Raw genomic sequence first — 57671 nt, forward strand, 5'->3', positions numbered from 1 at the left:
AATCTCTTAGTATTATATCAGAAAAATAAAGAATTTGAACTATTAGACTCATATTCCCTAATAATGCTTGTAAAATAGGACAATTTCCAGGGCTTACAAGAGGAAAGACTCCTAAAATACACCAGAATGCAAAATATATTCATACATATCCCGAACAGATTAAGACACCGTCCACTTTTTGAACGGCGTCTACATAATGTGTCAGGAAAGGATCTGGATCGTCGCTTTTCCATTCTTCACCTTCATTACAGCTTTTGAACCAACCGGCACCGTTACAAATGGATGGACATGACCGAAGTTGGCATTTGCGATCACAGGTATGCCATTTATCTCCTTTTTGGAAGTGATGATTTCCTGCAAGGCATATTCAGTCATTCCGGAATCCTTTTGGAAACGGCCGATGACGATTCCTTTAATCCCACTTGCACCCGGCTGATGGAGCAAGGATTGTAAATCCCGGTCAAAACTGAATGGATGGCTTTCTTCGTCATCTTCTATGAAAAGGATGCTGTCCTTTAAAGATGGCATGAACTCTGTCCCTTGCAATAGATTGAGTGTACAAAGATTACCTCCAATGATTGTTCCTGCCGCTTCACCCTCCTGAATGACCATATATCCACCATTCGGGTGGAAAGTTCGGTCATCCTGTTCTAAATGCCAGGAATCATCACTCCACGTTTCACTTGGCTCAAGATAAAAGCCTTCACTTTCAATTACAGCCTTTTTAAAATATTCCATCGTATATTCCAGACCAGCCTTCATCCCGAACGTCGAGAAATGAGGACCTGAATATGTAGTTAAACCTGTTTTATTATAAATGGCCAATAAAATTGCGGTTATATCACTATAACCCATCAACACTTTTGGATTTTCCTTGATCAAATCATAGTCGATATATCGTAACAATTGGTTAGCGTTATACCCCCCGATGCTTGTAAAAATCCCCTTCACATTTGGATTCCTGAACGCCTCATGCAAATCCTCGATCCGGTCTTCGATCGAATTCGAGAAAAAGTCATCATGGAACAAAGCCGTTTCACCATATGTCACTTTAAAACCAAGTTCAGTTAACCTTTCTTCTGCCAATCTGCGTTGTTCCCCTTTGACAATCGCCAAACTTCTTGAAGGAGCAATTACGCGAATTTCATCCCCTGCTTGTAAACGGGAAGGTTTCATATCTTTATCCCCCTAAATTAATTACATTCTGTCGTTATTTTAGCAGAAATGGTGAACAAAGAAAAACCCAGAACCTTCATGGTATTCTTTCACACAAGCTATTTTGATGCAGATTGGCCATGCCGGTATCTGGAATGGAATTAGGATTGGTTATGTATCGCCTGTCCACCTTGGATTTAACCTGCCTTTTCAGTCAACAACCATGGAACCTAAAAAGGTCCACCCACATTCCTAACATAAAGAAAAAACCAGCTTTATCAGCTGGTCTTTAGGTTATCGTATTAGCAGCAGAATGAAGCGCCGATGATAATCAATAGAATGAACAAGACAACGATTAATGCGAAGCCTGATCCAAATCCGCAGCAACCACCGCCACCGCCGCCGCCGTATCCACCGCCACCATAACCAAATCCTGGTCCTGCAACATTTCCACCATATCCGTACATTAAGTTTCACTCCTTTTAGAATTCTTATTTCTCTTTACACCTTACCATATGTCAATACGCCCGCCTTGGTCTGTGCATTTGCCCATTTTTCTGGATTTAAGAAAAAACTTCAAGCAACACCATCTTCACCTGTAATCATTCAATGGCTGAATTACCGCGACTAACCATGAAAAATGTCAAAAAAACATTTCATACTTATTGTGTTACGTTAAAATTGGGATATAATAAGGAAAAAAGAATTCTTAGCCTCTTTAAGCTATCTCATACCTACATGGATACATAAAAGGCAATACGGGGGAACATAATTGAAAACGAACGCAAAATCCTTCATCCCTTTCGCTGCAATCGCCACGATCCTTCTAATCAGCTATATCCTTCAAAAAGTCCCTAAAACATATGGATCAGATGATTCGATAAATGTTTATCAAAAATTCCAATCAGGCCAGCCCATTCAATATCTCGTCATTGGTGACAGTATCGGAAGAGGGTCGGGAGCTGAAAAGCCTAATCTAACATGGTTCAAACAGTTAGAAAATAAGATGAATGAAGCCAATGATATTTCTTTACACGGTGACTACGTGGTCCAAAGCGGAGCCACAGCTTTTGAAGGCCTATTCAAGCTTTCCCAAAAAAGGGAGCATGATCACAAAGATCTGATTTTCTTCGTTTTTGGTGAGAATGATCGCAAATATATGAACGTCGATGATTTTACCATGACATATGAAGCGTTAATGAGAAAGGCGAAACGTCTCCACCCTAATGCTGAATTATTCACAATAACAGAGAGTTCCTTGAAATATGAGGAATTTGCGTCAGCCATCGGACTTTTATCCAAACAATACGGTGCAACCAATGTGGATATGCGACCCATATTCAAAGATTCAGGATATACGGAAAAACAGCTGACAAGAGATTTGATTCATCCAAATGGGCTGGGTTATAAATTATATGCTGATGCAATTTATGAACGGTTCCTGGATAACTTCAAACGGGAAAAGGCTGTAGCAGGCCTTCCATCTAAGCTGCATGACCGTTCTGAATTTGAATTATCGGAAATTGACCACTATGGAAAAATGAGCGGTTTCCGTCCAAGGGGTGGCTATTACACTAGCAGTGAAAAGGGCAGTGTGATTGAATATACCTTCAATGGAAGTATGCTTGGTGTTAAACTGCTTAGAAGTCCTGATGGCGGGGAAGTGAATGTATGGATCGACGGAAATGAAATCACGACTTTGAATACGTGGTGGCCATTTGCCCGTGAAAGATATTTATTTATCACAAATGGGCTCCGTCCCGGTTCACATACTGTCCGTTTTGAGGTGACTGGCAGGACTAAAGCAATGGAACTTACCACCATTCCATATGTCCGGATCGCATCAATCATCACAGATTGAATACTACCCAATAAATAACCCCCTATCATTAGCTGATAGGGGGTTTTGCATTCAATCAAACAGCTTTTTGTACTCTCCGTATCCTTCTTTTTCAAGATCTTGGAGCGGGATGAACCTTAATGATGCAGAATTGATGCAATAGCGTAATCCCGACGGTCCCGGCCCATCATTGAAAACATGACCCAGATGAGAATCGGCAGTTTTTGAGCGGACTTCTATCCTTCTCATACCATAACTCGTATCGAGGTTTTCCACTACTTCCTCTTCTTTAAGCGGTTTAGTGAAGCTTGGCCAACCACAGCCTGAATCGAACTTTTCCTTTGAAGTGAAAAGAGGATTTCCTGAAACGATATCCACATATAATCCTTCCTCCTTCAAGTTCCAATATTCATTGTTAAAGGCTGGTTCCGTTCCATTATTTTGTGTGACTTCATATTGAATCGGAGTGAGTTTCTGTTTTAATTCTTCTTTACTTTTCATTTTTTTCCCCCCAGTGATGTTGTATAAATGCTTTCCGTCCTGAACCAATCGAATATCTTTCATAATGCTCAGGTTGCTTTTTATAATAATGCTGGTGGTAAGTCTCGGCTGGATAAAACGTTTTGGCTGGTATAATCGGCGTTACGATCGGTCCTGAAAATTTCCCGCTTGCCTGCAGCTTAGCCTTGGATGCTTCTGCTATTGCACGTTGGTTTTCGTCATGATAAAAAATGGCCGTTTGATAAGAACTTCCCCGGTCATAAAATTGCCCGCCAGCATCTGTCGGATCAATTTGCTGCCAGAATAACCCGATTATCTCCTCATATGGATATACGCTTGGATCAAAGGTGATTTGAACTGCTTCATAATGGCCAGTCGTTTCGGAGCAAACTTCTTTGTACGTAGGGTTTTCCGTAGTCCCGCCCGTATAGCCAGAGATAACGGATTCGATGCCAGGCTGTTCATCGAATGGTTTCACCATGCACCAGAAACATCCGCCTGCGAATGTTGCCTTCTCTAATTGCTTTGTCAAATGAAAATCCTCCTTTTTTACAAACAATCCATTGAATGAATTTTAACGCTTTTATATGACCCTGTAAAATAATATGCCGATCGACCCTTTTCACGAAAAATCGTCCCTACTCTTTTTAAACGGGAGACACACGCCCAAGCATGACAACATATGATATGAACATACTGGAAAAATGAGAGGTGTTGGAAATGAGCGATAAACAATCATATTCACAAAAATCGGTAACATATGATTTACTATCGTCTTATTACAAAAACAGCGATCCGCAATTACATGATTATTATTTCCATAAGCATTTGAAAAGTCTCGAAAAATCAACACAACAATTGAGATATGAACAAATGAGTGTACTACCGCCTGCACAAGTACGCTTTTTACATGCTGCCCCAACAGCTCCATCATTTGATGTTTATGTAAATGAAATGCCTATCCTTAAAAATTTCTCATATAAAGAGAACAATGGTTATTTACCACTCCCCGCTGGCAAGTACCCATTGGAAATATACAGCAGGGGACAAAGCGCCTTACCTCTTTTAAGCTGTAAAGTGACACTTGAAAGCGGGACTTTCTATACCATTGCTGTTGCATCTGCCCTGGCTAATGAATCATTGAACATGTTATCTTTCGAAGATAATCCATTTGTTCCTCCAAATGAAGCAAAGGTACGATTCATTCAGCTTTCACATGATTTACTCTCGGTGGATATTGCCGTCAAAGATGGAGATGTCGTTTTTGATCAACTTCATTTCAGGAAAGCAAGCGAATATCTTAATATACATCCCATGATAGTAGACTTCGAAGTGAGGATAGCTGGGACAAAAGAGATCGCACTCCCTTTGCCAAACAAAGCCTTCCAAGTCAATACTCCTACAACCATTTATTTAATTGGTTCGAATCGGCAGACATCCTCACTAGAAACCTTAACACTATCTCCATAAATGGATAAAAAACCAGGATGCATCGATCCTGGTTTTTTATCCATCTATTCACTATCACTGTAATGATGATGGGATGGTCAATAAAAATGAAATATCATCATTTTTCAGGTCGAATTCATTCGCCTTAACCCTAATATCGCTTTTCAGTTCCATATCCTGTAATGACACATAAATACTTTCATCATTGGGACTGATGCTAACCCAATCCGGCATATTATAACGCTCATTTATTAAATTCATTACATATGAAACAGGAAGGTTCATTTTACCGACTGCAATTGATTTTTGCTTCAGGATCAAATCCCCATTCTTTTGGGCAATTGGTTCAAAAGTCAATTTCATTTCCACTTCACGGTTGAAAAATGGCATTGTTCCATATAATTCGACTTCATCCGTTAAATACACTTCGTAGTGAATGGATCCCGTCAACCCCTCTTTATCCAGATACTGGTTGATTAATCTTGTCAAATCTTCCCGATTCGTATGAATTTGAAATTGGATATCTTCTTCATGGCTTACTTTGGGTATCAGATCTTTATCTTTAGTCGGCAGATTAACTAAAATCGTTACAAACAGGATGACCAGGATGTTTAGGGCTAATAGGGAAATAAACAAAGTCTTCCATTTGACATTTGTCATTCTTGGTCATCATCTCCTTTGGCACTCGCTTCCAATGTGTCCTTTCCGATAGTGGTAATATCCATATCATTATAGATTCTTGTTGCGATTAATTCATACCCGCGGTCATTTGGGTGAAAATAATCCTCGGCATACAGCAAATCTTCTTCGGAATTCTCGAAAATGTCTGCTATTTCAATAAAATAGGCTGAATCATATTCTTCAATGATCTCTTTTCCGCTTTCATTCCAATCATTCATGATCATATCAAGTTCATAAAAATCTCCGAACCATTTGGAAAATGGATTATAGACGCCTACAAGGTAAATTTGCGCAGATTCATTTTCGGAACGAACCTTATCAAGTATCTGCCTTAATCTTTTTTCATACCCTATTTTTGCCGAATCAAACTGATTCAGTTCCAAGTTGGAGAAATTCTGTTTAAAGACCTTCATGATATCATTTCCACCGATTGTGACGACAATCGAGTCAGCTTGCTTTATGTCTTCTTTAATCCTAGTCTTATCCAGTCTTTTCAATAGTTGGTCGGTCCTATTTCCACGTATGCCATGATTAATCATCTCAACTGAAGTAATCGATGGTTCTTTTTCCAGCTTATTTTGTAAATAAGGCAGATACCCGCCATTATCTTTACTATCACCGACACCTTGAGTCAAGGAGTCGCCAATCGATACGATTTTCACAGGGTCCGGAAAAAAGCTGGCAGGAATGGTTTCCTTTTTACTCAGCTCAACTATGCTTTTCTGCTGAACAGATGGCTGATTTGAGGCTGTTTCACTTTGACTGCAGCCTGAAATCCAAACTAGGCATATGAAAAGACAGGTGATTTTGTATCTCATGACCCTCACCTTCCTACCCATATATTATATCATGCAGAAAACGAAAGATTGCAAACAATATACTTCATTGTACTTCCAGAATTGAGCATTCCTTACTATACAATATGAAAAATGCAGTGAATTAAAGCTAGTCCTATAAAAATTAGCATGTACTGAGCATGTAAAATCATTCTTCACCACTGCTGTTTCTTCATAAAATTATTGCTCATTTTCAGCATCTTTAAAACTACATTGAAATCATAATAAAGATGGATGAAAACAGAAAGAACAGGTCATTTAACCTGTTCAATAATTCTGTAAAATTTTAATATGCTTAATGATTTCATCAAAGGGAATATCCTGCAGGCCTGTATAATCCATGATGATCTTTCCTTCTTGATCAATCAGAAAAAAGCTGGTACCATGAATCACCTGATCTTCTGCTTCTGGCTTTTTGACTATCGTTTTAAAGTTATCCAATGCAAACTGCTCGATTTCTTCCTGTCCATAACCGGTCAGAAAGTGCCAGTTGCCGTAATCCACATTAAATTGGTCACCAAACTTTTTTAAAACATCAGGTTTGTCAATTTCCGGGTCCACGGAAAATGAAACGAACTCTACATCAGTAATACCTTCATCCTTCAATTGCTGATGCAGCTTCGTCATATTCGAAGTCATGGGGAGACAGACCGTCTCACAGCTAGTGAATATAAAATCCGCTACCCAAACCTTTCCTTTGAGATCGCTTTTTGAGAAAGGTTTACCCTCCTGATCGATGTAACTGAAATCTTCAAGATCCCAATTTTTGGCATCAGGTACACCATTGGAACCACATGCTGTCAACAGCAAAAAAATTGATGCTCCCATAGCTGCCATAAGCAATTGCAGCTTTCTCATCCCTACCCCGTCCTTTATGTATAAAATATTCTGTTACTTCATTTATTCTAACAGACCAATCGGAATGAGAACAGCAACTATTTCTACGAATTAAAGACAATTGTAAAAGTGACAAAACCGTCGCCAAACGCAGTTTCACATGGTTTATCCATATCAGTCCCAATAATACATGATTGCCATTGCGCCTTCACCCGTATGGGTACTTACGACGGCAGTCGTTGCTTCTATCTTTATGTCTTGATATCCTGTTAAGTCTGAAATGGCGTGGCGCACTTTATCGGCTATTTCAAGACCATTCGCATGGACAAAACCAATGCCTCTAATTTTTTTGCCTTGAGTATCTTCTTTGAATTTCTTGATGATGAACTTCACGACCTGTGACTGGCTCCTAGCTTTGGATACAGGATTCAGTACACCATCATCAAGAAGTGCAATCGGCTTTATGTGCAGCAATGAACCAATAAAAGCAGAAACTTTGCCAATTCTTCCACCCTTAACTAGGTTATCAAGTGTTTCTATGACAATGATTAAACTTGACTGCTTTTTAATATGTTCCAGTCGATCAATTATTTCAGCTACGGATTTCCCTTCCTTCGCCATCTTCGCTGCCTCGATCACCTGGAATGACATCGCTTTTGAAATGAATTTCGAATCAAGAACGGTAACCTTCGCTTCAGACATGCTTGCTGCGCTTTCCGCTGAGCGAACTGTACCGCTCATGCCACCTGTCATATGTATGGAAATAATCTCGCTGCCGTCTTTTCCTAGTTCATCATATACCTCCACAAAGGTACCTACGGCTGGTTGTGAGCTTTTTGGCAGTTCTTTTGACTGGTTCATTCTTTTCAGGAATTCTTCTTGTTCGATTTCAACCTTATCCAAAAAAGTCTCCCCATCTATAAAAATCGATAAAGGGACCATTGTTATATCATAAAATTCCAGTTCCTCTGGTGTCATATCTACTGTCGAGTCTGTTACTATCTTTACTTTATTCATCATTACACATCCCTAAATTAACATATCTATTGTATTATACCTATTCAAGGTACGCATTCAAACCAAAGGTCTTTTTTTATCAAGTGAAGTGATACTAGTCTTTTGAAATGTTCACACAAAAAAAGACCGTCCCATGAGCTAACCTGAACACATGCCGATTTATTAGATATTGCATGGCATTCGTGTCATCTCTTTTAACGGAGATGTTAGCTATGGAACAGTCCGCATTAAGCATTATTTAGTAAACTTCCAAAAAAAAGCTTGTTATAAACGGGCCATTTGAGTACGGATGCTAAATAATGCTTAAATGAGTAATTTTCTTTATGATCTTTATTGGCAAAAACCTTCTTTACAAATACTTCCAAACGCACGGTCAACATAAAAAAATTCGGATCACTAGGCAGTAAGACAGGTATTTCTGAAATTGTGACCTTATGTCCAAAACAATCTTTGAATTCCAAGCATTTGAACATCAAAATATCAATCCTCATTTTTCACCGATTGCTTACATTATACACAATAAATCCAAAAGTATAAATATTCAAATGTGTAAAAAAACAGACAAATCAGATTGACTTTCACAAAAAAAAAGACCCATAAAGGACAAAATGCCTTTATGGACCTCTTTTTATAAACCTTCCTCGTAGGTGCCTTCCCGCAAGCTTTCACGTTTCACCCTTCGTTTATAGACGACTTTAGATAAAGAAATACTGATTTCATATAATAACAGCAGCGGAACCATCACCATAAAGTCTGACATAAAGTCGGGCGGCGTAATCGATATCGCTATGACAACAAGTACAAAGTATGCATACTTCCTTAACTTTTGAAGCACATAAGGATTAATTATGCCAAGGGAGGTCAAAAACATGGTAACGACGGGAAGCTCGAATAAAACAGCAAAAGGTATCGTCATATTAAATACGAATGAAAAGTACTTATCCGCTGTAAAACTGGTTATGAACATCCCATCGCCCAATTCAATCAAAAATTGAAGAATGGTCGGGAAGATGACAAAATAACCGAAAGCAAGCCCTCCGATAAAAAGCAGGAAAAGTGCCGGAATATAGGCAAGGGTCGCCCTTACTTCATTTGGCATCAAAGCGGGTTTAACGAATAACCAGATTTGCAGGGCAATTACCGGTATCGTTGCCGCAATGGCTACGACACCTGCAAGCATAAAGTAAATCCAGATAATATCGCTCGGTCCCAATACCATCAGTTCAAAATCGAGATCTTTCACGAACCAATTATAAATCTCCTCAACATAAATAAAACTGGCGATAAAAAAGATGACAAAAGCAACAGCTGTAATGATGAGCCGTTTTCTCAATTCATCGAGATGATCGATGATATTTAATTCTTTATCTTCCAAAGTTGATCACGCCTTCATCTGAAAATCCGTATCTTTGTTCCAGCATAAAGGCGCAAGACGGTTGCATCTTACGCCCAGCATTCAATCATTCATGATTTTTTTGTTGTAGCTTCTTATCTTCTTCATAATCACCTTTTGTTAAATCACTCGTGGACTTTTTAAACTCACGAAGTGTTTGTCCAAATGCTCGTCCAATTTCTGGAAGTTTCTTCGGGCCAAAGATAATTAAAGCCAATATTAAGATGAGAATTAGACCAGGTACTCCAATGTTCGACATGGATACATCCCCTTTGGTGTTGTAATTAGACCTACCCCGATTATAATACCATTTCCAACCAATTGAAAGGAAACTGGAAATTCGTCATAGAATGGTAACAATTATCGACAGTATGCCCATATACGACTGGGCCGGCAGAATAAAATGTAAAAACATAGGTATTATTCTATCCTAATTTAACATTTAATCCATGATTAAATCAATAAGTGAAATAAATTACTGTCTTTATTGACCTCTACGAAAGAGAATCCTTTCTTGTTCATCCTCTGAATGAGCCCTTCATAATCATTTTTATCTTTTAATTCTACACCAACTAGGGCCGGCCCGCTTTCTTTATTATTTTTCTTCGTATATTCAAAACGGCTTATATCGTCATTCGGTCCTAACACCTCATCAAGGAATTCCCTTAAAGCTCCGGCACGTTGCGGAAAATTCACGATGAAGTAATAAAGCAGCCCTTCATATAATAAGGATTTCTCCTTAATTTCCTGCATACGCCCAATGTCGTTATTCCCTCCGCTGACCATGCATACAACCGTTTTGCCTTTGATTTGTTCTTTGTATAAATCCAACGCGGCTACAGATATAGCCCCTGCCGGTTCTGCTACGATCGCATGCTGATTATATAAATCGAGAATCGTCGTACAGATTTGGCCTGGAGGGACGACAACGATATCTTCCAGGTTTTCCTTACAAAGCTGATATGTCAACTGTCCCACACACTTGACAGCTGCCCCGTCAACGAATGTATCTATGTTTTCAAGCTCAGAAACTTTTCCTTCCTTGAAGGAGTATTCCATCGAAGCAGCACCTTGCGGCTCAACTCCAATGCATTTCGTATTTGGGGAAACCGATTTGAAATAACTCGATACTCCGGCCATTAAACCGCCACCGCCCATAGCGGCAAATACATAGTCGATTCCATCTTCACAATCATTCAGGATTTCTACAGCCGTTGTACCCTGCCCGGCGATTACCTTTTCATCGTCAAATGGATGGATAAAGGAACGCTCTTCTTTTTCACAGCATTCCATCGCCATGGCAAATGCATCATCGAAAGTATCCCCGACAAGGATGATTTCCACATTATCCCTTCCGAATAACTGCACTTGATCGACTTTTTGCCTTGGAGTTGTAGCAGGCATATAAATTTTCCCATGGATACCTAATTGGCTACAGGAAAAAGCTACTCCCTGTGCATGGTTTCCTGCACTGGCACAAACGACTCCATTCTTCGTCTCTTCAGCGGTCAGGCTTTTCATTTTATAGTAAGCCCCTCTTAATTTAAAGGAACGTACGTGTTGTAGGTCCTCGCGTTTTAAATAAACATTACAATCATATTTTTCAGAGAGCCTCTGATTTTTTTGTAAAGGAGTATGCAAAACGATTTCTTTCAGTTCTCTATAGGCAATTAGAATATCTTCCAATTGAATCCCCCTATTCTTAGATGCAGTCTGATTCATAACAATCCCTCATTTCCTTCCTTAATGAATTCAATCATTATAGCACTTTACTGTTATTAATGTAATTGATTTTTCTAAAAATTCTTTCTTTTGTTCGTTTCATACCAAAAAAATCCGATTATGGTCATTTCCCCATAATCGGATTAGCACTTTATTTTTTTTGTAGAATAATAAAATCATGTGCATAATGATTTTTTTCATCGATGCTGCCTGGTTTTGAGGAGACTTTATCCCATTGATTTTCATCAATCACTGGAAAGAAAGTATCACCTTCAAAGGTTTCATGGATTTCCGTTATATACAGGCGATCGGTAACAGGAAGGATTTCCTTGAAGATTTCGGCTCCGCCAATCACAAAAACTTCCTCATCATGGCTATCTGCAAACGTTTTGATTTGTGCTATATCATGTAAAACTACGCAGCCTTCCGCTTTAAAATCCTGATTGCGGGTAACGATGACATTTTCCCGGCCAGGCAGGACCCTGCCGATCGATTCAAATGTTTTTCGGCCCATGACGATCGGATGGCCCATCGTCACTTTTTTAAAATACTGCAAATCGGCCGGTAAATGCCACGGCAGTTTATTGTTATTACCTATCACACGATTTTGATCCATAGCAACTATCAATGAAATCATATGCTAACCTCACCTTTTATATGGGGATGAGCTTCGTAATTTTCCAAAACGAAATCCTCGAAGCTAAAATCAAAGATATTTTTCACATCCGGATTGATTTTCATGATTGGCAATGGTTTGGGATCACGAGTCAACTGCAGTTCCACTTGTTCAAGGTGGTTAGAGTAGATGTGGACATCCCCGAAAGTATGTACAAATTCGCCAACTTCCAAATCACACACTTGGGCGATCATCATCGTTAAGAGCGCATATGAAGCTATGTTAAAAGGAACACCTAAAAAGACGTCCGCTGAACGTTGGTATAGCTGGCATGAAAGCTTACCATCAGCGACATAGAATTGAAAGAAAGCATGGCAAGGCGGCAAGGCCATTTCGTCCAGTTCCCCAACATTCCAAGCACTGATTATCAGCCTTCTTGAATTTGGATTCGTTTTGATTTGTTCGATCAACTCACTGATTTGGTCGATTTGCCTTCCATCAGCCGTTCCCCAAGAACGCCATTGATGACCATAGATCGGACCTAATTCTCCCTTTTCATCAGCCCATTCATTCCAAATGCGCACGCTATTTTCCTGAAGGTAGCCAACGTTCGTATCACCCTTCAAAAACCACAATAGTTCATGGATAATCGCTTTTAAACTAACCTTTTTCGTTGTAAGTACAGGGAATCCATCTTTTAAATTGAATCTCATTTGATATCCAAAGGTACTGATCGTTCCTGTTCCCGTACGATCACCCTTTTGCGTTCCATTTTCGAGTACATGCTTACATAAATCTAAATATTGCTTCATGATAAACCACCTTTTCTACTTTCATTCTCCTTATTTTAACGTATTATTGCCCAATGTTTAATCTAATTGTTTAATAAAATTATAAGTCTTGGGGGCTTTTTGTCTAAGCAATTGATTTTGTTCATCGTTCACATAAAACATGGCAAACGTTTCTGCAAAGTATTCCTCAGGGTAATTGGAAAAATACGTAATCCCGGGAAACAGCCCATCCACTTCCTTACCCCAAATCTTCAAATAATCCATGTCTTCACGGATTCCATCAAACACTATATTATCGATAGAATGCCCCAGCTCATGCAGTTCCAAATTAACGGAGCCATGCCCGTTGCCCTTGTCACTTGCCCCGATTTTAACCAATACCGTATGTGATCCGCCCATACCAGGCACATCATCCCAAGTTGTTTCTTTATTTAAATAACCACGCGGAGTTTTCCCCTTTAATTTTGCCGCGGATTGATTTTCTGTTAAATCACCATCGAATAGTTTGATCCTCACACCACTTTCAGCAGTTTTCTTCAAAAGGGAATGAGGCAGTTTATTAATTGTACCAGCAATTTTAAGTGCTTCCCTTTCATCGTACTCCTCTTCTGGAAATAAAAATATTCGTTGCAATTCTTTATTGCCTTTAAAAAGCTCAGCTTGTCTTAAAAGATTATCTTTGGGTAAATTCCGCCATTTCACCCCTTCATCCTTCGCTAATGAATAGGAGAGCATTGAGAATAAAAAGACAAATAATGCAAGTATGGATAACCATTTCTTCCTTTTCAAACGCTTCTCCCCCCTTCTTCATTCCTCATTTATGTTAAGAAAATATATGTTATTTAAAAACTCTAAACCTTCGATACTATTATATTAGTATAACATATTGCCCTAATGTAAAAACTCTATGTTTTTTTGGTAATTTCGGTTGCCATTCATCATGAGAAGAACCATTGATCCGCACTTTTCATATATCAACAGTATATAATCGTAAAAGGTTTAAGGTGATCGCATGGAAACCAATAATAAAAAAGCAATCTTGAATGAGCACCGAGAACTTGCTGAAGAAGTGCTTGATATTTACAGTTTAAGAGTGTTCATCATTCTCGACCTTTTTCTCTTCTCCATCTTATTTGGCATACTGCTGCATCCGCTACTGTCTTCACTTTGGCTTAACTTTTTATTGCCATTGCTTTTCTTCACAACATTTACAGTCCTTCTTCAAATAATTGATATTTTCCAAAATAAAAGCTGACATCATATTTGATGTCAGCTTCAGACGGGTAGGCAACCTCGATGAAAAATCAAGTTTGCCTACAGTTTTTTTATATGTACACAATTTAGACGTTGATTTCCGCTCCAGGCACTCGCTTTCCGCGGGCGGTCCGGTAGCGTCCTCGGCGCTTTTGTGCCTGTGGGGTCTACCCTCGACTCGCTTTTCCCGCAGGAGTCTCGCACCTTCCGCTTCAATCAACTTTGTTTTAACATTTTGGTTATGTTAAATAATATTGTTGTTTTTTAGTCAAATAAATGAGACCTTCTCTTATCAGGGGTCTCATAATCATTTTAATTTTTAAAATTACTCGTACTTACATAGCTTTGGAACTACAAAATCGGGAAAAGTCTTGATTATTTTTTTATATGTTGCGAAATTCGATTGACTTGAGATAACCGCAATGTTATCTCCATCATAGCCAATCCAAAAAATACTTGTATCGACTTCTACTTTAACCACTACTGTTCCCGCAATTTTCCCTTCCCAATTTCCTTTCCATTCTCTTTGTTCTACTCTAAATACATCTTTGTTTGTAGACCATAAAACTAAATCATTCCCACTACCAAGAGTAATGTAGAAAGGGAAAATCTCCTGAAACTGCTTTTCATTCTGGATTTCAGTAACAACGTATCGGTTAGTTAAGTATCTATAACTGATATTGAATTCCTTGCAATTATGTTCAAACTCATCTTTGCAATAAGAAGAAACCTCAGCACAAAAATAAAGTGGAAATGCTTGAATGTTTCTCATCCACAATGGCAGGAAATTTTGATCACATTCTGGTAGATAAAAGCCATCCATTGAGAAAACATATGGCGTAGTGCCTTCTATTGCAAACGGGAAAAAACCTCCAGCATCAGGATTTGAGTCATAATATCTCTTCGGGAAATAGCCAACTTCTATATTCAATTTTCCGCCCCCGTAGTTCCAATGTATTCATTTATTAAAGGTTGATAATCTTAACTCTTTATAAGTAACATCTGTCTTGAAAAGACAATTTTCTACTATCATACTACTTATTGATATATTATCACTTTGAGAAAATGCCCTCCAAGCATCGGTGCAAAATGTATTGTCCGACGACAATTTATTGCCGATAGCATTTTCTAATTGAGTTTTGACGATTCTTCTTCTACCAAGAACACCTGAATAATCATACCATTCTGAAACTTTTGCGACAAAAAGCTGCCATCATTTTCGATGGCAGCTTTTTTAAATAGTGCTCAACCATGTTCCTTAAGCTTTTTCCCTTTCTTCAAATGGAATACGATCGTGGTGCCAAAAATCAGCAAAATAAAGGCAAAAAAGATTGCAGGCGGGATTTCTATCCTTGCAACGGCCAATAACATTTTTATAGCAATGAATCCGATAAGGACATATGCGGCAGTTTCCAATTCAGGAACCTTATCTATCAATTTTAGAAATAATCCCGCCACTCCCCGCATCATCAAGACACCAATCATTCCCCCTGTCAAAAGCACCCAGACTTTTTCACTCACCCCGAATGCGGCCAAGACACTATCGACGGAAAATGCTATATCCATCAATTCCACTGCGGCAACCGTTCCCCATAAGGTACCAAACATACGGATCAGTATGCTGTTTTTATTCATTCCCTGAATATCTTCATCAGCTTGTTTTTTTCTTTTATCCCTAAAGTATTTAAATGAGAGCCAACCAAGATAGGCTGCTCCAATTACCTTCACCCACCAAAGCTTAATGAGGAAAACACCGATTCCAATCGCTATAAATCTAAAAGCGTAAGCACCTAATAAACCGTAAAAAAGTGCTTTTTTCCGTTGTTTTTCCGGAAGGTGCCTGACCATTACCGCTAATACCAAAGCGTTGTCCGCTGATAGCAACCCTTCCATTAATACGAGCGTTCCAATCAATCCCCAGCTCACCGGGTCGGATAAAACCTCGACCCACATATGCCAGTCAAAAAACTGTGCATACGTTTGCATGATGTTATTTAACAACTCTGACATGATAAAGACTCCTCTGCTACTATAACCGCAAAATTAGAAAACCTTTTAAAATAACATTGTTCACATTGTTCCCCGTTATGATAAAAACTCTGCTTTTATTTCAACACAAAATAAATACGTTGCATGACAACGTATCATTTCGATGCTATTAGAAATTCACTTCATTTTCATCATACTCTTACACTTACATAAAATCAACGAAACCAACCGCTATGAGATCCTTTGTTTACTCGTCCACTCTGGCGGCGTATTTTTATCCCAATATATTTTCCCTATATTATAATGGGTGGCAAATGAATCATGATGGGTATGATAATGAAAATCGAACCAATACCCTTCCAGTGGAGGATTTTCCTGCCTGACATGGAATCTGATGATATCCTTGCCGCTGTTTGTATCATAAATATGAAATATTTTTTCGGCCCTGCCCGCACTCGGCTGCTCAGTGATGGTTAATTGCTGTAATTTCTCGTCTGGAAATTGGGCAGCCATTTCGGTAATGGCTTCTTCCATCTTTGGTAATATGACCATTTTGAACTCATCACCAATTTTAGGATTGATCTTCTCGCCAAATTTCACAAATGCGTTTTCCTCTGCCTTATTCATTATGCCCGATAAAAATTCTTCCCGGTTGAATTCCTCTTCTAGTTCAGTAGAATTTTGCGAAGGAAGATAGGATAATCCCTCTTCTTCCACTAACCCTTTTTTAGTATCCTTTAACGAATCGGCTTCCGCAAGCCACGCCAGATCTGAAGGAGTGACAAGACCAAACGTCAAAACGGATACTAAAATGACGAGACTTTTCCTGAACCAAACCGCCGCTTTCAAATCACACTCCCCCTCCTTTTTTGTATTGTCTTTATATTTAGTATACTTTTATTTTTTGGTAATTACGAATATATAGTTACCCATGTTTTAAAAATCAAAAAAAAGGATAAATACCTATATAAAGTTTATGAACTCGAACTTTTTTATTAAATATCAATAAATTTACATTTAAATGAAGGATTTTGACGATTTTTGGAGAACTTAATTAGATTCAAGTCTTTTTAAGGAGGGGTCTTATATGGCTTCGACTGCCATGGTGGCTTTATGTCTTGTAACATTAGCATTTTTCGTATATTTATCATTTGCTGATTAAGAATAAATGAATACCTACGAAAAATCTCCTTGTCATTCTTCTACAATGGCAAGGTTTTCTTTTCATTCAAACATAAGCCTTACCTTTTGGCAGATAAAAGGACTGAATAATGGAGGAATTATTTTGGAAAACAACAATGAAATCATTAAAGATAAGGATTATAAAAGGGAAACAGCTACAGGGGGCGCCGGAATGGTCGTTACAGCTCATCCGGTAGCCACTTCCATAGGGGAAAAAATATTACGTGAAGGTGGAAATGCTGTCGATGCGGCGGTCGCCATCCAATTTGCCCTGAATATTGTGGAACCCATGATGACCGGTATCGGCGGAAGTGGTTTCCTAATGGTATATAACGCTAAAAATAAGGAAACGAAAATATACGATGGGCATGTAAGAGCACCTAAAGCAGCACATCGAGACATGTTTCTTGATGAAAAAGGGAAAGTCATCCCATTTAAAGAAAGATCAATCAAAGCCACAGCGGTAGGCATACCCGGAATACTGAAAGCTATGGATGAAGCACTCGCTGAAAATGGCAGTAAGCCATTAGCGGACCTCATCGAGCCATCCATTGAATTTGCAGAAAAGGGAGTTCCCGTCAATTGGGTTCTTTGCGACGCTCTTAAAAACTTTGAATATCGATTGGGCGATGAAGCGCGTAAATTCTTCATGCCAAACGGAAAACCCTATCAGGATGGCGATTTGCTTATAAAAGAAAAGCTGGCGAATACCTATCGGATCTTACAACGTGAAGGAATTTCCGCTTTTTATGAAGGTGAAATCGGAGAAGGCATCATTTCCTGTATACAGGAGCTTGGAGGGTTCATGGAGCTTTCTGATTTAAAGGACTATAAAGCTACAATCGATGTACCAATGTATGGGACTTATAAGGATTATCTAATTGCGTCATCAAATGCCCCAAGTGCTGGCGGATTCACGGTCATCCAAATCCTGAAAATATTGGAGAGCTTCCAAATAGAACAATATGACGTCCGTTCTTGGGAAAAATATTATTTAATAGCAGAAGCGATGCGTCTGGCATTTACAGACAAAAAGGCATTTCTCGCTGATCCCGAATTTGCCGAATTGCCGTTGGCGGGTCTCATGCATGATGATTATATAGCTAAACGCCGTTCATTCATTAATTTCAAAACAAGAAATAATGCCATTGACTTCGGAAACCCTTGGATTTATGATTCCGTGAAGCAAAGGGAAGTCATACCTCAGCCTAATGAAGAGGATATCAGTGAAACCACACACTTCACCGTCCGTGACAGATGGGGGAATATCGCAGCATGCACGTCTACAGTGGAACATCCATTCGGATCAGGCATCATGGTTTCCGACTATGGTTTCATGCTGAATAACGAACTGACTGATTTCGATTCCATTCCAGGCGGCATGAATGAAGTGCAGCCCAATAAACGCCCAGTCAGCTGTAAAAGCCCAACGATCATCTTTAAAGACGGCGAGCCGATCTTGACGCTGGGTTCACCTGGAGGACCAACCATCATCAGTTCAGTCGTGCAAACGATCATCAATGTACTCGATATGAAAATGGATTTGAAAGCAGCCATCGAAGAACCTAGAATTTTCACTCCAATGGGCCCTCATATTGAATGGGAAGCAGGAATTGATATGACCAGCAAAGGCCACTTGGAAGCAATGGGCTTCGCCTTTAATGAAGTTCCCCACTCAATAGGGAATGTCCAAGCGATTCAAATCAACCCTGATGGCTCTAACTATGGTGCTGCCGATTCAAGCCGAGAAGGCTGTGCCATGGGCCTGGACGAAACAGATTATAAATCTTGATCACTGAATGGAAATGAAGCCAAAATGAAATTTGGATGTTTTTCTTTTTATTACATCAAATCCAAATTCCTCAAAGCGGGAGCTGCGAAAATGGTCTTTCAACACGACTCTCTTTCGCGCAACCCGCTTGGCTTCTTTCATTATTTCCACAGATAAATCCTTACCTTCCGCAAAATGAGTCAGTCCCCTGATCCCATTCGATTCCTGAATCGTTTCTTCAAACATGGGATCGAAATATACGACATCAAAATGATTATCCGGCAATGTTTTCAAAATTTCGTAATGATCACCTTGCATGACCTCCATTCTTCTCATCGCAGAAATCATCGTTTCTTCTGCATCCTCCCATGTCTTCATCCCATGGTCCACGAGCAAGGCCAAATATTGATTTCCTTCCAATGCGACAACCTGTCCATGTTCACCCACTTTGAAACTTGCGACAATCGCATCAGAGCCCAAACCCAAGGTACAATCAAGCACAGAGTTCCCTTCATTTATATCTCCGGCAATGAGAAATGGATCACTCTCTCCGCGCATTATTCTTTTTATACGGATCATCGCTAGGTTCGGGTGGAAAAAGAATGGTTCTTTTTCCTGGTATCGATATAACTCCATCCGTTTTTTACCAAAAACAAGGCAATCATCTTCATTTTGTTCCGCTTGGATATCTCTCACCGATTGTTTTCTTCGGGCTATAAAGGGGATATGTAATTCTTCAGCTAACCTTTTTGCTAATATCATCGTTTCTTTATCGGCTCTTCCTACTGTTGTGACAAACATGGATCCCTACCCCTTCATACTCTCTTAAATTTGAAAAGAATGCCCTGTTTCCAGGACATTCCGCTTTATCACTTATTTTACTTGACTGAACGCTGCCAATAAATTTTCCATGATAGCTTCCATTGGCTGTCCTTCTATATCATGGCGTGGAATGAAATGTACGACCTCTTTGCCCTTTAAAAGAGCCATTGATGGTGAAGAAGGTTCTATTCCATCAAAGTATTCCCGCATTTTAGCAGTCGCTTCCTTATCTTGGCCGGCAAATACAGTTACCAAATGATCTGGCTTATTGTCTGCTTGCAGTACGGCTTGAGTAGCAGCTGGACGGGCTAACCCGGCAGCACATCCACAAACGGAATTCACGACCACAAGTGTCGTACCTTCTACCGATTCCATAAAGTTTTCAACAGCTTCAGCGGATTCCAACTCATCAAAACCTGCTTGCACCAGTTCCGCACGCATTGGTTTCACCATTTGCTTCATATATTCATCATATGCCATCGACATAAAAAAACCCCCTTGGTTACATTTCTTCAATTAGAATAATCATACTATATTGTTAAGTGAATATGCAAAAATGACGCTTAAAGCTTTGTAAAATTCATTGTTTCCCACAAAGAAACATGGTGACAGAATCCACTTTCATTCTGCCACCATGTTTTAGTCTTCCTTTTAACTTAAACTTTCATCACTCCGCCTGAGCTGGCATTCGTTACAAGTTTGGAATAACGTGCTAAATAGCCTGTTCTGACTTTTGACTCGAAGCCTTTCCAATTCGCTTTGCGTTTTTCGAATTCTTCATCGGAAATTTCCAATTGGATTTTGCGATTATTCAAATCCAATTCGATGATATCACCATCTTCAACAAAGGCAATTGGGCCTCCCTCAGCTGCTTCAGGGGATATATGACCAATGCTGATGCCTCGAGATGCACCGGAAAAGCGGCCATCAGTGATCAAACCGACTTTCGCTCCAAGTCCCCTCCCGACGATTTGGGAAGTTGGTGCCAACATTTCCGGCATACCCGGCCCACCTTTAGGCCCTTCGTAACGAATGACCACTACATCCCCTTCTTTAACCTTTCCGGTAATGATCCCGGAAAGTGCATCTTCCTGGGAATCGAAACAAATGGCAGGACCCCTGTGGTAGCCACCAACTGATGCGTCAACCGCCCCCACTTTTACGATGGAGCCTTGAGGAGCAAGGTTACCGAACAATACAGCAAGCCCGCCACGCTCAGAATGCGGATTATCCAATGGATGGATTACATCCTTGTCCAATATTTCACAACCGGCAACATTTTCGCGGAGCGTTTTACCTGAGACAGAAAGGCAATCTCCATTAAAGGCACCTGGTTTTTTGAGTAACTCATTAATGACGGCACTTACACCACCGGCATTATGTACATCTTCAATATGATAATCGGATGCCGGTGCGATTTTCGCTAGATGCGGTACGCGGTTAGCTATTTCATTTATGCGTTCCATCGGATATTCAAAACCTGCTTCATGTGCCAATGCAAGTGTATGAAGAACGGTGTTGGTCGAACCGCCCATCGCCATATCCAAGGCAAATGCATTATCAATTGCATCAATCGTTACGATATCACGAGGCTTGATATCCTGTTTGATTATCTCCATCAACTGTTTAGCGGATTTCTTAACGAATTCCTTACGTTCCTCAGCTACCGCCAAAATCGTACCATTTCCCGGAAGTGCAAGTCCCAATCCTTCAGCCAGGCAGTTCATGGAGTTTGCTGTGAACATTCCTGAACAAGAACCGCAAGTAGGGCATGCAACCTGCTCGATTTCCTGCAAATCCTCTTCATTGATATTACCTGCTTGATAAGCACCCACCCCTTCAAAAACGGATGTTAATGAAAGAGATTTACCATTTTTATCTTTACCTGCTTTCATGGGTCCGCCGCTTACGAATATTGTAGGAATATTGACACGAAGTGCTCCCATCATCATTCCCGGCGTTATCTTGTCACAGTTTGGAATGCAGACCATACCGTCAAACCAATGTGCCGATACAACAGTTTCTACGGAATCTGCGATGATTTCACGGCTTGGCAAAGAATAGCGCATACCAATATGACCCATCGCAATTCCATCGTCTACCCCGATCGTATTAAATTCGAAAGGAACACCGCCCGCTTCGCGAATCGCTTCCTTCACTATTTTTCCGAATTCCTGAAGGTGGACATGACCTGGAACGATATCGATATATGAATTACAAACCGCGATGAACGGTTTACCGAAATCTTCTTCTTTAACACCTGCTGCCCGCAGCAGACTTCTATGTGGAGCTCGATCGACCCCTTTTGTAATCATGTCACTTCTCATATTTGATGTAGACATTTGTTGTACCCCCAATTTCCACTAAATGTTTAATGATTCAATATAATATAATTTTTAGTATACTCTAAAAATTCTAACATATTTACATACAAATGCAACCATTCAACACTAAATATCTACAAAAATCATTTTACTAAAATAATAGAGATCAATTTATATAATAGAAACTAATGTTTTGGGATTAGACGTGAGGGGAACTTATGTCAAACGACTGGAAACGACCCTCAAAAATAAAAAGGCATGCGGATTAAATCATCCGCATGCCTTTTGCCTGGGTTATTCCAAATCACTTGTCATTCGCTTGTCTTGATTCTGTCATTTGCTTCCAAACCGAACCTTTTGCTTCTTCCCCATTTTCTATACGGTCAATGGCCATCTTGACCTGAAGGGCCACTTCGAATTCAGGATCCTGTTCCGCTTGCTTAAGATAAGGGAGGGTCGTTTCATTTCCCACTTCGTATAAAAACATCGCCGCCCTCCATCTAACCAATTTATTTTTATCCGAAAGTGATTGAGACATTTCTCCCATCGCTTCTTCGAAGCCAAGATCTGATAAACAATCACCAGCCGTTCGTCTTACGGCCGCACTTTTATCTTTCAATGCTTTATACAAGCTCGGGAGCACTTTTCTATCCTCGATCATACCCAAGTATACGACCGCGAGCCTTCGAATGGAGACCTTACTGTCGGAGAGTGCCATGTCCAATACAGGTATATCATCAACCGTTGGATCTTCCATTTGTTCTAAAGCCTGATAACGCTTTTCCCAGCTTTCGTCATTCAGCATTTCTGCAGTCAGTTTAATTTTTGGTCGTTTCAAAAATGCTTCCTTCGTATCCACCATTTCATTTGCAGCGGCTACTAGCCGATTAATTCGTTCTTCCGGATAAGCTGCAATCAGCTCATCCGATACTTCCTTCACGATATCTTCCATATCACCATATCTTACGCCATAATCCTTCCATTTTCGAAGCAGGACTACATTGTCATCTTCTTTTTGGGCAGCGGCAATGCCCTTTATGAAATAATCCGGTAAGGCAAAACGTTTTTCATGTTGGCTATCGCTTGCTTTAATTTGCATCGGAATGCCCTTGAATTGTTGAATGGCAACAGTTACTTCTCCGTAATGTTCATTTAGCGTTGTTTGTTGATTTTGTTCTTCGGTTTTTTCCCCGAAAACCTGACGGATTTGGACCAAGATATCTTTCCAATCATATTTCGCATTTCGCTCAACGGCTAAAAAGTCCGCAACATGATATACCCCTTTCACTCCCTCGATCGTAAATAAATCTTTGATCAGCTGGGGTGCCTGGTCAGCTTGATCTTTCTTATAATTATTGCTCTTACCAGCTAATAGCTCTTCAGTTAAATTGATTTTCATTGTATTCGGACTTGGTGTAGGTTCTATCGACTTAATTTTCAATGCATTTCTCTCCTTTTACAAGACGTTTCCATGTACTAGATATTATCACATCGGCAACAGATTCTCATGCAATTGAGATTGGCAAAAAAAAGACCGATCCAAGTTTGCTCCCTTGGACCAGTCTCCATACTCATTCCTCTTCCAATTTTTCCGCTAAATACGTCCATCTTTCCATCAAATGCTCTAATTTATCCGTTAGTTCCTTTTCTTCTTCAAGCAGCAGGCGTACTTTTTCAAAATCGCTTCCCGCCGCTGACATTTCTGATGTTATGTCTTTCAGGCGCAGCTCGGCCCGTTCCATGTTCCCTTCGATTCCTTCCCATTCCTTACTTTCCGCATAGGTCAGTTTTTTCTTTTTCTTTTCGGTCCGGTTCATCTGAGGTTCCGGTGCTTTTACCGGCACGGTCTCTTCCGTTTTTTCTTCCAAGAACTCTGAATAATTGCCGTAATAGAAATCAATATCACCTTTATTCTTGAAAACAAGGAGCTGATGGCACGTCTTATCCAGGAAATACCTATCATGTGATACGGTAATGACTACACCTGAAAACGTTTCTAAATAATCCTCCAGAACGGTCAAGGTTTGCGTGTCCAAATCATTCGTCGGTTCATCCAAAAGCAGGACATTAGGTGCCGACATCAATATGTTAAGGAGATATAAACGCCTTTTCTCCCCTCCTGACAGCTTGCGGATTGGCGTTCCATGCGATCCCATTGGAAACAAGAACCTTTCAAGCATCTGCGCAGCCGATATGAAACTGCCATCTTTAAGGGCAATGGAATCCGCCGTTTCACGAATATACTCTATCATGCGCAAATTCTCATCCATATCGACGCTTTCTTGAGTATAGTATCCTATTTTCACGGTTTGCCCTTTTTCCATGTTACCTTCATCTATGGATTCCCGACCGGCCAGGATATTTAACAAGGTTGACTTTCCACTGCCATTATTACCGACGATCCCAATCCGATCACCCGGTTTGAAGAGGAAGGAGAAATGGTTGATGATGGTTCGATCACCGAAGGATTTTGAAACATCCTGCATCTCAAGCACCTTTTTCCCAAGACGGGCACCGCTTAATTCCATTTCCAGGTTCTCTGTTTTCTGCTTATCCTTTACACCTGATTCCAATGTTTCGAAGCGTTGGATCCTGGCCTTTTGTTTCGTTGTACGGGCCTTGGCTCCTTTACGGATCCAGGCCAGTTCCTTTTTGAATAGACTTTCCTTTTTCGTTCTTTCAGCTGACTCGTTCTCTTCACGAATGGCCTTTGATTCTAAATAATCCGCATAGTTTCCTTTGTATTCAAAAAGCTGCGTTTGGGCAATTTCCCAAATCTTATTGGACACACGATCAAGGAAATATCGATCATGGGTTACAAATAAAACGGACTTTTGATATTTCCCCATATATTCTTCAAGCCAAGTGATGCTTTCGAAATCGAGATGGTTGGTAGGCTCATCCAAAATCAGTAAATCAGGGGTCTCAATCAAGGTTTTTGCCAGGGCCGCACGTTTTTTTTGGCCACCTGACAGTTCCCCCAATTTCCTTGAGTGATCAGGAAGTCCAAGCTTGGTCAGTATCGTTCTGGCATTGGCACTTGTATCCCAGGCGCCAAGCGTGTCCATATCCTGCTGTTGCTTTAACAAACGGTCCTGTACTGCGCCATTCTGCGGATCTACCTGGAGTTGAACGAGTGTCTTTTCATATTCTTTAATCAACGAAAATACAGGAGTTGAACTTTCATACATATATTCCATGATCGTCAATTCCTCATCGAAATGAGGGTCTTGGGATAGATAGGAAATCGTGTAATCATTCGGGTGATCTTTCTTTCCTAAATCACTGTCTTCCAATCCTGCGATAATATTCAATAATGTCGATTTACCGGTGCCGTTTATTCCAACGATCCCGATTTTCTCCCCTTCGGTTATGGAAAAAGAGACATCTTTAAAAAGCAGCTTTTCCCCTTGGGTTTTCATTACATTTTCCATGCTAAAAACTTTCATAATCGTACATCCCATTCCTTATTAAATTCATCCAAAAATCCAATCATATATTCATGCCTTTCACTTGCAATCTTCTTGGCTGTACAAGTATTGAGCATATCTTGCAAACGCAATAACTTTTCATGAAAGTGATGAATGGAAGAGCTTTTGCCATTCCTGTATTCCTTCTTGGTCATGTTTTCCCTTATGGGCAATGAAGGATCATACATAAGTTGTCCCTTTTTTCCGCCAAATGCAAATGTCCTGGCTATGCCAATGGCACCAATTGCATCCAAGCGGTCCGCATCCTGAACAATTTCAGCCTCGATCGAGGGAAGCTTCATCTGCCCTGCACTATATGAAATTGTATTGATGATCTGTTTGATGGCATCCATACTATCATTATCCAACTTTATTTCATCGAACCAAGAATCAAGCTTTTTCCAGCCTCCATCGGCTTCCTGGTTTAATTTATCATCCGGGATATCATGAAGCAGGGCCGCCAATTCAATGATGAACTCATTTCCTTTTCGTTCTTCTTTTGCAATATGTAAAGCCAGCTTACGTACACGATCGATATGGAACCAATCATGGCCGCTGGCATCAGAATTCAATTGGTCATATACATACTTCTCCGTTAATTCAATCATCGTTTGTTTCATTTCACCACTCCATGTCCTATCTATTTTACCATGGTTCTCAATAATGGTGTGCTTTAATCTTCATTGAACCAACTGATTCCAATCGTCTGTTCACCGGTATGCACCCCGATGGCACTGCCAAGTGGGGATACATGGGTCAACACATGAGGAAATTCTTCGGAAATCATCTTTCTCCATCTCTGTGCCTGCTCCGACATTGCTCCATATAATATGGTGCATTCTTTTACATTTCCTGCTTCGACTGATCTGCGAAAATCAGTGAAGATCTGTTTTTCCGCTTTTTTAAGGTTCCGGGGCTTAGATTTAGTATGAAGCACACCGTTTTCGATTGAAATGATGGGTTTAAAGCTTAACAGGCTTCCTAGAATATACTGTGCGTTTGTTAGTCTGCCGCTGCGGTGCAGCTGATCTAAAGAACCTATTAATACATAAGTTTCATGGTTATCCGCATACATTCTCGTTTTGACGAAGGCCTCATTGATGGAATCGCCATTATTAATATGATGCATGAGCCGTTTCAAGATTAATAGCATCGGAAAGGAAATAAGTAAAGTATCAAAAACGTCAACGGGGATTGTAACCATTTGTGCAGCTTGCCTGCTCGCGGAAACGGTGCCGCTCAATTCACTTGAAAGGTGTACGGCTATGATTCGATCATAGCGTTTTTCAAGCTCCTTATATAACTCATGGAATCTGCCGACCGACGGCTGTGACGTAGTGGCGGTGATTTTATCCTCACTCATCCGACGGTATAATTCCTCAGGTAATAGGTCGACGCCATCTTCATATTCCTTCCCATCGATGATGACGACCATCGGAACGACGTATACATGTTCATTCAATGATAATTCTTCGTCTAAAGTTCCCGTACTGTCTGTTACCCATGCAATTCGTTCCATGTTTTCCCCCCTCATTTGTGTCTTCTATTATATTCAACATCCCAACCATCTGTCCCCTTTTAAAACCGGATGCATGCATTAAATTTCTAACCTAAAAAAAAGAACCCAACAGAAGCTTCCGTTGGACTCGAATCATTTCTCATAATAATTTTTTTATATCCTCTTCCATTTCCAGAGGTTTTGTTTTAGGCGCATACCGGCTGACGATATTTCCATCTCGGTCAATCAAGAACTTTGTAAAATTCCATTTTATCGATTTGGATCCCATCACTCCGGGAGCATTTTCAGTCAGATAGCTGAATAAGGGATGGGCTTCCTTTCCATTAACATTCACTTTGGCAAACATCGGGAAAGTTACACCATGATTCAATTTGCAGTATGAATCGATTTCCAGATCATCACCAGGCTCCTGATTCAAAAACTGATTACACGGAAAACCAAGTACGACAATCCCATCCTCTTTATATTGTACATACAGGCTTTGCAAATCATCATACTGTGGCGAAAAACCGCATTTGCTTGCGGTATTCACTATGATCATCACTTTCCCTCTATATTCCTCAAGCGAGATGGTTTCGCCATTAATTTTATTGACTTCAAATTCGTAAATGGACATATATGATCTCTCCCTTTAGTATGATGATTCATTTTACCGTATTTAAAGGTACGTTTACCAACTTTTATCCTTTGCCTATCATCCTGGAATCTTCACTGCTTGGATGGATTGAATCAAATACTCTACCATGTCTTCCAAATCATCCATTTGCTCTTCTTTTACCAGTCTTCCAAATGATACTTTATATATAGATGAAGTAACGGGTTGCATTTTTTTACTGACCGTATCGCTGGTCGTCACTGTAATGATTCTTTGATCTCCCCAAATTTTTTCCAGGTCGTTCAACAATTGTTCAGCATTAACCTCATCAAGCTTTTTGGGAAAAGAAATGAAAATATTGACCGTGCAGCCCGTATGCGTATCATCAATATCGGCATCGAGTAACTCCGAACTTAGGTTCTTGAGAGAAGCGTGTAACTCGATGGCACCGCTAATCGAAATGGGCGCCATTGTTTTTTTCAATCCCATCTCAATCTTATATGATCTGGACATGGTCGAGAGATTCACTATATCATCACGGTTTATGACCAATATATCCCCAATGAAGTCACGATCGTAAACCGCTCCTTCCAATACCACTTTCATGTTCTCAAATGCTGTAGGATCAAACAATCTCCAAACACCTCTCCAACTTATAAGTTTATGTATTCATGATCTTCCCATTTTACCATTTCCGGGCCATTTCCTTCGGGATTTACAAGAAATTATTAAAATAGCTTTTCTATTCAATAATTTTCTATATAATTAAAATATTATGATTTTTGAAGAAGGAGGCTAATCATGCCAATCAGAATTCCAGAACAACTGCCAGCAAGAGAAATTTTAGAACAGGAAAATATCTTCGTTATGGATGAGGAAAGAGCTACCAATCAGGAAATCCGTCCATTGAATATATTAATATTAAACCTAATGCCAGAGAAAGAAAAAACGGAGGCCCAGTTACTGCGCTTTCTTGGCAATACTCCCATTCAAGTAAATATATCATTCCTGCGCTTGAGCACACATGAATCAAAAAACACAAGTAAATTTCATTTAGATCAATTTTACAAATCATTTAATGAAATTCGCACGAAGAAATATGACGGCTTGATCATTACAGGTGCTCCAGTAGAAAAGCTGGAATTTTCAGACGTCAATTATTGGGAAGAACTGCAGAATATCATGAACTGGTCAAGCGAAAATGTCACATCCACCCTACATATCTGTTGGGGGGCACAAGCTGCCCTGTACCATCATTATGGAATAGGCAAATACGAACTTCCAGAGAAATGCTTCGGCGTATACACCCATGAGGTCCTTGAACCGAATGAAAATCTAGTCCGCGGATTCGATGATTATTTTATGGCCCCTCATTCACGCCATACGGATATTGACTATCAAAAATTAGTTAACCATCCTGAATTGAAGGTTCTCGCACAGTCCGATCAAGCTGGTGTATTGATCGCTGCTTCGATTGACGGAAAAAGAATTATGGTTACCGGCCATTTCGAGTATGATGCCGATACCCTAGGTGAAGAATACAGGCGCGATAGAGAGCGTGGGATCAATACGCAACTCCCTGAAAATTACTTTCCTGATAACGATCCGACCAAGGTACCTCTCCACCGCTGGAAGAGCCATTGCAGCTTGATGTTCTCTAATTGGCTGAACTATTATGTCTATCAATCTACCCCTTATGAGTGGGATTGAAAGGGTAAGAAAAAAGAAGCTTTCACTTTTAAGTGAATCGTTTTCTTGGGAAGCCACTTCGGATTATCATGGGAAACAACCTGAGTTTCTGACTCAGGTTGTTTGTTTCATGATTCCTTATTACCGAAGTACACCTCTTCAAAAGGTTGGACGACCACAAATCCTTGACCTTCGAATTTCATTTGAACGGATTCGCCGCTTCCCCTCCCAAAAAACGACTTCAATGAAACATCCGTTACGAATTCAGGCTGCAATTCCCCTGACCAAGCTACTGTGGCATTCGGGTCCGTATAGACCGGATTCCCAGGTTCCACCATTAAAGTAAGCGGCTCATAATGAGAAGTGAATGCGACCATGCCTCTCCCCTCGAGCCTTACGTTGAACAATCCCCCTGCCAATAACCCGGCAATGCGCCGCATCATTTTTATATCCCATGAAATCCCCGGCTCAAATGCAAGTAAGTCATTTCCGTTAACACAGATCGATTCACCATTTAACTGTAAAATAGAAATCTTCTTCCCTTGATCGGCGATGTATAGCTTGCCGCTTCCGGTCGCTTTCATCAAGGATGCCCCCTCACCAGTCAAAGCTTTTTTAAAGAGTTTACCAAGACCATGCTCCAAGATGCCTTCCCGCTCGAATTTAACATGACCTCGATAAGAAACCATCGTCCCCATTTTTGCCCAGATCTGCTTTTCCAAATTAATCTCCAGGATTCGTTCCGTTTCAAGTTCGAATAATCCTTGCCCTTTATCCTGCTGCTTCGTCTTTTCAACGAATTGATCGATTTGATACTTCTCCATCACTGCCCCACCTCTTTTTGCAGGAGAAACAGCCACATGAACGATACAGCTTGCTTTAATTCCTTTGAAAAATGTCCCAGCTTTGCATAGTCCACCCCTCTCTTTGCAACGCCGGTATCAGCTACTGCCTTCCATCCCGTTTCTAAAGCCATTTTTTCAAATTCCCAAGGCTGCATTGTATTCATGATGACTTGGTCCCCTAATAACCGTTGAAAACTGAATTTTTTTCGTGGTTCAGCTGTTGGACCAAGTATTCCAAAACAGACATAACCTCCAGGCTTTATTACCCGTTGGATTTCCTTCATCACCGTTAATGGTTCACCCGTATATTCCAAAGAATTAATGACCATTGCTGCATCCATTTCTTCATCTTTGAATGGAAGATTATAAAAATCTCCTTGCAGGAAAGAAAGTCCTGGTTGTTGAGCGGTTTTTCCCTTTGCAAATTCAATCATCACATTGGATAAATCAACTCCGGTTACTTTAAATCCCGCTTCGGCCAATTTAAAGGAACCAACTCCATCTCCACAGCCTATGTCAGCCACCTTCACTCCCGAAGGTACAAATTCAGAAAAGAAAGGAATAATGTTTTTCCGGCTCCCAGTTTCCCACATTTCTTGCGAATTCTTCACCCACATAGGTGCAAAAACATCCCATTCCTTTTTCGACTCTTCATGCCATGTATGTAAATTCATCTGAAATTCATCCTCCCATATACCCCCTAATTCCCGACCGGGGCTTCCCTATAGCTATTCTGCTCTTAATTCAAAAATCCTCCTTTAAAACGTCACCCCTAGCGATTTTCAAATACATAAAAAAAACTGCCAGCGGCAGCTTATTTTGAATTTTCTTCATTTCTTTTTTGTATCTTACGTAAATCCTCGACACGGTCAGGAGATTCTTCAAAGAATTCAACCAGGTCTCCAATCCTATCGATGGCATTCCAACTAAGGTGGTGTTCAATCCCCTCTACATCTTGATAAATATTTTCTTCCTTGACCCCAATCAACCTTAGCATCTGTTCTAAAAGTTCATGACGGTATACGAGCCTTTTACCAACTTTTTTCCCATTTGCGGTTAAAACGAGACCCCGGTACTTTTCATATATCAAATATTTTTCCTGATCCAGTTTTTGTACCATTTTTGTAACAGAAGATGGGTGGACGGAAAGATTTTCGGCAATATCGGAAACTCTTGCATATCCTTTTTCTTCAATAAGTAAATAAATTTGTTCTATGTAATCCTCCATGCTCGGTGTAGGCATTCGGAATCCTCCCATTCAAACGCATATCTAAAAATTTTACTATATAAACGGCCCCGAAACAAGAAGATATAAGTCTCAGGGCGCCTTTAATGATGCTTCTTCTCAAGTTTGCTTGATGTTTTGTTCTGTTGGGAATGTAAAACTGATCTTCTTTTCAGCATCGGACCACGATAGAATGGCATCAAAGGTTTTTTCCCCTTTTTTAAAACCGCTTATCAGATCCGTTTCACCGCTCGCCAACAGCTTTTTTATATTTGCTTGACTGATTTTCTTATTAAGGATTTTTTTGGAGATGGTGAAGTTACACTTTGTTTTTTGATAACTTACACATCCATAGAATTCCCCTTTATCGACAATCTTAGAACCGCATAGTTTACAGCTGCCCACAGATGCCGAGCTTCTTTTTTTAGAGCCGCTCCGTTGAATCGACTCGGTATCCAGCCCTTGAAAATCCCATTTTTCCGATGATTCCACGGCATCACTGATGATTTTTGCTGACATCTTTTTAACAGCTTCCATAAATCCGCCGGCTGAAGCCTTTCCTTCACCGATTTCCCTCAAACGCTGTTCCCATTTGGCTGTCATTTCAGGTGAAGCCAGGATTTTCTCCCCGATGGCAGTAATCAGCACTTTCCCTTTATCTGTCGCAAAAACCTGATTTTTTTTGACATTGATGTATTTACGGTCTTTGAGCATGGTAATGATGCCAGCCCGAGTTGCTTCGGTTCCGAGACCCTCGGTTTTCATCAGAACTTTTTCTAACTCTTCATTATCCAGATGCTTTCCGGCTGTTTTCATCAAAGTGATCAGCTGACCTTCTGTATAGCGCTTAGGAGGTTGGGTTTTTCCTTCTTTCACCTTTATATTGGCGACCTTTCCAGTATCCCCTTTGGAAACGGACGGCAAAATGATATCATCATCCTTGTCATCTTGGAAAATCACTTTGCGCCATCCCTCTTGAATCTGCTGTTTGCCTTTAGAAATGAATTCCGCACGCTTATCGACAAGCGTTTTAATGGTGGTGTAATCGAAAATCGCTTTTTCATAATGAGCCGCAATCAACCGGCGTACCACCAAGTCATAAATATTCCGTTCTTCGGCGGAAAGCCGCTTCGGGTCGGTTACCTGCTCTGTCGGGATAATTGCATAGTGATCAGTCACTTTTTTTTCATTTACAAACCTTTTATTATTCATGATGTTCGGTTGTGGCAAAGGAAACAGGGATTCATATTCTGAAAATCCGCTTAGTTTTTGCAAGATATCGGGAAATGTTTCGGCTTCCCCTTCCGTTACATAATTGGAATCTGAACGTGGATAAGAAACGATTCCTTTTTGATATAAACTTTGTACTATATCAAGCGTCTGTTTCGGTGAATATTTATAAATCTTGTTCACTGTAGCTTGCAATGACGATAGATTAAATAACAAAGGCGGCTGAAATTCTTTCCTTTCAGTATCCATTTCAGCTATTTCAGCTTCCTTACCCTTGCAAAAGGCGGCAATTTTATCAGCCATTTCTTTTGTCTTTATTCTCGGATCATTGTTCTGCTGCCATTTTCCCTGATATTTCTTTCCATCCATCTTGAAGTCAGCGAACACTTCCCAGAACGGCTCAGACTTGAATTGCTCAATTTCCATTTCCCGCTTCACTATCAAAGCAAGAGTCGGTGTCTGAACCCTTCCAGCTGAAAACACATCCGAAACGCCCCTTTGTTTCAATAAAATACTATACGCTCTAGACGCATTCATTCCCACAACCCAGTCCGCACAAGCTCTCGTATACGCTTCATAATAGAGCGGCCTGGTTTTTTCCTCGCTCTTCAAATTTTGGAATCCCTCATAAATCGCTTTTGGGGTCAAAGAGGAAATCCATAAACGTTTCATCGGTTTATTGACATTGCATAGATTAACGATATTGCGTACAATCAATTCTCCTTCACGCCCGGCATCACCTGCATGAATGATTTCATCGACTTCCGGTTTCCTAAGTAAGGTCTTCACAACATTGAATTGCTTTGCCTTTTGTCGGGTCACTTCATATTGAAATTTCTCAGGAATCATCGGCAACGTTTCCATCGACCATTTTTTCCATTTTGAATGATAGGTTTCCGGTGAAACAAGTTGACATAAATGCCCGACAGCCCAAGTTACATAAGCTCCATCGGGAAAAAGTTCATTCGGCATGATTTCTATATAGCCTTGCTGTTTCTTCGTTTTAAATTGAGCTGCTAGCGTTGAACCTTGATCTGGTTTCTCCGCAATGATTAGCTTCATGATCATCTTCACCTAATCCGTTACAAAATATCTTTCCCCTATCATTATACCTTAATTATCACAATCGGCTAGATATGACTTCGTTTTTACTGAACTGATAGTAGAAAGCATGAAATGATTGCTTATCTTCGGTGAAGAGGATTTCAGGGAGATGAAAAAGTCCGCCTAAATATTGGAAGGTCAATAGGTAAAAACTTCGAATTTGGGTGAATCGGAGTATATACAAAAGAAACTAGTGCGATTTTAAATGTGCCCTTCCAAGCTTTTCACTGTTTAGATGAAGATGAAGAAATTAAATTTTTTGATATTATTAATACAAAAGCTAAAGGTATAGGTACTTCGTTAAGTAGATTTTTAAAAGAACTAAAGAAAAGCATATTACTTTACAAAATGTATATAACTTTCTTTTGTTATTAATTAAAAATACAAAGATAGCCGAATTACCTAAGGAAAAAATACTTAATATAACTCTTACTTATTTTAATTGTATTAAAGAGTTGTTACCTGTTGAATGGAGTGATTATAAGCAATATAGACTAACTCATATAGTCTGTTTAAATGCTTTTGCTATAGCCGGCAATAAAATTATCCCTTCAAATTATAATTTTGTTTCCAACCAGTTAAACATTAAAGAAGTAAATAAAAGAATGAGCAGTATAAAGATATTTGATTGGTCTAGTGAAGGAACATTGAAATATCTAAAAGGTGCTAGTGGATCTAAACTCTTAGCTGAAGACATTCTTGCATCTGTAGAAAAATAATACTTGAATTCCCCATTTTCAAATATTAAAATGGCCGAAAAATCAAATTGATTTTCGGCCATTCTTATTTCTTATTCTTTGGAGAGAACTTTCCAACTCAGTTCATGTATGTATTGTGCTAAAGCATCTGTTAAAAAAGAACCAACAGTAGCTTTGAAGTAAAGATTAATCAAAAGGTCCTCCTGAACCCTCATATTAGCGTAAATAAATACAATCCATTTTGAAAAGAGATTGATCAAAAAGGGTTCTTTTCTAGTGATTTAGTATAAAATTTTTAAAAAATAGTTTGATTATTTTTTAGTGATCATTATAGAACTAACGCACCCTATAGTTTAAGTAGAAACCTTCACATTCTCTTATGTGTATCATAAAAAAGGATGGAACCAATGCGATCCCATCCTAAAAATCTTTATTGTTTGTGTTTCTTTTCCTCTTGTTGTTAACGCCCCTGTTAGCTTAATAAATAATGAATAACAAAATATGAGAAACGAATCCCCTAATAGTAACGCTAATCGTGTTTAGCGACTATCAAAAAACAAGTATATCAAGTAATTATCGAATGGGTTTAATCCTTCAAATTCTCTTCCCCCCAATCATACATTGCCTCTATAATTGGAGAAAATTTTGATCCTAAATCTGTTAATGAATACTCTACTCTTGGCGGAACTACTTTGAATACTTCACGATGGATTAATTTATCCTGCTCCAGTTCCCTCAACTGTTTTGTCAACATGGCCTCAGTAATCTCCGGAAAACATCGACGGATCTCTCCAAAACGTCTAGGCTCCTCTGAAAGATACCATAGTAGTAAGAGTTTCCATTTTCCTCCTAACATTTGTTGAACTTTTGCTAAAGCACAGTCAGGTGTACGGAACTTAGTATTTTTAGTCATATTTCTCCTCCTAAATAGCCAATTGAAATCTCATTACTATCAAAAAACATAGTACCTATTAAAAATAATAGTACTTGTTATTATCACTTGTAAGTAATAAGGTAATAGTACCACATTTGCTGTGGTTTTAAAATAAGTTGTTTCATGATGGAGGAATGGAAATTGAAGGGCTCAACTTTACGTGAGCATTTAGGAGTACCTTATCAATATGGACGTGAAAACAATCAATAGAAAGGATGTAGGCAGAACATGGTTCAACGTTTATCTATATTGGATATGGCTCCAGTCGATCTAGAAACATCAGCCAAACAAGCTTTAATAAATTCGGTTAAACTAGCGAGTAAAGCGGATGAACTAGGTTACGAACGCTTTTGGGTCACGGAGCATCATAATATTTCCTCCGTAGCCAGCGCTTCGCCCGAACTTTTAATCGGTCAAATAGCTGCGAATACGCAGCGCATACGGGTTGGTTCAGGTGGCGTCATGCTTGCCAATCATTCTCCGTTGAAAGTAGCTGAGAACTTCAAACTACTGGAGACGTTTTACCCAGACCGCATTGATTTGGGTGTGGGCCGTGCACCTGGAACTGACAGTAAAACTGCGCTTGCCTTACGTCGCTCTATGAATGCATTAAACGCAGATGATTTACAGGGATTGCTTCGTGAATTAAGAGGATATGACCATCCTTCAGAGTCGTTGTCTGATGATTCAATTGCCCAGATAATTGCGATGCCACAAGACGCACCACTTCCGCCAATCTGGATTCTAGGGTCAAGCCCTTATAGTGCCCAACTTGCTGCAATTGAAGCAGCCAACTACTCTTTTGCATATCATTTTAATCCGGCAGGGGCAAAAGAAGCCATCTCATTGTATCGTAAGCTTTATCAAGCAAATCATGGCGTGTCAGCACCAGATGTTATATTAGGTGTTTCAGTAATCAGCGGAGAGACGGAGAAAGAAGTGGAATATCAAAAAAAAATCCTAAGTTTAAAATTTTTACAAAGCTTAGGGCACTTCAACGGTTTCGATTCACTGAAGGCACATGAGATACGGTTTTCTGAAACGCATCATCAAGCTGCACAATCGTTTTTATCTACTATTGTGATAGGTACATGGAGTGAATTGAAGCATAAATTGGATATTCTAGCGGATACTCTAGGTGTCCAAGAACTCATCGTTTCAACTGGACAAGAAGGCTTTGATACGCGATTAAAATTATATGAGAAACTTGCTGAGCTCTATCATTTACAACGAAACTAAAAATAGACCATGAAAGGTGATATCAACATGAATCTGAACAATCAAAAATTAATTTTAGTTACGGGTGCTACTGGCTTACAAGGAGGGGCTGTTGCAAATGAAGCATTAAAACAAGGATTTAAAGTTCGTATTTTAGTGAGAGATGAAAATTCTTCTAAGGCCCAGGCACTTATTCAAAAAGGGGCAGAAGCTGTTGTAGGTAACTTCGATGACCCATCCTCTTTGGAAAATGCAATGAAACATGTCGATGCTGTTTTTTCTGTGCCAATTTCTGGAGTCGATACCGTTGAAACGGATAGAGAGAGAAAACAGGCTTTTGCATTAATTCAAAGTGCAAGTAAAAGTGGCGTAAAACAATTTGTGCATACTTCTGTTGCAGCTACAAGCAGATATTCTGAATTCCCAGAATGGGGAACAGGTTATTGGTTTGAAAAATATTGGACAGATAAGTGGGATATAGAGGAAGCTGTTCGTTCAACAGGCTTTTCTTCATGGACGATCGTGAAACCAGCAGCTGTTATGAATAATTTCATTGATGAAGTGAAAGTGGCGTCCATGTATCCTCTTTTAAAACAAGGGGAAATACAAACTGTGACGTTTGCGGATACACGTATAGATCACATTGCAGTTGAAGATATCGCTGCTTTTGTTTGTGCAGCCTTCGCAAATCCTGAAAAATTCAATGAACATAATATTGAGTTAGCTGCCGAATCGCTGTCATATAATAAAATTGCCGAGATCATCTCGGAGGTAACAGGAAAAGAGATTAAAATCTCAACACTTAGTATTGAAGAAGCATTAGAGCAAGGAACTCATCCATTATCTGTACGAGGTCAGCAATGGGATAACGTAGCTGGTTATAATGTAGATATTGATTTATTAAAAACTTACAATATCAAATTAACTTCATTTAAAGAGTTTGTAGAAAAACATAAAGACCAGTTTAAAATAGATTAACCGCCAGTTAGATGAAAAAAGCAGCCGATCACAATGATCGGCTGCTTTCATAATTGTAACGAGTTAAGGTTTTTCTTCTTTTTTAACAAGCACTTTTTTTATTATTACTTTTCAACTAACCTGCCCCGATAGTTCCATAAGAAAAAGCTGCCTTAAAGACAGCTCTGATCTTCAGCTAACGCACCCGTTAATCTACCCATTTATGAATTTCCCTAATGAATAAACCAATAAAATTAATAATTGATAAAGAGTAAAGGGGATTAATGAAATGAGTGGGATGTACTTTATCTTATTTTTTTCTTTCCTTTTTACAGCTATAATCGTACAAACAATAGAAACACCATACAGGCTCAAACTACTAATTAGTAATATATCACTAAACTTGATTATTTCAATTGCAGCAAATAAAAGTAATGGAGCCATAACTCCAACCATGGCTGACGTAAAACTAAACATATTTTTCTTCATTTCAATTTCCATCCTCAATTCATTTGATAATGGTGGTGGAAGCCCCACATCTTGAACTATAGCACAAGTTAGTTTGATAAAATTATCTCTGTTAATCACTTTTTTTTTCAATAATAGATTTGTTTAATCCTTCTTGTCTTTTCGAACTAACCTGCCCCAAGTTCCATAAGAAAAACGGTTAAACTTTTTTCAAATCGGTACGACTTTATTGTAAATTAAACACTTATAAGAATAAAGAAAGCCTACGATCCTTGCTATTTAAGGAAGTAGGCTTTTATTACTTTTTCTTTTTATGTAGGCTATGTTAATGAATATTGTTGATATTTATTAAAGAAATGAGTAACTTCTAATTCAAGAAGTTACTCTTCTTAATCAAATTAATCTTTAACTTTATTTTTGTTTCTATTTGCTAACTTCATAGCGAAGAACTGAGGAATCAAATTCAAAAAACTAACCAAGATTAATAATTGATATGGAGTTAGTGGCTTAAAATAGCCACCCCATCGTTCGTTCCCTGTCATCTCGCTTATGAAATAAAATGAAATTATTACAGATAATATATTACCAATAATAAGAGAGATTGAATTATTAAAGAGTTTGCCGAAGAAAGCAAGAAGTGAAGTCACTACAATCATAATTAAATAGCCAAGCATTGAACGGTTAGCAAAATCTTGGTGCATTGAAAAATAAACAAAAGGAAAACAGTATAAACAGACTATTAGAATACCAATTACTATTTTTCTTAGAACAAGCAAAATCTTATTCTTCATATATCCCCATCCCTATACCTTTGTCTATCTCGATAGTCCCCACCTCCTGTAATTCATTTAAACGACTTAAACTCTCTTCTTTATCAAAAGAACTATGCCAACGATAATCATATTGATCCAATATACGGTAATGGTTACTAATCAAATTTTGTTGCAAACGAAAATCCCCTCTATACTCGATTTCTTTCCACCATATCTTACCACCCATTGTTTTTTCTTTAGGCGTACCACCATTTTTGCTAGCAATTAACTGAACAAAATCAACTGGATTGTCACCAATTGATGATATCAACAATTGGCTATGATTAAACAAAGCACAAAATGCAACAACGGTGGTCCAATTGGCTTCTGTTCTTCTTTTTTCAATTTGAACTAGTGTTTTTTTGAAATCCCTAGAATTTCAGACATCTTATCTTGAGAAAAACTTTGTTCTGTTCGGACAAGTTTCATTTTTTCTGATATTAAATTGATGAATTCTTCTTTTTCCATATATACTAAATACTCCTTTTTAGTGTAATTTTACACTAATAGTATTATTTTTCAACAAAAATAAACTCATTGGCTATAGATACTATGGAACTACTAAGTGTAATATTTGAATAGTCTGAAAACTATTGGTATAATAGAAAAAAGGTCAAGGAGTTGGTTTCCTATGGAAAAGAATTTGGCTAATACACCACCACAACCTGAAATAAACGTCAAGGATTCTGAATTTGCTGAAATGGTGATAAACAAAGCCCTTCTTAATTTCCGAAAAGAGCAAATCCGAAAAGAGATTGACCAGTCATTACAGGATAAAAACAAAGAAGAATTCCTACGATTAACAGAGGAATTGAAAAACATTTCTTAAAATGTTGTTTATAAAATGAACTTAACATATTTGTAACTTTAAGAAGTACGCCAAAACGCCAATCCCATATCTATAAGGGATTGGCGTTTATTTGATCTTTATCGATTAAGCACGATATTATAAATAAGTTATTATTTGTTCCAAAACTCGTGATTTAGTATACAGTTTTTATTAAATAGTTTGATTATTTTTAGTGATCCTTAATGAACTAACGCACCCGTTAGTTTAAGTACATTTCTTCACAATCCAGAAGTGTAGGAATCATATATTTCACCAATGATCCCTTCCAATTGATGGACACCTAAATTTGTATTTGTCATTATGACTAATCCTTTTTCTAAATAGGGATATGCAACCATCATACATTGAAAGCCTACTCCCCAACCAAGCGCTGAAATTTCTAGTTCTCCTTTTGAGTCATCTAAAAACCCCCCTAGTCCAGTCCACTCTTTACAACCTTGGGAGGTTATCAGTTCTTTTGCTTTACTTACAGAAAGTCCAATTTTACTTTTACCTTTTAAAGAATTAATTAATTCAATAACCAAAATGGATAAATCTGAAGGTGTTGTCCATAGCCCTGACGCAGCTTGATAGGGATATATAGCATATTTTCCATCAACTAATTCTCCAGTTTTTTTATGACCACAAGAAAAGTTATCACTTTTCTCTTCTGAAATGGTCATTGCTAATGAACTGTTGTGCATTTTTAATGGTTGAAATATTAGTTCGGCCATTATTTCTTCGAAACGTTTACCAGTCACATCTTCTAAAAGTAGTTGTATTATACAATAGCCTGCATCTGAATATTGAAAGTCGCTCTGAGGTTCATAGTTCACTTGAATAGGCACTTTACAATAGGGTGTGTGTCCCTTTAAGAGGTCAACAATTGAGGAAATACCGTCATTCGAATTAAGTTCCATAAAACTATCTTCTGGGTCTATAATTCCAGATTGATGACTAAGCAAGCTTCTTAATGTGACATATTGGTTTTCAGTAAATTTATTATCAGGAACTTTCCACGAGGTTAGCTTTTTGTTTATATCCTCATCTAAATCAACAAGACCTTGTTCAGTTAGTAGCAAAACAAGCATCCCGGTTAAGAACTTACTAATCGAACAAGCACTAAAAATAGAATTACTATTTACAATTTTAGTCGTTCCTGCCTCAAGTAAACCATAGTGTTCTGCCATACTAATTTGAGCTTTATTAATTACTGCAATGCTCAATCCATTTACATTATGATAATCCATACGCTCTTTAATGCTTATATTAGTAATTCCCATCTAACCCCTCCGTTTTTATAACATTATTTTACCATTAGTGGGGATATACGGTGTGTTTTATTTCCTATGCTTGTGCAGCTAACCTGCCCCTTTAGTTCCATAAGAAAAGAGCTGTCTAAAAGACAGCTCCGATTTTCAGCTAACGCACTGATTAAGGTTTTACGACAGATTATAGTAATTTAAATCTTTCCAACCTTCAAAAGTATTTCTTGTGTGTGATAATAAGATATTTAATTTCGGAAAGCGAATCGTATAACATAGCCCCCGTTAATAAATCAAAACTTTTTATTTAATTCATTTAAGTGTATACATTTATTACTATTTATTCGTTGTATAAGTATAGGGAGGAAAAATGATGAAAAAAGAAAATGTACTAGCCTCCTATCTTATCAATTTAGGCGAGGAAGTGTTCAATCTATTACTAGCGAAAGGAGCACAAAAAGAAGATGCGGAAGATATAATTCAAAATACTTTTTACAAAGTGTACACACTGTTAGATGATCTAACTGAGAGCAATATGCGTCCGTGGTTTTTTAGAGTAGCACTCAATGAATATATTGACTTGAAAAGAAAAAAGGAACAGCAGAACATCTTCATAACCGAAGAAATTTATTCGAAGCTACAATATACAGACCGCGAATTTGATGCCATTTTAAATAAGGATGAGATTTTCTATTTATTAAAAGACGTCAAAAAAGAATACAAAGAAGCTTTCTTTTTAAAGTATTACTATGATTTTTCATATGAAGAAATTGCGACTATTTTGGACATTAAAGTAAACAGTGTAAAGCAAACATTACATCGTGCACGTAAATTTATTCACTCAAAAATAGGAGGAAAACATTAATGGACACTTCGTTAAAAGATGCTTTAAAAAAAGCTAAACGAAAACAATTACTAAAAATCGTCATTACTTCAATTATCGTTGTACTTATTCTATTACCGATCCTTTATAAAACTGGCAATTACTTTGCAGCGAAAAGTTCTACAAGACTTCACGATCAGCTCTTTTTACATAATGCAATTGCCGAACCTAATATTCAAATCGATTCTCAAGTTACGAGTAATTCCTCCATGTTTGGTGGCAACATTGTGACGAATCGTTCTAAAAATATTAATGGCTACTTAGTACAATGGAGCACACTTACAAGTTCATATGATTGGCTTCGATCCCAAATTGATTACAATGAGTTAGTACCGGGATTTTATTGGTCTGATACGGAATTTTATGAGTATGATAAACAAACTAAGAATAAAGTGGCGACTTTTTATCATCCTTCAATTCAAAAGTACCATGATGGTGTACAAAATGAACTTGGGGAAATTTCACAAATGGAAAACCAGGTTGCGGAAGTTGCGGTTTCTTTCGATCAGCCTTATACATTTCAAGAAATTCAAGCAAAAATCCCCGATAATTTAAACATCGTATGGTTGTATATGACATCACCAATTGTTGATGAAAGTAAAGGACCTGCTGGTATAGAGGTTTATGGATTTAATCCATCTGATTCACCTAAAGAGGCATATAAAAGCTTTATTGAAGCACTTGAAAAATATGATGCAAATGGCTTTAACGAAACAATCCAAGAGTTTTTAAATTCTAATAAAAATAAAAAGTTTGATGAAGTAAAAATATTAGGGATAATGCTGACTGGTCAAACCCAAAATTTTAAAGCATTAGAAAATCAAGATTTTATTCGTGGTTCTTCTGTAGGTGCAACTGCACAAATCGTCCCTTATATTAAACCTGAGAAATAATAAGCAAGAGACCAGATGAACATTTGGTCTCACTTTTTTGTTAATCTGCCCTTTAGTTCATTAAATTATTTCATTGACCTTGCAACTTCCAACATTTTATTCCTTGATACCCGTGAGCTCTCCATTTCTACATAAGTTCCTTCTTGTATCCAACGAAGTAAACCACCAGTAATAAGTTCTCCCTCTTTATCTAACTCACCACTATTACCCCATTCTACAAAAAAGGCATTATGCCCCTGCCTTAAAGACAGCTCCGATCTTCAGCTAACCCACCCGTTAGTTCAAGTAGGCACTAGTGCAACTTTTATTTATCTACTCCTGCATCTATTTCCCAGCTATTTTGCAACTTCCGGATATAAATGATCTGACCAATGTGATATGCGTTATGAGTTGACACATTTCCGAGTATTGCCCACCATTTCACGTGTCCAGGATAACCATTAACTTCTCTCTCAACTTTTTCTTCAGATAATAACTCTTGCCAACGTAAAAGCACCTCTAATAGTTGTTTTTTTAAGTCAGCAAAAGTATGATTTTCAGGAATAATAAAGCTGTTATTATTATTTCCTATTGAAGGCACAGCATCAACGTGAGATTTTTGGTACCTTGTTTGCCATGTTTGATTCCAATATAGTAGATGCTGCACAATTTCAGCAATACTATTACTTTCTTCGTTTGGCTTCCAAAATGCATGTTCCTCAGACAATCTTTCTACTGAATCTGAAAATGGTAGGTACCAACTTGGGTCATTAGCATTTGCCAACAACTGATCCGATAAAACATCTTTTGCATGAACCATAACAAACCCTCCTAATTTTTATATACTGTTTTTTCTAAATCTTTAAACAATATCATCTTATTATATTCTACATAGTATATTGATTGTCCTGTTCTTATTAAGCTAACCTGCCCCTTTAGTTCCATAAGAAAAAGAGCCACCAATTGGCAGCTCCGGATCTCAACTAACGCACCCGTTAGTTGAAGAACATTGCTTATGTATTGTGTATTATCTTTGTACTAAAGAAAAAAACAGCTTATTTAATGTCTCTAAGATTTATAGTCCACTATGTCTCCCTCGTCATAAGCTTCTTTAAATAATGGTGGCGTTTTCGCTTCAGATTGATTTTGTGATGAGGAACGAATACCATTTTCAGCTAAGATATCTAAAATTTTTTGAATATCTTCTTTGGTTGCGGGTGCTTTGTTTGGCTTTAGGCTAGTCGCTATTTTACCATTGGACTCTAATATCGCCAATTCAACATCTTCGACATTTCCTATATTTTTTTGGCGAAGTGCACTTTGTATCTCATCTGTCGTTAATCTGGCTTTTTTTAGCTCTTCTAACTTCACCTTTCCATCTTTAATTAGTATTGATGGTACTCCATTAATAAACTTTCTGGATTTTGGAAACCATATTTGTATTTTTGCTAATAATACAATTCCTATAATGAGCAAAGTTCCAGCATATACTGCTTGCCATTCCTCTTTCAATGCTAAAGGTTGGATTAGTACAGCACCAATCGAAATCCTTAACACAGCTTCCGAAACTGTTGTTTCTGCAAGTGATCTCTTTCCTGCGATACGCAGAAGAATAATTGCAGTACAAAAAATTAACAATGCCTTTAATACATAAGGTAAGGTAGATATGTCTTCTAAAAAATCCATCATTTTTCTCATTCCTTAAACATTTTTTGTTAGTATTTGTTGACTCTATACCAAATATGTAGATAGTTTTTGGAAACTAGGTAATAACAAAAATTCAGGTGTTTTTTAGAATGTAAAATAAAGGCTAAATAACTAATTCTCCACTTCAACTAAACTGCCCCGATAGTTGCATAAAGAAAAAGCTGCCTTAAAGACAGCTCTGATCTTCAGCTAACGCACCCGTTAGTTTAAGTACACTCCTTCACAATCTTGCCATCCTGCTACTTTAACTTAACAATTAAAACAAACTACAATACAAATATCATTGAAGCCAAAACTAAAAATGGAAATAAAACAATTAGCAATATTGATACTCCTGTCTTCCAATTTTTCTTTATTTGAAGTAATTCCTTCTTAGCCTTCTCCTTATTTTTAAGCGACCATATAATAATTCCGACCCAATAAATTGCTAAAAATATATAACTTGAAGTATCCATAAAACCACCTTTTATAACAATTTTCTGTAATCACTGTTTAACTATCATTCTTTTTTGCCCCGTTTTTTCAATATGAAAGGATCGCACCCTATAGATAATTAACGAAGTGAATTAGTGGTCTTTTTTTTAAATCCTTTAATTGTTGTATAAATAGGGTATAACAATAACAAACCTCCAAATAGCAATATCCCATATTTTTCATTAGGAAGATATTTATCTAATAAATTATTCAAAAATAGATCTCCTGTTATGATGAAGATTAGACCTGATGTGAAAAATATTAAAAACGTTTTGAAAAAACTTTTCTTTTTAAATTTCTTGTCCCTAAAACCATAAATTAAGCCTAAAACCACAGACAAAACAAGTAAATCAGTGATATTCATACATCTTAACCTTCTTTTTTATTCTCAGCATAAGCGAAAAAAATACTATTTCATATATAAAAATATTCCCACCTTATAGAACTAACCTGCCCCGATAGTTCCATAAGAAAAAGCTGCCTTAAAGACAGCTCCGGGCTTACTGTCGTATAAATAAACCATTTCGTTCAATAATCTCTCGGCATTTATCAAACCCTTCCATTTTCTTACTATACACAGGAAAACATAGCTCATAATTTCCGATAATAACTGTTTCAAGTGAAGGAAAGAAAAAATTTCAAAAATACAATTCTTCAACTGAAAGGTTAACCAGAAACTGAAGTGCCTCTTCATCACCAATTTTGTATATGCCCTCTTTGATAGCGAACATCTTTCTAAAAACACTCGCCTCCACACGATTTAAGAAGCCTAGAATGAATTTGACTTGCTCTTTGCTTATTCCATTTTTATTGATATGAACAAATACTTCGCCATCTGTATGATAAATTTGGGTAATTGCACTTAAAAATCTGGAACCATACTTTAAATTATGCTCGTGATGACTGCTTAGTAAATCTCGTGCCTCTTGTTCAGTAAGAACTCGATTATATACATCCATAATACCAATAATAGGAAACACCTTTCTTGGCTCCTTCAAAAGATGGGTGTTGAATTTTTTAAATTTTGTATATATTTTTTCTATCTCGTTATCAGTAGCTAATTCAATTCTCAAATAGTTCGCCTCACTTTGCCTGGTTGTATCATTTTATCATTTTTGTTATTGAACTAACCTGCCCCGTTAGTGCCATAAGAAAAAGGCTGCCTCAGCAACCTTCCTTATTGAAGTAAGCACCCGTTAGCCATCCATGAATCGCAAAAATCGGCGATCCACCACAAAGAATGAAAATGGTTGGGAAGTGTCCATACTGATACTGACCTTAATCCAGTCAACCTTAATCCATAGACTAATTAACGCTCTCCTCTTTTTTAAACGATTGAGCAGGGTCTTCTTAAGTATTGTCATTTTTCATTATTAAAGAAACTTATTTTCATGGTAGTTCAACAACAAAATTTATTATTATCCTATTACTTCTCCCAAAGCTCTATACGTCTTCCCTCTGGATCTTCAATCCAAATAAACTTTCCAAATTCATTAATCGTCTTTTCCATAACAAGGGGAATACCCATTTTTTCTATATGTTTGATACTGTCATCCAAATTTTCAACTTGAAAGTTTAACATCACTTGTTGTTCTGTTGGAAAATAGCGGTCATTTTCAGAAAAGAAGGAAAAGATAGTTTCATTGCCTGATTGTGGTGTAATAATGGTACCATTCCAATTTTCAATTTCAATTTTTAGGACTTTACTGTACCATTTTTTTATATCCTCTAGATTTTTAGTCCTCCAAAAGATTCCTCCAAAACCCTTTATTATCATAAGAATCTCCTTCCTATCCCATTAGTTATTAATTTAAATTCTAGTTTTGAAAGCGAATTCCTCTTTCACTAACCTGCCAGTTAGAACAATTTAAAAAAGGCTGCTTCGGTTATATGTAATTCCATATAAATGTTATTTTATAGGGGGTTTTATATAGTATTTAATAAGATGTTGATCATTAAAACAAGTAGAAACAAAAGGGATAGAAATCTATCCCTTTTTATTTATGCTGACCTCAAAATGACCTCATTTACCACAACAACTCAAAGAATGTAATTGTAAAATTTTCAATTTTAAATTTTGGCTCTGTTAAAGTAAATTGTTGATTTTTGAGCAAAAAAAGACCACAATTTTTGTGGTCTTTGCTTTTCCTTATTCAATTAACTCACCCGTTACTTTGTGACCGTATCGCTAAGATTGAGGGCAGTAAGAATGAGTTTAAACGATTCCAAGCCCCAGTATTAACACTGAATAAGGAAGAGGAGGAGGATATCTTTGATAAGCTTATTCATCTGTTTGACGGGGTTGTTGTGGAGGGTGAAATTCAAGAGGTCAAAGAAGAAGAACCAATTGACCAGCTGAAACGCTGGATCGCAAACACTGGTGAGCTCCGAGTAAATGAGTTAGCAAGATTGATAGGTTTAGGGAATAATAAGGTTCATGCCATGATGGTGGAATTAGTAAATGAAGGGTATTTGAAGAAGGAAGGCAGAAGTTATGCCATTAACGTGAATGATGAAGAATTGGATAAATGGAGGGAAAAGGAATGATACCTTTTACGACTGCATTGATAATCCCTGTTGTAACCTTCTACGCAATGATCAAAGGAATCGATTATATGTATAGTGAAATGACTGGAAAAGAAAAACCGATTACGTCCATTAACTTTCGCCAATGGAAGGACGGATGGGGATGAATAAAAAATTAGTAAAATGTAAGTCTGCGTTGATAGAATAATTGAACATAAGCAGAAGGGTTCGAGAATCTTTAAAAGATCTCGAACCCTTCTGTTTTAATATGTGAGTGTCCAGTCTAGTTTACGGGATGCGTGAAAAAAAAAACGAGTGAAAATATAATTTCTGGTAATCAAAGTTTAAGAGATTTTTACGAATAAAAAAAGTGAAGAAGGAAAACCCTTTAGAGTGGCTAATATGAGTTAGCAACAAACCTACATTGACATGTCATTGCGCTTGTTTTTATGAGAGATATATTTTTTCGGTATCGCAACATTATACGGCACATTGCTATGTCCGTAGCTACGATGAATCATCATATACAGTAAACCAATACCTACAACTATGACTCCTGAAACGAGCACGATATAGTTATCATACCAAGGTGCATCTGGCGTTCTTGGCCAACACATGTTGATCATTGCGATGATTCCATAGACAAGCGCACCAATATTGACGGGCAGTCCCCACTTGCCCAATTGATACTTACCACTTGGCTTCCATCCTTTTAGTCTAGCTCGAAGTGCAGCAAAGACAACCATTTGGAATCCAAGATAAATGCCAAATGCCGCAAAACTGATTACCTTTGTGAGCGCATCTGTAGACACTTTTGATCCAAGCACAATGAGGGCTGGGACAATTGCGGCAAGAAGCAGCGCATAAGGTGGAATGTGACGAGCAGCCGAAAATTTCTTTAACAATCGGCTTCCTACAATCATGTCATCACGGCCATACGAATAGGCAAGTCTGCTTGCTGCCGCTTGTAAACTCATTACACATGAAAGGAAAGAAATCAACACAATACCCAGTACAATCTTCGCGCCAACAGCACCAAATGCATCGTTTAGTAAGGTATCAACAGGCGTTACGTCCTTACCAGCGATAACTGCTGGGATATCAGCAACTGATAGTACTAAAGCAAGGCAAACAAAAGTTGCTGCAGCACCGCCAATGTAAATGGTCCGACGCATTGCCTTTGGGATAAGAACACCTGGATTCGGTACTTCTTCAGCAACATCACCACAGGCTTCGAACCCATAATATTGAAAAATTCCAATTAATCCAGCTGCTGCAAATGCATACATGTAGCTATGACTACCTTGAGCACCAAAAGAATCAAAGAGCACATCAAGACCGTGCACCCTTTGTGTGATAAGCAACCAAAATCCAACTACAAGCGCACCGATAAGTTCAGCAGCAAAACCAATAACTGCTGCAGCCGCGAGAACCTTTGTGCCAAGAAAATTGATGATAGTCGATAGTGCAAGAAGGACTACTGCACAAAGAATCGCAGAGTCCACCGATACTTCAAAACCCAAAACTTGTGCTAGATAAGGTCCAGCTCCGTACGCGACACTGGCAATCGTCACAAGCAAGGCCATTAAGTAAACCCAGCCAGTCATCCACGCCCACTTGCGCCCCCATAGTCTTCGTGCCCAAGGATAAACTCCTCCTGCAACAGGGTATTGCGCAACAATCTCGCTGAAGACAAGTGCGACTAGTAATTGTCCGAGTCCAACGATGAAAAAACTCCAAATCATGGGTGGGCCACCTTGCGCAAGTGCGTATGCAAATAGTGAGTACACACCTACTACAGGTGAAAGATAAGTGAACCCTAGCGAAAAGTTTGCCCACGGACTCATGTCGCGGCGAAATTCAGATTCATATCCAAGCGATGCCAGTTGTGCAGCATCACTATCATAATGTTCTGACGGAGAACCTCCAATATTTTTATTCAGATTTTCTTGCATATTTGAGCCTCCTTAAAATGGTAGATATATTCTTATATGCAATTGTTGCGCCAATATAAAAAAATAATATAAATATTCAGTTAATTACACTTTGATAGAGGTAAATTTTACAATCAAATTTCAATTTTGATATTTTGTATTCAACTCTGAAATAATTTTAAGATGGGGGATAGGGATTTTATGCCAAATAACTTCCATCTGTTATTACTTTTTAATCATTAATGCATAATTTATTCATAACTTCATAGGAACGTGGAATTGTTGGGCAGAACCCTAGCTTTTTAGTAAGTAGTTCAGATAACGTGAAGAAAAAGCCAAATAACAAAGTAAATAACATACGAATTGGCAAGTTAAATAGCAGATTAAATAACAATATAATTAGCATAAAAAACACTTGAGTACCCAAGTGTTTTTGGTCTTTAATGTGTAATTCTTGTTCAACTAACGCACCCGTTTGTTGAGGAGGAACTTCTAACTTTTAGTACCTTTTTCTAATTCTTCACGTTTTTTTATCTCTTCTGTTTGGTCTAAGATATTAATATTCACTTTTCTTAGCTCGTGACAATAAAGGTCTCTCCCACCATGATTCAGGGAGTTTTTTTATTACTTTCACAAAAACATCTACTGTATAATTTTCTTCAATCGTAGTAGGATAGTGTACAATATCAACTACTTCGCACAATTTTGAACCTAGCTCAACTTTTTCACCAATTCGCACATATAGATTGTTATAAGAATAACTATTTATATTTTCTTTAATTTCTCCTAATTCACCTTCAATATATTTAACTAACATTTTATAGCCCCCTTCTCTTTTTACTCATCTTATTTTCAGTATTGATTTTCCTCTTCTAAAGCCACTTTCCTTCACACCTTTTTTGAAAATTACTCCATTTATTCTAAAATAAACTTATCTTTCTATTGAATTATTCTGCTCCGTTAGTTCCATAAGAAAAAGAGCTGCGGAAGCAACTCCCCTATTGAAGTAAAGCACCCATTAGTTCGATTCACTTATTTCTAGTATATTCTGGAGTATCACAGAGTGGACATTCCTCATATTGCTTTTCCTTTGCTAGAAATAAAGTAAATCCCAAGAATAAAAGTAATTATTAAAATGACACAAATTAACCAATACATCAAAGGATATTGATATAGTACTGTTGAATTCATATCGGTTGTTGTTATTTTATTCTCAACAGGATCATAAAGCATGTCCACAATTAAGTATGTTAGTAAAGATGAAAGAGTAAGAAATATTCCTATCGCACGTTTCATCATTTTCACCTCCTAAAACCGTTAAACTGTATACAGTTTAACGTAAAAACAAAATCCTTCTTCAACTAAACTGCCCCTTTAGTTCAATAAGAAAAAGCTGCCTAAAAGACAGCTCTGATCATCAGCTAACGCACCTGTTAGTTCAACAAGAAAAAAGTCTTTTCTATTGTGAGATAAGGTATTTTTCTTTGAAAATTGGACTCAATTCACTCCATACATCAAATTTATTACCATCTAAATCAAAGAAAACAAAATTCCTTCCAGAATGTCCTCTATTTTCAATTGCCCCAATTCTAATCTGTTTATCGATAAAATCTCTATGTATAGCTTCTAAAGCATTTAATCCATTAACTTCAAATGTTATAGAAAAACGCTCAACACCGTAAATATCATAGAAATTTGAGCTTTGATTTTCTTTAGATTTAACAAGGAAAATACTTTGGTTCGCAAAATTAAGAATTGCTTTGTCTTCGTCTTTATAGCTTAACTCTGCCCCCAATTTGTTTACATACCATTTAGAAGAAAGTTCTACATTTGAAACTGGGATATAAGTAGTTCCTACCCTTAATAATTTTTTATTCACCCTGTTCGCCTCCTTTAATTACTTGAATAAACTCATTCTCCACTTATATATCTTCCCCCTTTTAATTATCCATAATTACCCTTTTGCAATTTCAACTATCCTGCCCCGTTAGTTCCATAAGAAAAAGAGCTGCCAAAGCAACCTAAAGTTAATTTTAAAAAGTGAAGGCATTGATTCAGCAGGAAGGATTTATGGCCTTTTTCTGTGGAACTTACTATGATTGTGAAATAATCTACTTAAAGTAACGGATGCATTAGTTTATTAAGGAACATAAAAAGGAGTATCTTTGCTGGGTTTCCAGCCACTATTGTATTGGCAGGAACATCTTTTGGAACAAAAGAACCAGCAGCAACAATTGAATTATCTCCAATAGTGACTCCAGCCAGAATTATGCAACTTCCACCAATCCATACACCGTTTCCAATTATAATTGGTATTCCATATCCACTCTTGTTCCTATCCTTGGGTTCGATTGAATGACCAGCCGTATATATACCTACATTGGGACCTATCATACAGTTGTCACCAACCCTAACTTCTGCCATATCTAAAATAGTGCAGTTATAGCCAGCATAGAAATTATCGCCAACGTGGATATTGTAGCCCAAGTCGTAATGGAAATTGTGTTCAATACTAGGATCAACACCTACAGTACCAAACAAATTCTTTATAATTTCCTCTCTTTTTGAGAAATCTTCTATAGCACTATTGTTAAATTCTTGAACAAGTTTATGAGCACGAATATTTTTTAATTTTAGTTCCTCTGTTCCTCGTTCATAATAGATTTTCTCTTTATCGCTCATACCTAATTTCCTCCTTTCAGTTAGTACAAATGTTACCATAATCTTCAACTAACCTGTCCCGTTAGTGCCATAAGGAGTCTTGACGCATGCCCATCAAGTTAAAATTTCTTTATACCTCAAAACGAAAAAAGCTATCTTCAGCAGCATTTACAGAAAGAATAGCTTATTTTTTCTTTATGGGCATAATCCTTTTTCTTAGCTTGATGGCGATAGGCGGTACCCCAATAAACAGAAAATTCGTCTGAAAATTTCTTCAGTTCTTGGTTTAAAATAGGAATAATGTAAGATAAATCTATTTTTCTTGTATGATAAAGTAGAATAGTAGGAAAATGAATCGAAGGATGTGTTATTATTTGATGTTAAATGTAAAAAAAATGCCGTTTGTTGTTTTTATTTGTTTCATGTTTTTTATACCAAATTCAATCTTTGCTCAAGAAATTTTACACAATGGAAGTCAAGGACAAGCAGTTTATGACTTACAAGAAAATTTAAAGAAAATGGGTTACTTTAACAGTCAACCAACAGGGTATTATGGTTCAATTACTGATCATGCAGTGAAACAACTTCAACTAGATTCTGGAATATTACCAGATGGAGTTTTTGGATTCCAAACACAACAAAAATTAAATAGTATTGAAATGATGGCAAGGGTTGTTTATGGAGAAGCTCGAGGAGAAACTTATGAAGGAAAAGTAGCTGTCGCTGCAGTAATTTTGAACCGAATGTCAACACCAGGTTTTCCTAAAAATACTTACGATGTTATTTTCCAGACAAATGCTTTTACAGCTGTACATGATGGGCAATATTATTTGACCCCAAATAGCTATTCTTATCGAGCTGTTATTGATGCATTACAAGGTTGGGATCCTACTCATGGTTCTGTTTATTATTATAATCCGGTCTCGGCAACAGATGAATGGATTTTCACAAGGGAAACAGTCATTAGAATAGGCAACCACTTATTTGCAAAGTAAAACTAATCTACATACATATTGAGGCATGATATTTTTATAGTTTCGTATTATAAATATCCCATTAACTATGTCGTGGAGTATAGTTGAAAGGTCGGGCAGTATTTGCCCGACCTTTTTGGCGGTACCCTTGGCGGCACCCCCAAAAGAAAAAACTGCCATAAAGACAGCTCCGATCTACAGCTAAAGCACCTGTTTTTCCTTATTTTCCGTACCCATTTACTTATAAACAATATTAAGTACTTTTCCCTTGGTTCCAAAAGAAAAAGCGATTACCTGGTATAGGAACCGCCTTCAACTATCTTTGCAAAGTCATCAAGAGTAGTTGAATACTTGATATAAATTCGTGGTAAAAGATAAAGTTCGTCTTTAATGCCCTTCTCAGAAAATAGTTCAGGAGTTGTCGTAAGTCCAAACAAATAATATTTCTTCGTTTCTTCTACCACTTTGTCATTGAAATTTCCGTATGGATACGCAAGAGCATTAACTGGTTTGCCTGTTATTTTTTGAATTTTTTCTTTGGACCCTTTCAGTTCATATTCATAATTTTTTATTTCCGTCAAATCAGGATGTGTAGCAGTATGAGACTGGATTGAGATTATACCTGAATCAGCCATCATTTTTAAATCCGATTTCGATAATCGGTTTGAACGACCGATAAAGTCAGAGATAACAAAAATGGTACCCCTTGGTTTAAAACGTTCGTTTTCAAGTTTTTGAAAGATAGCAAATGCATTCAGATTGTTTTTGTATCCGTCATCAAAGGTAATGAAAATGGGTTTATTTTCTTTATGAATTTCTTGCCAACGATCAAAAGTTAATAATGTGTAGCCATGGTCTTTTAAATAAATCATTTGTTTCTGGAAATTATCAGGAGTTACATATAGCTCCTTAGAACCCTGCCCAGTAAACTCGTCAATCGAATGATAAATTAAAATTGGTACTTTTCGTTGAGCAAAAACTTGTGATGGAAGAATTAAGATAAGAAGACATAGGAAAAACATTACAACCTTTTTCATAAAATTCCTCGCTTTGCGTCCTTTTTATATCTTTTCAATTTATTGTGCCTCAAAAGCATAGTTCTATTATGATTTCTCCCATATTTGATTCTATCTCCCATTGCAATGATGACTTTGATAATCCCAAATGAAAAACTAATTTCTTAAAACACTAAGGAATCGGACTAACTGCCACATTAGCTCTATAAGAAAAAGAGCTGCCAAAGCAACTGTTAGTGGGACAAGGAAGGATTAAGTGTATAGTTCTTTTTTTAAAGCCTTAATTCCATCAATTACACTTTTTACATTTTCATCATTATTCAATTTGTTTCTTGCATGGAGCAAAACTGGTCTAACAGATTCCACAGATCGTCCAAAATCGTACATCCATTCATATCGAGGAACCATCCAAGTATGAAAATGGTGAGTAGTATCTTCATTATAAAAGTAATAAACATGTTCTATCCCTAATACTTCCCTTTGAGCTTTTCTAATCTTAGATAATAAGTTTATGTAATCAACCTTTTCTAAGTCATTTAATTCGTCAAAGCACTTAATATGGCGTTTAGAGGCTAAAATTACTAAACCTTTAATGGGATATGCAACGTCTTGGTGAGCATGAAAATATTCAGTTTCGACTATTACACCACCATCCGGTTCTATTTCCCCACTTGTTAAAGCACAACTTAAACATTCGACTTCAACTGTTTTTCCATTAGACAAAGTAATTTCCCTCATAATTCCCTCCAAAAACAATATATTATCTCTCTTAAAAATATAAAAATAAACAAACCCTTGTTGAGCTATCCTGCCCCGTTAGTTTAAGTGAGGAACATCACAAACAGAATATTAATTCATCTTAACAATATTTTTATTTTATTAGGCTATGTTAAAGACTTTGGTTGAATGAAAAAACGCAAAAGATTTGGTTAATCTTAAATTTTAATGGTGGTAGTAAATATTCTATTAGCTATTTTTTAATTTGAAAACGTATATTAGCAAAGCAGTATTCGTTTCTGTGATAAGAAAAAAGTGTAACAACTTGTTTATATTTCAAGTTATCAAATCATACTAAATTAATCCTTTTTTGAACTCAATCTTTCTAACTTTTCTTTATTAATGATAAAATATTTTCTTCCTTTTTTTTCTAATAATCCGTCTTCATGGAATTGGTTAAGTGTGTATAATAAATGTCGATAGCTTACCCCCACGTATTCTGCTGTTTCGGTATGCTTCTCTTGAAAGCATCCATCGTTTTCTATTTGAAGAATATATTTGGCCAATCGATTTTTGAATTCATAATCCTGCATAGCTGTGTAATGATCCGTTCTTTTAAGTAATTTATCACCTAAGTATTTTGATAAATTTTGGAGGAAAAGATTGTCATTTAACAGATGCTCTTTCGATGAAGCCAATGGAACCGCTAAGCAAGTACAGTCATTTATAGCCACAACATCTTTTAAATTCTTTTCCACCTCAATCAAGGATAATTCACCAATAAAATCATCTTTCTTTAGAAACTGAATCAGCGCACGTTTTCCATTTTCGTGTACTATATATATTTTTGCCCGCCCATCCAATAATAAAAATAAGTACTGAATATCTTCATCAAAGCGCACTATATATTCATTAGAAGAAAACTTACAAATAAAAGCCTGATGTAAAACTGCTTTCGGAAAAGTTTCTTGAATATCATTATATATATCCACAAAATTTTCAGCGTAATCCTTCAAATTGATTTTTTCCATTTTATCACCTCAATATGAGATATCTCCTATTATTATATTGTTCCTTTCGATATATTACTACCAAGAGGTGGATAGGAATGAACAAATACAAACATATTATTTTTGACTTAGATGATACGATACTTGATTTTCAAGATTCAGAAGAAAAGGCTTTAAAACAAATTATTACGCTGTACGAGTTGCCCTATAACAAACAAACAATTGCATGTTATAAGCGCATTAATGATGGATTATGGCATCAATTAGAGGAAGGCTTGATTTCTCGTGAAGAAGTGCTGACAACGCGTTTTTCACTTTTTTTGAAGGAATTTCATATAGATGAAAACGGAGCAAAGGTTGAAGCTATGTACCGTGAGCATTTAAACCAAGGACATAAGACCGTTACCCATGCACATGAATTATTAAATGCTTTAAGTAAGCAAGATTATAAATTATATATTGGAACAAACGGTGTAGGAAAGACTCAAAGAAAAAGATTAGGAGGTGCCAAGCTACAAGGATATTTTGAACAACTTTTTATCTCCGAAGAAATTGGTTATGAAAAACCGAATCCCCATTTCTTTTACTATATTTTTGATGCCCTGCATACAAGCCGTAAAGAAGAATTCCTAATGATAGGTGATCGTTTAACATCGGATATTCAAGGAGCTATCAATGTCGGAATTGATTGTGTATGGTTTAACCCTAAGAGAAGCATGCCTAAATCATGTTCACCTAAGAGCACATATACGATACCAAATTTAATGCAAATAATGGACTTATTAGAGGAATAATCATGAAAAAAGTAATTCAATCGATTCTACTCTATATAGTAAGTGCTATTGGCATTAGTCTTACATTAAAAGCTGATGTTGGTGTCAGCAGTTTTAATGCGATGAATTTATCAATATCTGAATGGACTTCCATCAAAGTTGGCACAATTACATTCATTGCAAATCTCATTTTTCTATTCGGTTATATCTGCCTATGCGAAAAAAAGGATTTTAGAAAATTTACTTTGATGTTCATTTCCATCTTGTTCTTTGGAATGGTTATTAATTTTTTCCTCTATACTATTTTCGGTACGATTTACGTAGAGAATTATTTAGTAAGAATCGGACTATTTATTTTCGGTGCGATACTAGCCGGTGGAACAACAGGCATTATTTTATCATTAGATATTATTCCTTTTCCTATTGAAAGTTTCTGTTTACGAATAGCTGAATTAACAAAACGCCCTTTCTCTCAATACAGATATTGTGTCGATTTATTCTCCATTATTCTATCAATAACAATATCACTACTATACAATTTACCAATCAATATTCGTGAAGGAACGATTATCAGCTTCTTCTTATTGTCCGGCATTATTTCATATACACGATTGAAATTTAAAAACTATCAACAGAAACCCCAAACTCAATAAATAGCATAACTAAAAAATAACCTCTTACGGTTGAGAATCCAAAGAGGTTATTATTATCAAACTTTAATATAAATTATCGAACTTTATTCTAAATGATCAATCTTTTTTGTAACACTACAGTTAAACTAACCTGCCCCGATAGTTCCATAAAAAAAGCTGCCTTAAAGACAACTCCGATCTTCAGCTAAAGCACCCGTTCTAAACACAACAAATAGTTGATTATTTGCATTTAAATTCAAATGTATTTTTTTCTAGTCATATTGCTTCATCAAAAGTTTTGATAATAATATCAAAACGCTGACTGTATGGATGCATAAATACTTCGTACTGAATCCGACGTTCTTCATGAGACTGCCTTAAATAATTGATATTGGTTCCTCTCTCAACAATATCACGGCTCGACCTTCTCATTAATTCCGTTTCACCATCTGTA

The 57671-nt window shown here is 37.6% G+C and carries 64 protein-coding genes and 3 pseudogenes (1 of these 67 only partly in view); 16 read left to right on the forward strand and 51 right to left on the reverse strand.

All coding sequences use genetic code 11. The features are described from left to right. Nucleotides 1-201: 201 nt before the first annotated feature. Both ACWF5P_RS21600 and ACWF5P_RS21605 read right to left on the reverse strand, forming a co-directional pair. Nucleotides 202-1176 carry a S66 peptidase family protein gene (locus ACWF5P_RS21600; RefSeq protein WP_452445254.1) on the reverse strand — a complete coding sequence of 325 codons (975 nt, stop codon included), beginning with the start codon at nt 1174-1176 and terminating at the stop codon, nt 202-204. Between the two features lie 281 nt (nt 1177-1457). Next, nucleotides 1458-1622, reverse strand: a complete 165-nt coding sequence (locus ACWF5P_RS21605) for a YjcZ family sporulation protein (RefSeq protein WP_452445255.1) — start codon at nt 1620-1622, stop codon at nt 1458-1460. Nucleotides 1623-1927: 305 nt separating this feature from the next. Here ACWF5P_RS21605 and ACWF5P_RS21610 point away from each other — a divergent pair, with 305 nt between their 5' ends. Then, a complete protein-coding gene (locus tag ACWF5P_RS21610) occupies nt 1928-3016 on the forward strand; it encodes a GDSL-type esterase/lipase family protein (protein WP_452445256.1) in 1089 nt (362 codons plus the stop codon). A gap of 51 nt (nt 3017-3067) precedes the next feature. On the opposite strand, the gene msrB is transcribed toward ACWF5P_RS21610, so the two are convergent. Together msrB and msrA are read right to left on the reverse strand one after the other, a co-directional pair. Then, complete coding sequence (gene msrB / locus ACWF5P_RS21615; RefSeq protein WP_101225279.1) at nt 3068-3496, reverse strand: peptide-methionine (R)-S-oxide reductase MsrB; 429 nt, start codon at nt 3494-3496, stop codon at nt 3068-3070. Continuing rightward, nucleotides 3486-4028, reverse strand: a complete 543-nt coding sequence (gene msrA, locus ACWF5P_RS21620; RefSeq protein ID WP_434167179.1) for a peptide-methionine (S)-S-oxide reductase MsrA — start codon at nt 4026-4028, stop codon at nt 3486-3488. Before msrA ends, msrB begins: the two co-directional genes overlap by 11 nt. Nucleotides 4029-4216: 188 nt before the next feature. Between msrA and ACWF5P_RS21625 the strand changes: the two genes are divergently transcribed. Next, nucleotides 4217-4966, forward strand: a complete 750-nt coding sequence (locus ACWF5P_RS21625) for a DUF4397 domain-containing protein (protein ID WP_434167180.1) — start codon at nt 4217-4219, stop codon at nt 4964-4966. A gap of 54 nt (nt 4967-5020) precedes the next feature. Here the strand turns inward: ACWF5P_RS21625 and ACWF5P_RS21630 are convergent, their stop codons facing one another. The 11 genes from ACWF5P_RS21630 to ACWF5P_RS21680 form a co-directional block, all read right to left on the reverse strand. Then, nucleotides 5021-5605, reverse strand: coding sequence for a YpmS family protein (locus ACWF5P_RS21630; protein WP_101225282.1), 585 nt, complete (start codon nt 5603-5605; stop codon nt 5021-5023). Further along, complete coding sequence (locus ACWF5P_RS21635) at nt 5602-6444, reverse strand: SGNH/GDSL hydrolase family protein (protein WP_101225283.1); 843 nt, start codon at nt 6442-6444, stop codon at nt 5602-5604. Before ACWF5P_RS21635 ends, ACWF5P_RS21630 begins: the two co-directional genes overlap by 4 nt. A 285-nt stretch (nt 6445-6729) precedes the next feature. Beyond that, the gene (locus tag ACWF5P_RS21640; RefSeq protein ID WP_402937725.1) at nt 6730-7320 is read right to left on the reverse strand and encodes an SCO family protein; all 591 of its coding nucleotides are present in this window, start codon (nt 7318-7320) and stop codon (nt 6730-6732) included. Between the two features lie 153 nt (nt 7321-7473). Beyond that, on the reverse strand, nt 7474-8316 hold the full coding sequence (locus ACWF5P_RS21645; protein ID WP_101225285.1) for a DegV family protein: 843 nt from the start codon (nt 8314-8316) through the stop codon (nt 7474-7476). A 227-nt stretch (nt 8317-8543) separates the two neighbouring features. Next, nucleotides 8544-8807, reverse strand: coding sequence for a DUF2535 family protein (locus ACWF5P_RS21650; protein ID WP_306804680.1), 264 nt, complete (start codon nt 8805-8807; stop codon nt 8544-8546). 137 nt (nt 8808-8944) lie between these two features. Then, entirely contained in the window at nt 8945-9691 is a 747-nt protein-coding gene (tatC, locus tag ACWF5P_RS21655) for a twin-arginine translocase subunit TatC (RefSeq protein WP_101225286.1), read from the reverse strand. Nucleotides 9692-9776: 85 nt separating this feature from the next. Next, nucleotides 9777-9968 carry a twin-arginine translocase TatA/TatE family subunit gene (gene tatA / locus ACWF5P_RS21660; RefSeq protein ID WP_034307557.1) on the reverse strand — a complete coding sequence of 64 codons (192 nt, stop codon included), beginning with the start codon at nt 9966-9968 and terminating at the stop codon, nt 9777-9779. A 194-nt stretch (nt 9969-10162) separates the two neighbouring features. Then, nucleotides 10163-11431: a threonine ammonia-lyase IlvA gene (gene ilvA / locus ACWF5P_RS21665; protein WP_101225287.1), complete on the reverse strand. Its 1269-nt coding sequence runs from the start codon at nt 11429-11431 to the stop codon at nt 10163-10165. Between the two features lie 151 nt (nt 11432-11582). Beyond that, nucleotides 11583-12068 (reverse strand): dihydrofolate reductase, encoded by a 486-nt coding sequence (locus ACWF5P_RS21670; protein WP_452445257.1) that lies wholly within the window; start codon nt 12066-12068, stop codon nt 11583-11585. Further along, nucleotides 12065-12859 (reverse strand): thymidylate synthase, encoded by a 795-nt coding sequence (locus ACWF5P_RS21675; protein WP_452445258.1) that lies wholly within the window; start codon nt 12857-12859, stop codon nt 12065-12067. Before ACWF5P_RS21675 ends, ACWF5P_RS21670 begins: the two co-directional genes overlap by 4 nt. Before the next feature lie 57 nt (nt 12860-12916). After that, a complete protein-coding gene (locus ACWF5P_RS21680; protein ID WP_260357900.1) occupies nt 12917-13627 on the reverse strand; it encodes an anthrax toxin lethal factor-related metalloendopeptidase in 711 nt (236 codons plus the stop codon). Between the two features lie 223 nt (nt 13628-13850). On the opposite strand from ACWF5P_RS21680, the gene ACWF5P_RS21685 reads away from it, so the two are divergent. Next, nucleotides 13851-14093, forward strand: a complete 243-nt coding sequence (locus ACWF5P_RS21685; RefSeq protein WP_434167183.1) for a hypothetical protein — start codon at nt 13851-13853, stop codon at nt 14091-14093. A 324-nt stretch (nt 14094-14417) separates the two neighbouring features. On the opposite strand, the gene ACWF5P_RS21690 is transcribed toward ACWF5P_RS21685, so the two are convergent. The 4 genes and pseudogenes from ACWF5P_RS21690 to ACWF5P_RS21705 form a co-directional block, all read right to left on the reverse strand. Beyond that, a complete protein-coding gene (locus ACWF5P_RS21690) occupies nt 14418-15023 on the reverse strand; it encodes a hypothetical protein (RefSeq protein ID WP_452445259.1) in 606 nt (201 codons plus the stop codon). A gap of 27 nt (nt 15024-15050) precedes the next feature. After that, nucleotides 15051-15299: pseudogene (locus tag ACWF5P_RS21695) on the reverse strand (hypothetical protein); the annotation flags it as partial. Between the two features lie 38 nt (nt 15300-15337). Then, nucleotides 15338-16102, reverse strand: a complete 765-nt coding sequence (locus ACWF5P_RS21700; RefSeq protein WP_101225292.1) for a TerC family protein — start codon at nt 16100-16102, stop codon at nt 15338-15340. A gap of 210 nt (nt 16103-16312) precedes the next feature. Beyond that, nucleotides 16313-16930, reverse strand: a complete 618-nt coding sequence (locus ACWF5P_RS21705; protein ID WP_452445260.1) for a YpjP family protein — start codon at nt 16928-16930, stop codon at nt 16313-16315. A 436-nt stretch (nt 16931-17366) separates the two neighbouring features. Here ACWF5P_RS21705 and ggt point away from each other — a divergent pair, with 436 nt between their 5' ends. After that, nucleotides 17367-19055 carry a gamma-glutamyltransferase gene (gene ggt / locus ACWF5P_RS21710; RefSeq protein WP_452445261.1) on the forward strand — a complete coding sequence of 563 codons (1689 nt, stop codon included), beginning with the start codon at nt 17367-17369 and terminating at the stop codon, nt 19053-19055. Here the strand turns inward: ggt and ACWF5P_RS21715 are convergent, their stop codons facing one another. From ACWF5P_RS21715 to ACWF5P_RS21755, 9 genes are all read right to left on the reverse strand, one after another. After that, on the reverse strand, nt 19056-19835 hold the full coding sequence (locus tag ACWF5P_RS21715) for a class I SAM-dependent methyltransferase (protein WP_452445262.1): 780 nt from the start codon (nt 19833-19835) through the stop codon (nt 19056-19058). It lies immediately after the preceding gene. Nucleotides 19836-19907: 72 nt separating this feature from the next. Further along, complete coding sequence (locus ACWF5P_RS21720; protein WP_452445263.1) at nt 19908-20342, reverse strand: BrxA/BrxB family bacilliredoxin; 435 nt, start codon at nt 20340-20342, stop codon at nt 19908-19910. A 170-nt stretch (nt 20343-20512) separates the two neighbouring features. After that, nucleotides 20513-22183, reverse strand: a complete 1671-nt coding sequence (gene ilvD / locus ACWF5P_RS21725; RefSeq protein ID WP_034311212.1) for a dihydroxy-acid dehydratase — start codon at nt 22181-22183, stop codon at nt 20513-20515. 301 nt (nt 22184-22484) lie between these two features. Next, complete coding sequence (locus ACWF5P_RS21730; RefSeq protein ID WP_434167189.1) at nt 22485-23621, reverse strand: conserved virulence factor C family protein; 1137 nt, start codon at nt 23619-23621, stop codon at nt 22485-22487. 130 nt (nt 23622-23751) lie between these two features. After that, on the reverse strand, nt 23752-25629 hold the full coding sequence (locus ACWF5P_RS21735; RefSeq protein WP_452445264.1) for an ABC-F family ATP-binding cassette domain-containing protein: 1878 nt from the start codon (nt 25627-25629) through the stop codon (nt 23752-23754). Further along, the gene (locus ACWF5P_RS21740; RefSeq protein ID WP_101225298.1) at nt 25626-26270 is read right to left on the reverse strand and encodes an HD domain-containing protein; all 645 of its coding nucleotides are present in this window, start codon (nt 26268-26270) and stop codon (nt 25626-25628) included. The genes ACWF5P_RS21735 and ACWF5P_RS21740 overlap by 4 nt, the downstream gene beginning before the upstream one ends. 53 nt (nt 26271-26323) lie before the next feature. Beyond that, nucleotides 26324-27169 (reverse strand): DegV family protein, encoded by an 846-nt coding sequence (locus ACWF5P_RS21745; RefSeq protein WP_101225299.1) that lies wholly within the window; start codon nt 27167-27169, stop codon nt 26324-26326. A gap of 139 nt (nt 27170-27308) precedes the next feature. After that, nucleotides 27309-27785, reverse strand: a complete 477-nt coding sequence (locus ACWF5P_RS21750; protein WP_101225300.1) for a glutathione peroxidase — start codon at nt 27783-27785, stop codon at nt 27309-27311. A gap of 78 nt (nt 27786-27863) precedes the next feature. Then, nucleotides 27864-28397 (reverse strand): hypothetical protein, encoded by a 534-nt coding sequence (locus ACWF5P_RS21755; RefSeq protein WP_101225301.1) that lies wholly within the window; start codon nt 28395-28397, stop codon nt 27864-27866. Between the two features lie 168 nt (nt 28398-28565). Between ACWF5P_RS21755 and metA the strand changes: the two genes are divergently transcribed. Then, the gene (metA, locus tag ACWF5P_RS21760) at nt 28566-29474 is read left to right on the forward strand and encodes a homoserine O-acetyltransferase MetA (protein WP_101225302.1); all 909 of its coding nucleotides are present in this window, start codon (nt 28566-28568) and stop codon (nt 29472-29474) included. Between the two features lie 107 nt (nt 29475-29581). Here metA and ACWF5P_RS21765 read toward each other — a convergent pair whose 3' ends face one another. The 4 genes from ACWF5P_RS21765 to ACWF5P_RS21780 all read right to left on the reverse strand — a co-directional run bounded on the left by ACWF5P_RS21765 (nt 29582) and on the right by ACWF5P_RS21780 (nt 33815). After that, nucleotides 29582-30277, reverse strand: coding sequence for an AIM24 family protein (locus tag ACWF5P_RS21765; protein ID WP_452445265.1), 696 nt, complete (start codon nt 30275-30277; stop codon nt 29582-29584). Continuing rightward, a complete protein-coding gene (locus tag ACWF5P_RS21770) occupies nt 30277-30972 on the reverse strand; it encodes a class I SAM-dependent methyltransferase (RefSeq protein ID WP_452445266.1) in 696 nt (231 codons plus the stop codon). The genes ACWF5P_RS21765 and ACWF5P_RS21770 overlap by 1 nt, the downstream gene beginning before the upstream one ends. Nucleotides 30973-31112: 140 nt before the next feature. After that, nucleotides 31113-31541: a transcriptional regulator MntR gene (mntR, locus tag ACWF5P_RS21775; RefSeq protein ID WP_048687667.1), complete on the reverse strand. Its 429-nt coding sequence runs from the start codon at nt 31539-31541 to the stop codon at nt 31113-31115. A gap of 102 nt (nt 31542-31643) precedes the next feature. Beyond that, nucleotides 31644-33815, reverse strand: a complete 2172-nt coding sequence (locus ACWF5P_RS21780; protein WP_452445267.1) for a DNA topoisomerase III — start codon at nt 33813-33815, stop codon at nt 31644-31646. Between the two features lie 407 nt (nt 33816-34222). Here ACWF5P_RS21780 and ACWF5P_RS21785 point away from each other — a divergent pair, with 407 nt between their 5' ends. Then, on the forward strand, nt 34223-34576 hold the full coding sequence (locus tag ACWF5P_RS21785) for a hypothetical protein (protein ID WP_452445268.1): 354 nt from the start codon (nt 34223-34225) through the stop codon (nt 34574-34576). A 565-nt stretch (nt 34577-35141) separates the two neighbouring features. Here the strand turns inward: ACWF5P_RS21785 and ACWF5P_RS21790 are convergent. Next, nucleotides 35142-35468, reverse strand: a complete 327-nt coding sequence (locus tag ACWF5P_RS21790; RefSeq protein ID WP_434167195.1) for a winged helix-turn-helix transcriptional regulator — start codon at nt 35466-35468, stop codon at nt 35142-35144. A gap of 249 nt (nt 35469-35717) precedes the next feature. Between ACWF5P_RS21790 and ACWF5P_RS21795 the strand changes: the two genes are divergently transcribed. Both ACWF5P_RS21795 and ACWF5P_RS21800 read left to right on the forward strand, forming a co-directional pair. Then, complete coding sequence (locus ACWF5P_RS21795) at nt 35718-36728, forward strand: LLM class flavin-dependent oxidoreductase (RefSeq protein WP_452445269.1); 1011 nt, start codon at nt 35718-35720, stop codon at nt 36726-36728. Nucleotides 36729-36755: 27 nt separating this feature from the next. Beyond that, on the forward strand, nt 36756-37685 hold the full coding sequence (locus ACWF5P_RS21800) for an NmrA/HSCARG family protein (RefSeq protein WP_452445270.1): 930 nt from the start codon (nt 36756-36758) through the stop codon (nt 37683-37685). A gap of 192 nt (nt 37686-37877) precedes the next feature. Here the strand turns inward: ACWF5P_RS21800 and ACWF5P_RS21805 are convergent, their stop codons facing one another. The 3 genes and pseudogenes from ACWF5P_RS21805 to ACWF5P_RS21815 form a co-directional block, all read right to left on the reverse strand. After that, nucleotides 37878-38264, reverse strand: coding sequence for a hypothetical protein (locus ACWF5P_RS21805; protein ID WP_452445271.1), 387 nt, complete (start codon nt 38262-38264; stop codon nt 37878-37880). Nucleotides 38265-38530: 266 nt separating this feature from the next. Next, nucleotides 38531-38923: a hypothetical protein gene (locus tag ACWF5P_RS21810; RefSeq protein WP_144481193.1), complete on the reverse strand. Its 393-nt coding sequence runs from the start codon at nt 38921-38923 to the stop codon at nt 38531-38533. Further along, nucleotides 38913-39412 (reverse strand): annotated as a pseudogene (locus ACWF5P_RS21815) (helix-turn-helix transcriptional regulator). The gene ACWF5P_RS21810 and the pseudogene ACWF5P_RS21815 overlap by 11 nt, the downstream one beginning before the upstream one ends. Before the next feature lie 163 nt (nt 39413-39575). Between ACWF5P_RS21815 and ACWF5P_RS21820 the strand changes: the two are divergent. Next, nucleotides 39576-39773, forward strand: coding sequence for an IDEAL domain-containing protein (locus ACWF5P_RS21820; RefSeq protein ID WP_056527760.1), 198 nt, complete (start codon nt 39576-39578; stop codon nt 39771-39773). A gap of 239 nt (nt 39774-40012) precedes the next feature. On the opposite strand, the gene ACWF5P_RS21825 is transcribed toward ACWF5P_RS21820, so the two are convergent. Then, entirely contained in the window at nt 40013-41056 is a 1044-nt protein-coding gene (locus ACWF5P_RS21825) for a serine hydrolase domain-containing protein (RefSeq protein ID WP_452445272.1), read from the reverse strand. A 355-nt stretch (nt 41057-41411) separates the two neighbouring features. Between ACWF5P_RS21825 and ACWF5P_RS21830 the strand changes: the two genes are divergently transcribed. Then, nucleotides 41412-41903 carry an RNA polymerase sigma factor gene (locus ACWF5P_RS21830; protein ID WP_452445273.1) on the forward strand — a complete coding sequence of 164 codons (492 nt, stop codon included), beginning with the start codon at nt 41412-41414 and terminating at the stop codon, nt 41901-41903. Beyond that, a complete protein-coding gene (locus ACWF5P_RS21835; RefSeq protein ID WP_452445274.1) occupies nt 41903-42814 on the forward strand; it encodes a sigma factor regulator N-terminal domain-containing protein in 912 nt (303 codons plus the stop codon). Before ACWF5P_RS21830 ends, ACWF5P_RS21835 begins: the two co-directional genes overlap by 1 nt. A 304-nt stretch (nt 42815-43118) precedes the next feature. Here ACWF5P_RS21835 and ACWF5P_RS21840 read toward each other — a convergent pair whose 3' ends face one another. The 5 genes from ACWF5P_RS21840 to ACWF5P_RS21860 all read right to left on the reverse strand — a co-directional run bounded on the left by ACWF5P_RS21840 (nt 43119) and on the right by ACWF5P_RS21860 (nt 46748). Continuing rightward, complete coding sequence (locus tag ACWF5P_RS21840; RefSeq protein WP_434167201.1) at nt 43119-43613, reverse strand: DinB family protein; 495 nt, start codon at nt 43611-43613, stop codon at nt 43119-43121. A gap of 248 nt (nt 43614-43861) precedes the next feature. Beyond that, a complete protein-coding gene (locus tag ACWF5P_RS21845; protein ID WP_241637999.1) occupies nt 43862-44482 on the reverse strand; it encodes a DUF421 domain-containing protein in 621 nt (206 codons plus the stop codon). Nucleotides 44483-45053: 571 nt separating this feature from the next. Further along, the gene (locus ACWF5P_RS21850; protein WP_452445275.1) at nt 45054-45338 is read right to left on the reverse strand and encodes a hypothetical protein; all 285 of its coding nucleotides are present in this window, start codon (nt 45336-45338) and stop codon (nt 45054-45056) included. A gap of 274 nt (nt 45339-45612) precedes the next feature. Next, on the reverse strand, nt 45613-46047 hold the full coding sequence (locus ACWF5P_RS21855) for a hypothetical protein (protein WP_452445276.1): 435 nt from the start codon (nt 46045-46047) through the stop codon (nt 45613-45615). A 353-nt stretch (nt 46048-46400) separates the two neighbouring features. Then, entirely contained in the window at nt 46401-46748 is a 348-nt protein-coding gene (locus ACWF5P_RS21860) for a VOC family protein (RefSeq protein WP_260358072.1), read from the reverse strand. Between the two features lie 356 nt (nt 46749-47104). On the opposite strand from ACWF5P_RS21860, the gene ACWF5P_RS21865 reads away from it, so the two are divergent. Together ACWF5P_RS21865 and ACWF5P_RS21870 are read left to right on the forward strand one after the other, a co-directional pair. Then, nucleotides 47105-47521 (forward strand): helix-turn-helix domain-containing protein, encoded by a 417-nt coding sequence (locus ACWF5P_RS21865; RefSeq protein ID WP_434167204.1) that lies wholly within the window; start codon nt 47105-47107, stop codon nt 47519-47521. After that, entirely contained in the window at nt 47518-47667 is a 150-nt protein-coding gene (locus ACWF5P_RS21870; protein WP_214795833.1) for a hypothetical protein, read from the forward strand. The genes ACWF5P_RS21865 and ACWF5P_RS21870 overlap by 4 nt, the downstream gene beginning before the upstream one ends. 252 nt (nt 47668-47919) lie before the next feature. Here ACWF5P_RS21870 and ACWF5P_RS21875 read toward each other — a convergent pair whose 3' ends face one another. From ACWF5P_RS21875 to ACWF5P_RS21895, 5 genes are all read right to left on the reverse strand, one after another. Then, a complete protein-coding gene (locus tag ACWF5P_RS21875; protein WP_278090119.1) occupies nt 47920-49347 on the reverse strand; it encodes an APC family permease in 1428 nt (475 codons plus the stop codon). A 643-nt stretch (nt 49348-49990) separates the two neighbouring features. Beyond that, the gene (locus ACWF5P_RS21880) at nt 49991-50251 is read right to left on the reverse strand and encodes a hypothetical protein (protein WP_452445277.1); all 261 of its coding nucleotides are present in this window, start codon (nt 50249-50251) and stop codon (nt 49991-49993) included. 257 nt (nt 50252-50508) lie between these two features. Continuing rightward, a complete protein-coding gene (locus ACWF5P_RS21885) occupies nt 50509-50730 on the reverse strand; it encodes a hypothetical protein (protein ID WP_260358058.1) in 222 nt (73 codons plus the stop codon). Between the two features lie 163 nt (nt 50731-50893). Next, complete coding sequence (locus ACWF5P_RS21890; RefSeq protein ID WP_452445278.1) at nt 50894-51313, reverse strand: VOC family protein; 420 nt, start codon at nt 51311-51313, stop codon at nt 50894-50896. Nucleotides 51314-51549: 236 nt separating this feature from the next. Next, the gene (locus ACWF5P_RS21895) at nt 51550-52116 is read right to left on the reverse strand and encodes a sugar O-acetyltransferase (RefSeq protein ID WP_452445279.1); all 567 of its coding nucleotides are present in this window, start codon (nt 52114-52116) and stop codon (nt 51550-51552) included. A 356-nt stretch (nt 52117-52472) separates the two neighbouring features. On the opposite strand from ACWF5P_RS21895, the gene ACWF5P_RS21900 reads away from it, so the two are divergent. Continuing rightward, entirely contained in the window at nt 52473-53090 is a 618-nt protein-coding gene (locus tag ACWF5P_RS21900) for a cell wall hydrolase (protein ID WP_452445280.1), read from the forward strand. 269 nt (nt 53091-53359) lie between these two features. Here ACWF5P_RS21900 and ACWF5P_RS21905 read toward each other — a convergent pair whose 3' ends face one another. The 3 genes from ACWF5P_RS21905 to yeiL all read right to left on the reverse strand — a co-directional run bounded on the left by ACWF5P_RS21905 (nt 53360) and on the right by yeiL (nt 55833). Continuing rightward, nucleotides 53360-54106: a polysaccharide deacetylase family protein gene (locus tag ACWF5P_RS21905; RefSeq protein WP_452445281.1), complete on the reverse strand. Its 747-nt coding sequence runs from the start codon at nt 54104-54106 to the stop codon at nt 53360-53362. A gap of 231 nt (nt 54107-54337) precedes the next feature. Then, nucleotides 54338-54823 (reverse strand): HIT family protein, encoded by a 486-nt coding sequence (locus ACWF5P_RS21910; RefSeq protein WP_134783723.1) that lies wholly within the window; start codon nt 54821-54823, stop codon nt 54338-54340. 338 nt (nt 54824-55161) lie between these two features. Continuing rightward, a complete protein-coding gene (yeiL, locus tag ACWF5P_RS21915) occupies nt 55162-55833 on the reverse strand; it encodes a transcriptional regulator YeiL (protein WP_452445282.1) in 672 nt (223 codons plus the stop codon). Nucleotides 55834-55910: 77 nt separating this feature from the next. Between yeiL and ACWF5P_RS21920 the strand changes: the two genes are divergently transcribed. Then, entirely contained in the window at nt 55911-56606 is a 696-nt protein-coding gene (locus tag ACWF5P_RS21920; protein ID WP_402937807.1) for a YjjG family noncanonical pyrimidine nucleotidase, read from the forward strand. Nucleotides 56607-56608: 2 nt separating this feature from the next. After that, nucleotides 56609-57238, forward strand: coding sequence for a YczE/YyaS/YitT family protein (locus ACWF5P_RS21925; RefSeq protein ID WP_452445283.1), 630 nt, complete (start codon nt 56609-56611; stop codon nt 57236-57238). A 255-nt stretch (nt 57239-57493) separates the two neighbouring features. On the opposite strand, the pseudogene ACWF5P_RS21930 reads toward ACWF5P_RS21925, so the two are convergent. Further along, nucleotides 57494-57671, reverse strand: a pseudogene (locus ACWF5P_RS21930) (uridine kinase family protein) (it continues 443 nt past the right edge of the window).

It is taken from the genome of Peribacillus sp. NPDC055009, assembly GCF_053608705.1.

What these genes read in the sequence shown, in the direction of transcription:
- ACWF5P_RS21600 (WP_452445254.1), bottom strand. Translation starts at nt 1,176, where the DNA reads ATGAAACCTTCCCGTTTACAAGCAGGGGATGAAATTCGCGTAATTGCT.
- ACWF5P_RS21605 (WP_452445255.1), bottom strand. Translation starts at nt 1,622, where the DNA reads ATGTACGGATATGGTGGAAATGTTGCAGGACCAGGATTTGGTTATGGT.
- msrB (WP_101225279.1), bottom strand. Translation starts at nt 3,496, where the DNA reads ATGAAAAGTAAAGAAGAATTAAAACAGAAACTCACTCCGATTCAATAT.
- ACWF5P_RS21625 (WP_434167180.1), top strand. Translation starts at nt 4,217, where the DNA reads ATGAGCGATAAACAATCATATTCACAAAAATCGGTAACATATGATTTA.
- ACWF5P_RS21630 (WP_101225282.1), bottom strand. Translation starts at nt 5,605, where the DNA reads ATGACAAATGTCAAATGGAAGACTTTGTTTATTTCCCTATTAGCCCTA.
- ACWF5P_RS21635 (WP_101225283.1), bottom strand. Translation starts at nt 6,444, where the DNA reads ATGAGATACAAAATCACCTGTCTTTTCATATGCCTAGTTTGGATTTCA.
- ACWF5P_RS21640 (WP_402937725.1), bottom strand. Translation starts at nt 7,320, where the DNA reads ATGAGAAAGCTGCAATTGCTTATGGCAGCTATGGGAGCATCAATTTTT.
- ACWF5P_RS21645 (WP_101225285.1), bottom strand. Translation starts at nt 8,316, where the DNA reads ATGAATAAAGTAAAGATAGTAACAGACTCGACAGTAGATATGACACCA.
- ACWF5P_RS21650 (WP_306804680.1), bottom strand. Translation starts at nt 8,807, where the DNA reads ATGAGGATTGATATTTTGATGTTCAAATGCTTGGAATTCAAAGATTGT.
- tatA (WP_034307557.1), bottom strand. Translation starts at nt 9,968, where the DNA reads ATGTCGAACATTGGAGTACCTGGTCTAATTCTCATCTTAATATTGGCT.
- ilvA (WP_101225287.1), bottom strand. Translation starts at nt 11,431, where the DNA reads ATGAATCAGACTGCATCTAAGAATAGGGGGATTCAATTGGAAGATATT.
- ACWF5P_RS21670 (WP_452445257.1), bottom strand. Translation starts at nt 12,068, where the DNA reads ATGATTTCATTGATAGTTGCTATGGATCAAAATCGTGTGATAGGTAAT.
- ACWF5P_RS21675 (WP_452445258.1), bottom strand. Translation starts at nt 12,859, where the DNA reads ATGAAGCAATATTTAGATTTATGTAAGCATGTACTCGAAAATGGAACG.
- ACWF5P_RS21685 (WP_434167183.1), top strand. Translation starts at nt 13,851, where the DNA reads ATGGAAACCAATAATAAAAAAGCAATCTTGAATGAGCACCGAGAACTT.
- ACWF5P_RS21700 (WP_101225292.1), bottom strand. Translation starts at nt 16,102, where the DNA reads ATGTCAGAGTTGTTAAATAACATCATGCAAACGTATGCACAGTTTTTT.
- ACWF5P_RS21715 (WP_452445262.1), bottom strand. Translation starts at nt 19,835, where the DNA reads ATGTTTGTCACAACAGTAGGAAGAGCCGATAAAGAAACGATGATATTA.
- ACWF5P_RS21720 (WP_452445263.1), bottom strand. Translation starts at nt 20,342, where the DNA reads ATGTCGATGGCATATGATGAATATATGAAGCAAATGGTGAAACCAATG.
- ilvD (WP_034311212.1), bottom strand. Translation starts at nt 22,183, where the DNA reads ATGAGAAGTGACATGATTACAAAAGGGGTCGATCGAGCTCCACATAGA.
- ACWF5P_RS21735 (WP_452445264.1), bottom strand. Translation starts at nt 25,629, where the DNA reads ATGAAAGTTTTTAGCATGGAAAATGTAATGAAAACCCAAGGGGAAAAG.
- ACWF5P_RS21740 (WP_101225298.1), bottom strand. Translation starts at nt 26,270, where the DNA reads ATGAAACAAACGATGATTGAATTAACGGAGAAGTATGTATATGACCAA.
- ACWF5P_RS21745 (WP_101225299.1), bottom strand. Translation starts at nt 27,169, where the DNA reads ATGGAACGAATTGCATGGGTAACAGACAGTACGGGAACTTTAGACGAA.
- ACWF5P_RS21750 (WP_101225300.1), bottom strand. Translation starts at nt 27,785, where the DNA reads ATGTCCATTTACGAATTTGAAGTCAATAAAATTAATGGCGAAACCATC.
- metA (WP_101225302.1), top strand. Translation starts at nt 28,566, where the DNA reads ATGCCAATCAGAATTCCAGAACAACTGCCAGCAAGAGAAATTTTAGAA.
- ACWF5P_RS21765 (WP_452445265.1), bottom strand. Translation starts at nt 30,277, where the DNA reads ATGGAGAAGTATCAAATCGATCAATTCGTTGAAAAGACGAAGCAGCAG.
- ACWF5P_RS21770 (WP_452445266.1), bottom strand. Translation starts at nt 30,972, where the DNA reads ATGAATTTACATACATGGCATGAAGAGTCGAAAAAGGAATGGGATGTT.
- mntR (WP_048687667.1), bottom strand. Translation starts at nt 31,541, where the DNA reads ATGCCTACACCGAGCATGGAGGATTACATAGAACAAATTTATTTACTT.
- ACWF5P_RS21780 (WP_452445267.1), bottom strand. Translation starts at nt 33,815, where the DNA reads ATGAAGCTAATCATTGCGGAGAAACCAGATCAAGGTTCAACGCTAGCA.
- ACWF5P_RS21790 (WP_434167195.1), bottom strand. Translation starts at nt 35,468, where the DNA reads ATGACTAAAAATACTAAGTTCCGTACACCTGACTGTGCTTTAGCAAAA.
- ACWF5P_RS21795 (WP_452445269.1), top strand. Translation starts at nt 35,718, where the DNA reads ATGGTTCAACGTTTATCTATATTGGATATGGCTCCAGTCGATCTAGAA.
- ACWF5P_RS21800 (WP_452445270.1), top strand. Translation starts at nt 36,756, where the DNA reads ATGAATCTGAACAATCAAAAATTAATTTTAGTTACGGGTGCTACTGGC.
- ACWF5P_RS21810 (WP_144481193.1), bottom strand. Translation starts at nt 38,923, where the DNA reads ATGAAGAATAAGATTTTGCTTGTTCTAAGAAAAATAGTAATTGGTATT.
- ACWF5P_RS21820 (WP_056527760.1), top strand. Translation starts at nt 39,576, where the DNA reads ATGGAAAAGAATTTGGCTAATACACCACCACAACCTGAAATAAACGTC.
- ACWF5P_RS21825 (WP_452445272.1), bottom strand. Translation starts at nt 41,056, where the DNA reads ATGGGAATTACTAATATAAGCATTAAAGAGCGTATGGATTATCATAAT.
- ACWF5P_RS21830 (WP_452445273.1), top strand. Translation starts at nt 41,412, where the DNA reads ATGAAAAAAGAAAATGTACTAGCCTCCTATCTTATCAATTTAGGCGAG.
- ACWF5P_RS21835 (WP_452445274.1), top strand. Translation starts at nt 41,903, where the DNA reads ATGGACACTTCGTTAAAAGATGCTTTAAAAAAAGCTAAACGAAAACAA.
- ACWF5P_RS21840 (WP_434167201.1), bottom strand. Translation starts at nt 43,613, where the DNA reads ATGGTTCATGCAAAAGATGTTTTATCGGATCAGTTGTTGGCAAATGCT.
- ACWF5P_RS21845 (WP_241637999.1), bottom strand. Translation starts at nt 44,482, where the DNA reads ATGATGGATTTTTTAGAAGACATATCTACCTTACCTTATGTATTAAAG.
- ACWF5P_RS21850 (WP_452445275.1), bottom strand. Translation starts at nt 45,338, where the DNA reads ATGAATATCACTGATTTACTTGTTTTGTCTGTGGTTTTAGGCTTAATT.
- ACWF5P_RS21870 (WP_214795833.1), top strand. Translation starts at nt 47,518, where the DNA reads ATGATACCTTTTACGACTGCATTGATAATCCCTGTTGTAACCTTCTAC.
- ACWF5P_RS21875 (WP_278090119.1), bottom strand. Translation starts at nt 49,347, where the DNA reads ATGAGTCCGTGGGCAAACTTTTCGCTAGGGTTCACTTATCTTTCACCT.
- ACWF5P_RS21880 (WP_452445277.1), bottom strand. Translation starts at nt 50,251, where the DNA reads ATGTTAGTTAAATATATTGAAGGTGAATTAGGAGAAATTAAAGAAAAT.
- ACWF5P_RS21885 (WP_260358058.1), bottom strand. Translation starts at nt 50,730, where the DNA reads ATGAAACGTGCGATAGGAATATTTCTTACTCTTTCATCTTTACTAACA.
- ACWF5P_RS21895 (WP_452445279.1), bottom strand. Translation starts at nt 52,116, where the DNA reads ATGAGCGATAAAGAGAAAATCTATTATGAACGAGGAACAGAGGAACTA.
- ACWF5P_RS21900 (WP_452445280.1), top strand. Translation starts at nt 52,473, where the DNA reads ATGTTAAATGTAAAAAAAATGCCGTTTGTTGTTTTTATTTGTTTCATG.
- ACWF5P_RS21905 (WP_452445281.1), bottom strand. Translation starts at nt 54,106, where the DNA reads ATGAAAAAGGTTGTAATGTTTTTCCTATGTCTTCTTATCTTAATTCTT.
- ACWF5P_RS21910 (WP_134783723.1), bottom strand. Translation starts at nt 54,823, where the DNA reads ATGAGGGAAATTACTTTGTCTAATGGAAAAACAGTTGAAGTCGAATGT.
- yeiL (WP_452445282.1), bottom strand. Translation starts at nt 55,833, where the DNA reads ATGGAAAAAATCAATTTGAAGGATTACGCTGAAAATTTTGTGGATATA.
- ACWF5P_RS21920 (WP_402937807.1), top strand. Translation starts at nt 55,911, where the DNA reads ATGAACAAATACAAACATATTATTTTTGACTTAGATGATACGATACTT.
- ACWF5P_RS21925 (WP_452445283.1), top strand. Translation starts at nt 56,609, where the DNA reads ATGAAAAAAGTAATTCAATCGATTCTACTCTATATAGTAAGTGCTATT.